Annotated in this window: 54 protein-coding genes, 1 tRNA gene, 3 rRNA genes and 1 riboswitch (2 of these 59 cut by a window edge); of the genes, 44 read left to right on the top strand and 14 right to left on the bottom strand. The window is 47.9% G+C overall.

Features of this window, described 5'->3' with window-relative positions; genetic code table 11:
• The 12 genes from cysK to AC3RCI_RS00390 all read left to right on the top strand — a co-directional run.
• Positions 1 to 449 carry the end of a cysteine synthase A gene (gene cysK / locus AC3RCI_RS00335; protein ID WP_095293377.1) on the top strand. It extends 490 nt beyond the left edge of the window, so 449 of the gene's 939 nt are visible here — the last part of the coding sequence; its start codon lies off the left edge, out of view; the stop codon is at positions 447 to 449.
• A 140-nt stretch (positions 450 to 589) separates the two neighbouring features.
• The gene (locus tag AC3RCI_RS00340; protein WP_492527273.1) at positions 590 to 2161 is read left to right on the top strand and encodes an anthranilate synthase component I family protein; all 1572 of its coding nucleotides are present in this window, start codon (positions 590 to 592) and stop codon (positions 2159 to 2161) included.
• Positions 2162 to 2208: 47 nt separating this feature from the next.
• Positions 2209 to 2784, top strand: coding sequence for an aminodeoxychorismate/anthranilate synthase component II (gene pabA / locus AC3RCI_RS00345; RefSeq protein ID WP_492474048.1), 576 nt, complete (start codon positions 2209 to 2211; stop codon positions 2782 to 2784).
• Between the two features lie 2 nt (positions 2785 to 2786).
• Positions 2787 to 3671, top strand: coding sequence for an aminotransferase class IV (locus AC3RCI_RS00350; RefSeq protein ID WP_492527274.1), 885 nt, complete (start codon positions 2787 to 2789; stop codon positions 3669 to 3671).
• On the top strand, positions 3668 to 4531 hold the full coding sequence (gene folP, locus AC3RCI_RS00355) for a dihydropteroate synthase (protein WP_492527275.1): 864 nt from the start codon (positions 3668 to 3670) through the stop codon (positions 4529 to 4531). The genes AC3RCI_RS00350 and folP overlap by 4 nt, the downstream gene beginning before the upstream one ends.
• A 105-nt stretch (positions 4532 to 4636) precedes the next feature.
• Entirely contained in the window at positions 4637 to 4999 is a 363-nt protein-coding gene (folB, locus tag AC3RCI_RS00360) for a dihydroneopterin aldolase (protein ID WP_095362233.1), read from the top strand.
• 9 nt (positions 5000 to 5008) lie between these two features.
• Positions 5009 to 5557: a 2-amino-4-hydroxy-6-hydroxymethyldihydropteridine diphosphokinase gene (gene folK, locus AC3RCI_RS00365; RefSeq protein WP_336784336.1), complete on the top strand. Its 549-nt coding sequence runs from the start codon at positions 5009 to 5011 to the stop codon at positions 5555 to 5557.
• Positions 5509 to 5712, top strand: coding sequence for a helix-turn-helix domain-containing protein (locus AC3RCI_RS00370; RefSeq protein WP_095293384.1), 204 nt, complete (start codon positions 5509 to 5511; stop codon positions 5710 to 5712). The genes folK and AC3RCI_RS00370 overlap by 49 nt, the downstream gene beginning before the upstream one ends.
• Positions 5713 to 5853: 141 nt before the next feature.
• Complete coding sequence (gene dusB / locus AC3RCI_RS00375) at positions 5854 to 6873, top strand: tRNA dihydrouridine synthase DusB (protein WP_110756297.1); 1020 nt, start codon at positions 5854 to 5856, stop codon at positions 6871 to 6873.
• Positions 6874 to 7117: 244 nt separating this feature from the next.
• Entirely contained in the window at positions 7118 to 7597 is a 480-nt protein-coding gene (gene greA, locus AC3RCI_RS00380) for a transcription elongation factor GreA (RefSeq protein ID WP_095293395.1), read from the top strand.
• A 124-nt stretch (positions 7598 to 7721) separates the two neighbouring features.
• The gene (gene lysS / locus AC3RCI_RS00385; protein ID WP_127540895.1) at positions 7722 to 9233 is read left to right on the top strand and encodes a lysine--tRNA ligase; all 1512 of its coding nucleotides are present in this window, start codon (positions 7722 to 7724) and stop codon (positions 9231 to 9233) included.
• A 158-nt stretch (positions 9234 to 9391) separates the two neighbouring features.
• A complete protein-coding gene (locus tag AC3RCI_RS00390; protein ID WP_336784335.1) occupies positions 9392 to 10729 on the top strand; it encodes a TrkH family potassium uptake protein in 1338 nt (445 codons plus the stop codon).
• A 143-nt stretch (positions 10730 to 10872) separates the two neighbouring features.
• Here the strand turns inward: AC3RCI_RS00390 and AC3RCI_RS00395 are convergent, their stop codons facing one another.
• Complete coding sequence (locus AC3RCI_RS00395; protein ID WP_154896908.1) at positions 10873 to 11472, bottom strand: TetR family transcriptional regulator C-terminal domain-containing protein; 600 nt, start codon at positions 11470 to 11472, stop codon at positions 10873 to 10875.
• Between the two features lie 86 nt (positions 11473 to 11558).
• Between AC3RCI_RS00395 and AC3RCI_RS00400 the strand changes: the two genes are divergently transcribed.
• The 13 genes from AC3RCI_RS00400 (at position 11559) to AC3RCI_RS00460 (ending at position 26196) form a co-directional block, all read left to right on the top strand.
• A complete protein-coding gene (locus AC3RCI_RS00400; RefSeq protein ID WP_492527276.1) occupies positions 11559 to 12107 on the top strand; it encodes a 2TM domain-containing protein in 549 nt (182 codons plus the stop codon).
• 520 nt (positions 12108 to 12627) lie between these two features.
• Positions 12628 to 14179, top strand: a 16S ribosomal RNA gene (locus tag AC3RCI_RS00405).
• A 307-nt stretch (positions 14180 to 14486) separates the two neighbouring features.
• Positions 14487 to 17413 (top strand): 23S ribosomal RNA (locus AC3RCI_RS00410).
• Between the two features lie 73 nt (positions 17414 to 17486).
• Positions 17487 to 17603 (top strand): 5S ribosomal RNA (rrf, locus tag AC3RCI_RS00415).
• The 16S, 23S and 5S rRNA genes sit together here, the layout of an rRNA operon.
• A 353-nt stretch (positions 17604 to 17956) precedes the next feature.
• Complete coding sequence (gene guaB, locus AC3RCI_RS00420; RefSeq protein WP_095293447.1) at positions 17957 to 19414, top strand: IMP dehydrogenase; 1458 nt, start codon at positions 17957 to 17959, stop codon at positions 19412 to 19414.
• Positions 19415 to 19833: 419 nt separating this feature from the next.
• On the top strand, positions 19834 to 21222 hold the full coding sequence (locus AC3RCI_RS00425; RefSeq protein WP_419720077.1) for a D-alanyl-D-alanine carboxypeptidase family protein: 1389 nt from the start codon (positions 19834 to 19836) through the stop codon (positions 21220 to 21222).
• Between the two features lie 325 nt (positions 21223 to 21547).
• On the top strand, positions 21548 to 22138 hold the full coding sequence (pdxT, locus tag AC3RCI_RS00430) for a pyridoxal 5'-phosphate synthase glutaminase subunit PdxT (RefSeq protein WP_127541152.1): 591 nt from the start codon (positions 21548 to 21550) through the stop codon (positions 22136 to 22138).
• Between the two features lie 276 nt (positions 22139 to 22414).
• Positions 22415 to 23698, top strand: a complete 1284-nt coding sequence (gene serS / locus AC3RCI_RS00435; protein ID WP_492527277.1) for a serine--tRNA ligase — start codon at positions 22415 to 22417, stop codon at positions 23696 to 23698.
• A gap of 147 nt (positions 23699 to 23845) precedes the next feature.
• A tRNA-Ser gene (locus AC3RCI_RS00440) sits at positions 23846 to 23934 on the top strand.
• A 181-nt stretch (positions 23935 to 24115) separates the two neighbouring features.
• Complete coding sequence (locus tag AC3RCI_RS00445) at positions 24116 to 24457, top strand: hypothetical protein (protein ID WP_095293451.1); 342 nt, start codon at positions 24116 to 24118, stop codon at positions 24455 to 24457.
• A gap of 23 nt (positions 24458 to 24480) precedes the next feature.
• On the top strand, positions 24481 to 24657 hold the full coding sequence (locus tag AC3RCI_RS00450) for a hypothetical protein (protein WP_347385086.1): 177 nt from the start codon (positions 24481 to 24483) through the stop codon (positions 24655 to 24657).
• Positions 24658 to 24680: 23 nt separating this feature from the next.
• A complete protein-coding gene (locus AC3RCI_RS00455) occupies positions 24681 to 24833 on the top strand; it encodes a small acid-soluble spore protein P (protein ID WP_095293452.1) in 153 nt (50 codons plus the stop codon).
• Between the two features lie 268 nt (positions 24834 to 25101).
• Positions 25102 to 26196, top strand: coding sequence for a hypothetical protein (locus AC3RCI_RS00460; RefSeq protein WP_095293453.1), 1095 nt, complete (start codon positions 25102 to 25104; stop codon positions 26194 to 26196).
• A gap of 79 nt (positions 26197 to 26275) precedes the next feature.
• Here the strand turns inward: AC3RCI_RS00460 and AC3RCI_RS00465 are convergent, their stop codons facing one another.
• Positions 26276 to 26845, bottom strand: coding sequence for a GNAT family N-acetyltransferase (locus tag AC3RCI_RS00465; RefSeq protein ID WP_492474201.1), 570 nt, complete (start codon positions 26843 to 26845; stop codon positions 26276 to 26278).
• Between the two features lie 37 nt (positions 26846 to 26882).
• Complete coding sequence (gene tadA / locus AC3RCI_RS00470; RefSeq protein ID WP_336784395.1) at positions 26883 to 27383, bottom strand: tRNA adenosine(34) deaminase TadA; 501 nt, start codon at positions 27381 to 27383, stop codon at positions 26883 to 26885.
• A 331-nt stretch (positions 27384 to 27714) separates the two neighbouring features.
• Between tadA and AC3RCI_RS00475 the strand changes: the two genes are divergently transcribed.
• Positions 27715 to 30054: an ATP-binding protein gene (locus AC3RCI_RS00475; RefSeq protein WP_336784394.1), complete on the top strand. Its 2340-nt coding sequence runs from the start codon at positions 27715 to 27717 to the stop codon at positions 30052 to 30054.
• An 18-nt stretch (positions 30055 to 30072) separates the two neighbouring features.
• The gene (gene rluF, locus AC3RCI_RS00480; RefSeq protein WP_095293456.1) at positions 30073 to 30774 is read left to right on the top strand and encodes a 23S rRNA pseudouridine(2604) synthase RluF; all 702 of its coding nucleotides are present in this window, start codon (positions 30073 to 30075) and stop codon (positions 30772 to 30774) included.
• A gap of 147 nt (positions 30775 to 30921) precedes the next feature.
• Here the strand turns inward: rluF and motB are convergent, their stop codons facing one another.
• Entirely contained in the window at positions 30922 to 31740 is an 819-nt protein-coding gene (gene motB, locus AC3RCI_RS00485; RefSeq protein ID WP_110757113.1) for a flagellar motor protein MotB, read from the bottom strand.
• The gene (gene motA / locus AC3RCI_RS00490; RefSeq protein WP_095293458.1) at positions 31727 to 32527 is read right to left on the bottom strand and encodes a flagellar motor stator protein MotA; all 801 of its coding nucleotides are present in this window, start codon (positions 32525 to 32527) and stop codon (positions 31727 to 31729) included. Before motA ends, motB begins: the two co-directional genes overlap by 14 nt.
• Positions 32528 to 32762: 235 nt before the next feature.
• Here motA and AC3RCI_RS00495 point away from each other — a divergent pair, with 235 nt between their 5' ends.
• From AC3RCI_RS00495 to rbsK, 4 genes are all read left to right on the top strand, one after another.
• Positions 32763 to 33056: a hypothetical protein gene (locus AC3RCI_RS00495; protein WP_095293459.1), complete on the top strand. Its 294-nt coding sequence runs from the start codon at positions 32763 to 32765 to the stop codon at positions 33054 to 33056.
• A 23-nt stretch (positions 33057 to 33079) separates the two neighbouring features.
• Positions 33080 to 33220 (top strand): hypothetical protein, encoded by a 141-nt coding sequence (locus AC3RCI_RS00500; RefSeq protein ID WP_336784393.1) that lies wholly within the window; start codon positions 33080 to 33082, stop codon positions 33218 to 33220.
• Between the two features lie 98 nt (positions 33221 to 33318).
• On the top strand, positions 33319 to 33615 hold the full coding sequence (locus AC3RCI_RS00505; RefSeq protein ID WP_095293460.1) for a 4a-hydroxytetrahydrobiopterin dehydratase: 297 nt from the start codon (positions 33319 to 33321) through the stop codon (positions 33613 to 33615).
• 45 nt (positions 33616 to 33660) lie between these two features.
• A complete protein-coding gene (gene rbsK, locus AC3RCI_RS00510; RefSeq protein WP_336784392.1) occupies positions 33661 to 34644 on the top strand; it encodes a ribokinase in 984 nt (327 codons plus the stop codon).
• 72 nt (positions 34645 to 34716) lie between these two features.
• Here the strand turns inward: rbsK and AC3RCI_RS00515 are convergent, their stop codons facing one another.
• The 5 genes from AC3RCI_RS00515 to AC3RCI_RS00535 form a co-directional block, all read right to left on the bottom strand.
• Positions 34717 to 35073 (bottom strand): c-type cytochrome, encoded by a 357-nt coding sequence (locus AC3RCI_RS00515; protein WP_095293462.1) that lies wholly within the window; start codon positions 35071 to 35073, stop codon positions 34717 to 34719.
• Between the two features lie 154 nt (positions 35074 to 35227).
• On the bottom strand, positions 35228 to 35740 hold the full coding sequence (locus tag AC3RCI_RS00520) for a GNAT family N-acetyltransferase (protein ID WP_492529763.1): 513 nt from the start codon (positions 35738 to 35740) through the stop codon (positions 35228 to 35230).
• A 291-nt stretch (positions 35741 to 36031) separates the two neighbouring features.
• Positions 36032 to 36502 (bottom strand): C40 family peptidase, encoded by a 471-nt coding sequence (locus AC3RCI_RS00525; protein ID WP_095293464.1) that lies wholly within the window; start codon positions 36500 to 36502, stop codon positions 36032 to 36034.
• 3 nt (positions 36503 to 36505) lie between these two features.
• Positions 36506 to 36643, bottom strand: a riboswitch (cyclic di-AMP (ydaO/yuaA leader).
• A 260-nt stretch (positions 36644 to 36903) separates the two neighbouring features.
• Positions 36904 to 37746, bottom strand: coding sequence for a hypothetical protein (locus tag AC3RCI_RS00530; protein ID WP_492527278.1), 843 nt, complete (start codon positions 37744 to 37746; stop codon positions 36904 to 36906).
• A gap of 10 nt (positions 37747 to 37756) precedes the next feature.
• Positions 37757 to 39748, bottom strand: a complete 1992-nt coding sequence (locus AC3RCI_RS00535) for a M1 family metallopeptidase (protein WP_336784390.1) — start codon at positions 39746 to 39748, stop codon at positions 37757 to 37759.
• A gap of 101 nt (positions 39749 to 39849) precedes the next feature.
• On the opposite strand from AC3RCI_RS00535, the gene AC3RCI_RS00540 reads away from it, so the two are divergent.
• Entirely contained in the window at positions 39850 to 40353 is a 504-nt protein-coding gene (locus AC3RCI_RS00540; RefSeq protein ID WP_095293467.1) for a YwhD family protein, read from the top strand.
• A gap of 183 nt (positions 40354 to 40536) precedes the next feature.
• On the opposite strand, the gene AC3RCI_RS00545 is transcribed toward AC3RCI_RS00540, so the two are convergent.
• On the bottom strand, positions 40537 to 42615 hold the full coding sequence (locus AC3RCI_RS00545; protein ID WP_492527279.1) for a transglycosylase domain-containing protein: 2079 nt from the start codon (positions 42613 to 42615) through the stop codon (positions 40537 to 40539).
• A 413-nt stretch (positions 42616 to 43028) separates the two neighbouring features.
• Here AC3RCI_RS00545 and speE point away from each other — a divergent pair, with 413 nt between their 5' ends.
• Both speE and speB read left to right on the top strand, forming a co-directional pair.
• Positions 43029 to 43856 (top strand): polyamine aminopropyltransferase, encoded by an 828-nt coding sequence (gene speE, locus AC3RCI_RS00550; RefSeq protein ID WP_336784388.1) that lies wholly within the window; start codon positions 43029 to 43031, stop codon positions 43854 to 43856.
• A 14-nt stretch (positions 43857 to 43870) separates the two neighbouring features.
• Positions 43871 to 44740 carry an agmatinase gene (gene speB / locus AC3RCI_RS00555; RefSeq protein ID WP_095293470.1) on the top strand — a complete coding sequence of 290 codons (870 nt, stop codon included), beginning with the start codon at positions 43871 to 43873 and terminating at the stop codon, positions 44738 to 44740.
• Between the two features lie 389 nt (positions 44741 to 45129).
• Here speB and AC3RCI_RS00560 read toward each other — a convergent pair whose 3' ends face one another.
• The gene (locus AC3RCI_RS00560; RefSeq protein ID WP_260504323.1) at positions 45130 to 45261 is read right to left on the bottom strand and encodes a hypothetical protein; all 132 of its coding nucleotides are present in this window, start codon (positions 45259 to 45261) and stop codon (positions 45130 to 45132) included.
• A 280-nt stretch (positions 45262 to 45541) separates the two neighbouring features.
• On the opposite strand from AC3RCI_RS00560, the gene AC3RCI_RS00565 reads away from it, so the two are divergent.
• From AC3RCI_RS00565 to argS, 5 genes are all read left to right on the top strand, one after another.
• Positions 45542 to 46732, top strand: coding sequence for a WD40/YVTN/BNR-like repeat-containing protein (locus AC3RCI_RS00565; RefSeq protein ID WP_492527280.1), 1191 nt, complete (start codon positions 45542 to 45544; stop codon positions 46730 to 46732).
• A gap of 217 nt (positions 46733 to 46949) precedes the next feature.
• A complete protein-coding gene (locus tag AC3RCI_RS00570; RefSeq protein ID WP_186812167.1) occupies positions 46950 to 48431 on the top strand; it encodes an alpha-N-arabinofuranosidase in 1482 nt (493 codons plus the stop codon).
• A gap of 4 nt (positions 48432 to 48435) precedes the next feature.
• Complete coding sequence (locus AC3RCI_RS00575) at positions 48436 to 48735, top strand: DUF6171 family protein (RefSeq protein ID WP_492527281.1); 300 nt, start codon at positions 48436 to 48438, stop codon at positions 48733 to 48735.
• 260 nt (positions 48736 to 48995) lie between these two features.
• Positions 48996 to 49421, top strand: a complete 426-nt coding sequence (locus AC3RCI_RS00580) for a YwiB family protein (protein WP_095293474.1) — start codon at positions 48996 to 48998, stop codon at positions 49419 to 49421.
• Positions 49418 to 51097: an arginine--tRNA ligase gene (argS, locus tag AC3RCI_RS00585; protein ID WP_154896990.1), complete on the top strand. Its 1680-nt coding sequence runs from the start codon at positions 49418 to 49420 to the stop codon at positions 51095 to 51097. Before AC3RCI_RS00580 ends, argS begins: the two co-directional genes overlap by 4 nt.
• On the opposite strand, the gene AC3RCI_RS00590 is transcribed toward argS, so the two are convergent.
• Together AC3RCI_RS00590 and AC3RCI_RS00595 are read right to left on the bottom strand one after the other, a co-directional pair.
• A complete protein-coding gene (locus AC3RCI_RS00590; protein WP_492527282.1) occupies positions 51045 to 51317 on the bottom strand; it encodes a hypothetical protein in 273 nt (90 codons plus the stop codon). The two genes, argS and AC3RCI_RS00590, sit on opposite strands and share 53 nt — an antisense overlap.
• Positions 51314 to 52468 (bottom strand): S8 family peptidase, encoded by a 1155-nt coding sequence (locus tag AC3RCI_RS00595; RefSeq protein WP_492527283.1) that lies wholly within the window; start codon positions 52466 to 52468, stop codon positions 51314 to 51316. Before AC3RCI_RS00595 ends, AC3RCI_RS00590 begins: the two co-directional genes overlap by 4 nt.
• A 427-nt stretch (positions 52469 to 52895) precedes the next feature.
• Here AC3RCI_RS00595 and rpoE point away from each other — a divergent pair, with 427 nt between their 5' ends.
• The 5 genes from rpoE to murA all read left to right on the top strand — a co-directional run.
• Positions 52896 to 53468, top strand: coding sequence for a DNA-directed RNA polymerase subunit delta (rpoE, locus tag AC3RCI_RS00600; protein WP_153976472.1), 573 nt, complete (start codon positions 52896 to 52898; stop codon positions 53466 to 53468).
• Between the two features lie 490 nt (positions 53469 to 53958).
• Positions 53959 to 55563 carry a CTP synthase gene (gene pyrG, locus AC3RCI_RS00605; RefSeq protein ID WP_095293479.1) on the top strand — a complete coding sequence of 535 codons (1605 nt, stop codon included), beginning with the start codon at positions 53959 to 53961 and terminating at the stop codon, positions 55561 to 55563.
• A 250-nt stretch (positions 55564 to 55813) separates the two neighbouring features.
• Positions 55814 to 56200, top strand: a complete 387-nt coding sequence (locus tag AC3RCI_RS00610) for a response regulator (protein WP_095293480.1) — start codon at positions 55814 to 55816, stop codon at positions 56198 to 56200.
• A gap of 260 nt (positions 56201 to 56460) precedes the next feature.
• Positions 56461 to 57315, top strand: coding sequence for a class II fructose-1,6-bisphosphate aldolase (gene fba, locus AC3RCI_RS00615; protein ID WP_095293481.1), 855 nt, complete (start codon positions 56461 to 56463; stop codon positions 57313 to 57315).
• Positions 57316 to 57462: 147 nt separating this feature from the next.
• Positions 57463 to 57671, top strand: partial view of a UDP-N-acetylglucosamine 1-carboxyvinyltransferase gene (murA, locus tag AC3RCI_RS00620; protein ID WP_095293482.1) — the start only. The gene runs 1045 nt beyond the window's last position; the window shows 209 of its 1254 coding nt (coding positions 1-209); the start codon lies at positions 57463 to 57465; its stop codon lies off the right edge, out of view.

Raw genomic sequence — 57671 nt, forward strand, 5'->3', positions numbered from 1 at the left:
TTGAAGCGATTCAATCTGTTGGTGGTACATTGGATGCCTTTGTTGCAGGGATTGGTACCGGCGGAACAATTACAGGTACAGGCGAAGTGTTGAAAGAAGCCTTCCCTTCGATTAAAATCGTTGCTGTAGAGCCAGCCGCGTCTCCAATTTTGGCAGGCGGCAAGCCGGGTCCTCACAAAATTCAAGGAATCGGTGCGAACTTCATTCCTGAAATTCTGGATCAGGAAATCTATGACGAGATCATTCACATTGAGAATGATGATGCGTTCGAAACGGCCCGTCAAGTTGCGAAGGAAGAGGGCATTCTGTCCGGTATTTCTTCCGGTGCAGCGATTCGTGCAGGTCTGCAAGTAGCCAAACAGCTGGGTGCAGGCAAACGTGTTGTTGTTATCGTGCCAAGTAACGGAGAGCGTTACCTCAGCACACCACTATACAACTTCGAAGCTTAATCGTAAGCATAATGATATGAATCCTCCGTACCCACATGCTGGGTATGGGGGATTTTTTGCTGAATGCTTTTAAAAGATGCGGCGCTTTAGTATACTATCAGACAATAGAACTAGCGACAGATGGAGGGCGGCTAACCGCAATGACACACCTGATGACAACATATGCCGACTGGACAGAGTGGGCCAGACAAGGATGGACCATGATGCCGTACATGATCAAGTCGGATGAGGGACCGGTTCATGGCGGTTTACCGTTAACATGGGAAGCAGCTTGGCACCAGGCTTCGCCCTATTCCATGGTGCTGGAGAACGGGAAGGGCGGAAGATATACATTTCTGGGATTGCACCCGGTATCCGTTATTTCAGGCAAGGGACATGAAGCGGTCATCTATGATCTGAAAAATGGATTGACGTCCACAGATACGGGTAAGCCGCTGGACGTGTTAAAAAGGTGGTCAGCTCCGTACAGTGCCCCTAAAGTGAGTGAGGCTCCTGATTTTGGTGGGGGGAGTGCAGGTTACCTCAGCTATGACGTAGCCAGATCACTGGAGAAGCTGCCAACGCTCGCTGAAGACAATCCCGCTTTGCCGGATTACTGGTGGATGCGTTTTGAAGAGCTTTGGGCCTATGACCACGAACAAGAGGCACTGTATTGTATGGTCCATCTGCCGCTAAGAGCTGAACCGGACGAGGCACACCTTCAAGTCTTGTATGCAGAAGCTGAAGAGCGAGCTGAAGCCATGCGGCAGCGGTGGCTGCATATTGTGGGCTATGCTCAGGCAGAGGAGCAGCAGCAAGCATTGGAACATCGCAGCAGGCACATGCATCTGGCGCAGAAGCAGGAAGAGGCGGACAGGGAAACGGAAGGATGGCATACATCATTTCCCCAACAAGATTTCGAACAGGCTGTACGCACCGTACAGGAATATATCCGGCAGGGTGATGTGTTCCAAGTAAACCTTTCGCTGAGGCAGGAAAAGCAAATCCAATCCACTGCCGAGCATATATACGAATGGCTGCGTCTTGTGAATCCATCGCCGTATATGGGAATGCTTCGCAGTCCGGACTTTCAACTGGTGAGTGGTTCACCGGAGCTTCTTGTCAAAGTGGATAACGGCAAGGTAAGTGCACGCCCGATTGCGGGCACCCGGAGAAGAGGTCGTGATGCAGCCGAGGATGAAGCCATGGCCGCTGAGCTGGTGAACAGTGAGAAGGAACGGGCCGAGCATATTATGCTGGTTGACCTGGAGCGCAATGATATTGGGCGCATTGCAGCCTATGGGTCGGTTCATGTACCCGAACTGATGACCATCGAGAAGTATTCGCATGTTATGCATCTGGTTTCCCAAGTGGAGGGGAGGCTTGCCGATGGTTTATCCGTTTTCGATGTCATTGCAGCCACTTTCCCTGGTGGGACGATTACCGGGGCTCCCAAAGTACGGACCATGCAAATTATTGAGGAGCTTGAGCCTGTGCGGAGAGGCCCCTATACAGGATCCATTGGGTGGATGGACTACAGTGGGAATATGGAGCTGAACATCGTCATCCGAACACTTGCCATCAAGGATGGAGTGGGCTATGTTCAAGCGGGCGCAGGCATTGTTATTGACTCCGACCCGTATCGGGAATACAAGGAGTGCCGGAATAAGGCGAGAGCCATGATGAGGGCCGTGAACTACAGTGAGCAAGCGGAATCAGTCAAACTAAACTAATCGAAGCAGCCGTCATTACATGACGGAAGAAGAGGAGGAACAAGAATATGATACTGGTTATCGACAATTACGACTCCTTCACATATAACCTGGTTCAATATCTGGGTGAGCTGGGAGAAACGGTGGAGGTTCGCCGGAATGATGAGATTGACTTGGCAGGCATTGAGACATTGGCACCTGATCATATTTTGATCTCTCCTGGACCTTGTACCCCAAATGAAGCAGGCATCAGTCTGGCTGTCATCGATCATTTCAAGGGTAGTATTCCGATCTTTGGCGTTTGTCTGGGACACCAAGCCATTGGACAGGCTTTTGGAGGCAACGTTATTCGTGCAGATCGCATGATGCATGGCAAAACCTCAGAAATGCATCATCATGGAACGTCTGTCTTTGCCGGACTGCCTTCCCCGTTTACGGCAACCCGCTATCACTCCCTTATTGTAGAGCGCAGCAGTTTGCCGGATTGCCTGGAGATCACAGCCGAGACGGCAGAAGGTGAAATTATGGGGCTGCGTCATAAGGAGTTTGCCATTGAGGGCGTTCAGTTCCATCCTGAATCGATCATTACCGATCATGGGCATCAGATGCTGCGTAACTTTCTGTCCCAGAAGGTGAAGGTATAGGAATGCAGTACGCCGCGATAAACGGAAATGTGGTTCATATGGCGGCAGCCGTGGTTCCGGTAACGGATCACGGCTTTTTGTACGGACTGGGCTTGTTCGAGACTTTTCGGACTTATCAGGGCGTCCCCTTCTTGCTGGAACGCCATCTGGAACGAATGGCCGCAGGTTGTGCGGAGCTTGGAATTCCATTTACTACGACAGTTGAGGAACTGAAGGACTGGATCGATCGTCTGCTGCAGGCAAACGGGCTTCGAGATGCGTACGTACGATACACGGTTTCAGCAGGTGAAGCTGCGCTAGGATTGCCCTCCGGGGATTATGAACGCCCCAATCATATTGTATTTGCAAAAGCATTGCCTGAGCCCTCTCCATCCTTATACGAGAAGGGCAAAATGCTTCAGTGCTTATCGACGGTTCGCAACACACCTGAAGGGAATATACGATTCAAATCACTGCATTACATGAACAGCATCCTGGCCAAACGGGAATTGAATGGATACGGTAAGCCTGCTCAAGGGGCGGAAGGCCTGCAGCTGACCCGGGAAGGCCATGTGGCGGAAGGCATTGTCAGCAATGTATTCTGGGTGAGGCAGGGTGTTCTCCATACACCGTCCATCGAGACAGGGGTTTTACCAGGCATCACTCGGGCAGCAGTTCTGGAACTTGCAGCTGATATGGGATTAGCGAGCGCCGAGGGCTTGTACACCTGGAATGAGCTGCAGGAAGCAGATGAGATATTTCTGACAGGATCGGTAGCAGAGCTCGTGCCGGTTACGACTTTACGAGGACAGAACGGAAAAGAAACGATAATCAGTAACGGACATATCGGCCCGGTTACAGCAGCACTTCTGGGTATGTACCGTCAGAAAGCGGGGTATACTTCATGACACTCACACCAGTCATTTACGAACGGAACTATTCATGGGGGCCAGCTGAACTCAAGCTTGGTACACGGACACAGATCATGGGTATCCTTAACGTTACGCCGGATTCCTTCTCCGATGGCGGACGCTACAATCAGGTAGACCTGGCAGTTGCCCATGCGATACAGATGATGGAGGATGGAGCAGATCTGATTGATATCGGAGGCGAATCGACACGCCCAGGGTCGGAGACCGTCAGTGCCGAGGAAGAACTCAGCCGAATCATACCTGTGATCGAAGCATTGAAGCTTCAGGCACCGCATATTCCGGTATCCGTGGATACCTATAAGGCGGAAGTTGCAAGGCAGGCTATCCTAGCCGGTGCTCACATCATTAATGATGTATGGGGAGCCAAGGCAGACCCGGATATGGCCCGCACGGCTGCAGATCTGGGATGTCCAATCATTTTAATGCACAATAGACCCGAGCGGGATTACACAAGTTATCTGGATGATGTGGTTCAAGATTTGCAGGAGAGCATCCAAATTGCCTTGAATGCCGGCGTGCATCCGGATCAGATTATTCTCGACCCTGGTATTGGCTTCGTGAAGGATATTACGGAGAATCTGACTCTGATGTCCTCCCTTGGGCTTCTTAATGAGTTGGGGTATCCGGTTCTTCTGGCTACTTCACGCAAGCGATTCATCCAGAACACCCTTCAAGTGCAGGCAAATGACGCAGTAGAAGGGACGGCAGCAACGGTTGCATTCGGCATCGCCCAAGGCTGCCAGATGGTTCGGGTTCATGATGTGAAGCCGATTCGTAGGACGGCGGATATGTGTGATGCCATGTTGTATGCCTCTCCGGGTCTGCGGAGGAAATAACCTAGCGGGTCCGATTGACCCGCTCTAGGAGCGCAGCGTTTTGCACGAGGTAATGAACGAGTAGTAATACACAATCTCAATAATAATAGAAAGCGGGCGAATCTTATGGATAGAATGGTGCTGCATCGGATGGAATATTACGGATATCATGGTGTTTTTGCAGAAGAGCGGAAGCTCGGACAACGCTACTACATAGATCTGGAATTGGATATGGATCTTGGGGAAGCTGGGCGTACAGATGATCTGACCAAGACCGTTAATTATGCCGAAATTCATGAGCTTGTGAAACATATTGTTGAAAACAAATCATTCCAGTTAATTGAAGCTTTGGGCGAACATATTGCATCTTCGTTACTGGACACTTATACTATTATCAATGCGTTGACAGTTAAGGTGACGAAGCCGCATCCACCGTTTGATATTCATTTTGAGGGCGTAACGGTAGAGCTTCGCCGCACAAGAAAGTGAGAACCGATCATGACTGCACATTCGACCTCTGAACATTCAGAGGCTTATATTGCTTTAGGGGCCAATTTGGGTGACCGGGAACAGACGCTGCTTGAAGCGCTGACGTTACTCGATGCACACCCTGATATAGAAGTCCTTCGTTGTTCATCGCTATATGAGACAGAGCCTGTAGGTTATGTGGATCAGCCTTCATTTTTGAATATGGCTGCTGCAGTACAGACGCGTCTTACTCCCGAGCAGCTCCTGACCGAATTGCTGGATGTCGAGAATCGGCTTGGGCGAGTTCGCGATATTCGCTGGGGTCCTCGAACAGTAGATCTCGATTTGCTCTGGATGAATGGGCAGAGTCGGGATACCGAATTGCTTCAATTACCACATCCGCGGATGGGCGAACGGGCATTTGTGCTTGTTCCATTGTCAGATATCGTACCTGAAGGCGAGCTTTCAGGCTTGTATACCTATGTACACTCATCGTTGTCTGTACTTGATGGAAAGGATGGAATACAGCTTTGGAAAACGTGCAACTGGCGAGCCGCATCCGGGCCTTTCGGAAGCTGAAAGGTTTAACACAACAGGAACTTGCAGCTGGTACTGGCATATCGCTTGCTATTCTGGGAACGATTGAACGGGGGAACCGCAAGGTATCCGAACAGGAGCTGGAGCGCATTGCGAGCGTGCTGAACATCAGCGTTGAAGAAATGCAGGGTAAATAGAGTTCATTCACTATATAGTCGCTCATGAGTATATAAATTGTTTTATGAAGACACATATCGTTAATCGTTGATTGTATATAGCACACCAGGACCGGGATTCATATAAGAATCCGCGGTATTCAGAAGGAGAGAAACACAGAAATGCTGAAAATCGGTGGCATTGAAATGAAAAACCAGGTCGTACTTGCGCCGATGGCTGGCGTGTGTAATCCGGCTTTTCGCCTGATTGCAAAGGAATTCGGGACAGGGCTTGTATGTGCGGAAATGGTAAGTGGCAAAGCCATCGTGCATGGCAACAAGCGTACACGTGAGATGCTGTTTGTAGATGAGCGGGAGAAACCGCTGAGCCTGCAGATTTTTGGTGGAGACCGTGAAGCGCTTGTAGAGGCAGCCAAGATTGTAGACAAAGAAACCAACGCGGATATCATCGACATCAACATGGGATGCCCTGTGCCAAAAGTAACGAACTGTGATGCAGGAGCGCGCTGGTTGCTTGATCCGAACAAAATCTATGATATGGTATCCGCTGTTGTGGACGCAGTCGAGAAGCCTGTGACCGTCAAGATGCGTATCGGCTGGGATAACGAGCACATTTTCGTCGTTGAAAATGCACTCGCGGTAGAACGTGCTGGAGGTCAGGCGGTAAGTGTGCATGGCCGTACACGAGAGCAGCTCTATACAGGTACAGCTGACTGGTCCCATATCAAAAATGTAAAAGAGGCAGTCTCCATTCCGGTGATCGGAAACGGTGATGTATCTTCTCCTGAAGATGCACGCCGCATGCTGGACGAAACGGGCTGTGATGGGGTCATGATCGGCCGAGCTGCACTGGGTAATCCCTGGATGCTGTATCGTACTATTCAATACCTGAGTTCCGGCGAATTGCTCCCTGATCCGGGTGCAGAAGAGAAAATCCGTGTTGCCATTCTCCATATGGATCGTCTGATTGCTTTGAAGAATGAGGCCGTAGCGGTTAAGGAGATGCGTAAACATCTGGCTTGGTACCTGAAAGGATTGAAAGGCTCTGCACGCATCAAGGACGTTATTATGGAAGGAACTAAACGTGATCAGATGGTACAGATTTTGGAGAACTTTGTAGGCCAGATTCAAAATGAAGAGCACGTTGATGCGGAATCAGCAGTAGCCGAAAATGCATCCTGATCCTGTCCTGTAAAACGTTTACAGATATAAGGGGCGTAACATTGACTTTTCGAGACCGTTCCCCTATAATTTCACAGTATAAATTCGCCATGTGCGTTATAAGGCTAGTGCATCAGGAGGAACGTTCTGTTTCTCTGGAGAACTTCATATAGTTTTGAAGATATATGCGGTCGGAGCTCTGTATTCAGCATTGGTTCCGTTCCCGTGCAATCAAATTATTCCCATGACAGGAGAATCGGTTGAGATGAGCGATAAGGAAGTTATCCTTACACAAGAGGGACTCAAGAAGCTGGAAGAAGAACTGGAAACACTGAAATCGGTTAAGCGCCGCGAAGTGGCTGAACGGATCAAAGTAGCCATCGGGTATGGCGATATCAGTGAAAACTCCGAATACGAAGATGCGAAGAATGAGCAAGCCTTCATTGAAGGTCGTATCATCACTCTGGAGAAAATGCTTCGGAATGCGCGGATCATCAACAGCGATGAAATTGATACCGATGCGGTAAGCGTAGGTGCAACCGTAACTGTAGAAGATCTGGAATTCGGAGATATTACAGAGTACACCATTGTAGGTACCGCGGAATCCAATCCGCTTCAGAACAAAATATCGAACGAAAGCCCTGTTGGAAAAGCCATTTTGGGCAAGAAAAAAGGCACCGTTGTTGACGTAAGCGTACCAGCTGGCGTAATTCAATATAAAATTGTAGATATTAAGAAGCAATAGTTAGTATTGTAATGAAGCAGTCGGGCACTGAGACAAAAGCTTCCTTAGGGAAGCTTTTTTCAACATTTGAGGAAGAATACATCTGAGGATGTCTGCAATGTAAATAAGGAGATGAATATAGATCATGACGGATGAAGTCTTGAATCAGGAAACCGAACTTAGCGAGCTTTTGCAAATTCGCCGCGACAAATTGGACGAGCTCCGCAAATTGGGAATCGACCCTTTTGGCCAAAAATACGTACGTACCGAAGAAGCCGGTTCTATTCTGAAGAAGTATGAAACACTGACCAAGGAAGAGCTGGAAGAGAAGCAGATCGTAGTCAGTATTGCCGGACGGATTATGGCGAAGCGGGGAATGGGTAAGGCAAGCTTTGCGCATATTCAGGACCTGAGCGGCAGAATCCAGATCTATGTTCGTCAGGATACGGTAGCTGAGGACAAGTTTGCGGCTTTCAGCCTGCTGGACCTCGGTGATATCGTTGGAGTTAGCGGTGTAGTCTTCAAGACCAAAACTGGTGAAACTTCAGTTAAAGTAAAAGATTTGGAGGTACTGTCCAAGTCGCTGTACCCGCTTCCGGATAAATATCATGGTCTCACTGATGTAGAGTTGCGTTATCGTCAGCGCTATGTGGACTTGATCATGAATCCGGAAGTACAACAGACCTTTATTACACGTTCCAAAATCATTCAGTCGATGCGCCGCTACCTGGACTCCCTTGGCTATCTTGAAGTGGAAACTCCTACACTGCACAGCATCGCTGGTGGTGCGGCTGCACGTCCGTTCATTACGCATCATAATGCGCTCGACATGGAGCTGTACATGCGTATTGCAATTGAGCTTCACTTGAAACGTCTGATTGTAGGCGGACTCGAAAAAGTGTATGAAATCGGCCGTGTCTATCGGAATGAAGGGATGTCGACTCGTCACAACCCTGAATTCACGATGATTGAGCTGTATGAGGCTTATGCCGACTATAAAGATATCATGCAATTGACCGAAAATCTGGTTGCTCATATTGCGCAGGAAGTGCTTGGAACACAAGTGATCCAATATGCTGACTACCAAGTAGATCTTACTCCGCAATGGCGCCGTGTAACGATGGTAGATGCGGTTAAGGAAGTCGTTGGTGTGGACTTCTCCGTGCAAATGACAGATGAAGAAGCTCACCAGCTGGCCAAAGAGCACAAGGTTCCGGTAGAGCCGCATATGACGTTTGGCCACATTTTGAATGCATTCTTTGAACAGTTTGTTGAAGAAACACTAATTCAGCCAACGTTTATTATGGGACACCCGGTTGAGATTTCTCCGCTGGCGAAGAAAAGTGATGCAGATCCGCGTTTCACAGACCGCTTCGAGCTGTTTATCGTTGGACGTGAGCACGCGAATGCCTTCACCGAGTTGAATGATCCAATTGATCAGCGTCAACGCTTTGAAGCACAACTGCTGGAGAAAGAACACGGGAATGATGAAGCACACGAAATGGATGACGACTTCATTCGTGCACTCGAATACGGAATGCCGCCAACAGGCGGATTGGGTATCGGGATTGATCGTCTGATCATGTTGCTCACCAATTCACCGTCCATTCGTGACGTACTGCTCTTCCCTCACATGCGTCCACGTACGCAAGAATAATAAGGAACGTATTACACGTTCATAATAGAAGAGGAACCTGCCATTCAGTATCATGCTGGGGCAAGTTCCTCTTTAGGTTTACATAGGACGCTTTCCAAGGCTCCTTGGTTCGTTTTGATCTGATTACAGATTGTATTATGTTAAAAGAGGTGCCCTTCATGAAATTCAGGCTTCACATTGCCAAATTTCTGTCACCCCCGCTTATTTTGGTTGGCGGTTTCCTACTGATTATCTCTATTGGTACCATTCTGCTGATGCTGCCTATTTCAAACCGAAGCGGTGAGCATCTGGCGTTCATTGATGCGTTATTTACGGCGACTTCAGCAGCTTGTGTGACCGGACTTGTCGTTGTGGATGTAGGAACGACGTTTAATCTGTTTGGACAGATTGTCATCATGGTACTCATGCAGCTTGGCGGACTCGGCTTCATGACCATTGCAACGCTGTTTGCACTTGTCCTGGGTAAACGGATATCCCTCAAAGACAGACTGCTTCTGAAAGAGGCCATTAATGCAGACAGCATGGAAGGTATTGTGCGCATTATCCGTAAGGTACTGATTTTTTCCTTTACGATTGAGGGTGTGGCTGCTGTGATCCTGGCTTTGCGCTGGGCAGCCGAAATGCCTCTGGGACAAGCAGCCTACTATGGGATATTTCACTCGGTTTCCCTGTTTAATAACGGTGGATTTGACCTGTTTGGCAACAGCTTTCAGCATTATACCGGGGACCTGTTGTTTAACCTGACTGCATCTGTGCTCGTTATATCTGGTGGACTCGGTTTTGTGGTTCTAAATGACCTGTTTGAGTTTCATAAACGTCGTCGTTTGTCGCTTCAGTCGAAGCTGGTACTTTCCGTGTCTGGTGCGCTGATTGGTATTGGAGCCCTTGTGGTGTTTATCTTTGAATTCACTAATGGACATACACTTGCTTCGCTGACCTGGCCCGAGAAGATCTATGCTTCTATCTTCCAGTCTGTGTCTACAAGATCGTCTGGAACAAGCTCGATTGATATAACGGAGATGAGACAGGCGACTCAGTTTTTCTTCATACTGCTCATGTTTATTGGAGCTTCACCGGGTTCAACCGGTGGCGGAATCAAGACAACGACGTTCCTGATTATGATTGGAGCGGTATATGCCATGATCCGCGGCAATAAGGATATTGTGTTTTTCCGTTCTCGTGTTCCCAAAGAACTGCTCATGAGGGCATTGACCATCATTATGGTCTCGTTAATCATCTTCATGATTGTGGTCATGCTCCTGCTTACAACCGAAGATGCCCCATTCCTGCCACTGATGTTTGAAGCTGCTTCTGCGATAGGTACGGTGGGTCTGTCCGTAGGGGTGACTCATGAATTAACGGATATAGGAAAATTGATTATCTGTTTTACGATGTTTGTTGGCCGGATCGGACCATTAACCATTGCGTATGCGCTTCGTCCGCGTAAAGAGAAGAAGTTGTACCGTCATCCGGAAGGCCGGATTATTATCGGATAGAGAAAAACCGTCAGACAGCGGTCTACCTCCTGCAATAACAGGAAGCGGACTCGAAACGTCTGGCGGTTTTTTTGTTTTGGGGGCATGTCTTCTGTTGTTCAAGGTTTCGTTAAGTCTAGTTGTAATAAAACAGTACCAAGCTTTTATTCTTCTGCACGACACAATGCTGCAAGATGTAGTGAAAGAGCATTTTCCATAATTTCAGAGGTCATCTGATCGGGTCTGAGTACGGCGTGAATGGACAGTCCGTCCACCAGGGCATAGAGACGCTCTATCTCCAGTTCTTCATTGAGGTTAGCTCGTGAGAGATTAAGTTTAACAATGTACGTGATGACAGTAGCCACGGCTTGTCTGATTTCATCATAAACCTTGTCAGCGAGTGCTTTGAGAGCCGGATCAGTTTTAGACTTGGCTGTAAAAGCAAACCACACCTCCATTTCGGCCATTTTTTCGTCCGTGTTCGGCATGAATTCGAGCAGTAGAAGTTTCATATTCTCCATAGGAGAACCGTTGAACGACATCTGCTTAATTCGATTTGATACCCTTTCGGATACCAGATTCATTGCATATAGGAGTAATTCGGATTGAGTTGAGAAATAGTGACGCATTGAACCGGCAGATATTCCTGCTTCTTCAGCAATATTTCGGACAGATGCTTGCTCCATGCCATCTCTGCGTATGATGCGCCAAGCTGCTTCAGCAACAAGGAGTCGCTGTTTGTCATGATCTACTATTTTAGGCATATGTGAATTATAACACTGTTGCTTAATATAATACAAACGTGTTAAATTGTATTTAGCACAATTGTGTTATAAAGGGAGGGGTTATCGTGATTGCCTATTTCATAATAGGATGTGAAATTGCCTTTTGGATTTTCGTTGCTGCCGGACTATCTGTAAGATACCTGCTAGGTATGAAGCGTCTGGGTGTTGGTTTACTGATGACGACACCTGTTATCGATTTATTGTTATTAGTGGCTACGGTTATGGATCTGCAAAGAGGGGCTACAGCGAGTACGGTGCATGGCATCGCAGCCATATATATAGGTGTCAGTATTGCTTTTGGTCATCAGATGATTGCATGGGCAGATCGATACTTTCTATTTTGGTTTAGAGGTGGAGAGAAACCACGCAGCAGGAAAGCATACGGAAGCGAGCATGCAAGTCAGGAACGGCATGGATGGTTTCGACATCTGGCTGCCTACATCATAGGGAGTTCTTTCTTATTGATTATGATCTGGTGGATTGGTGATCCTGCCCGTACTGAAGCATTCGTGAACATCGTAAGAGTGTGGGGAGTTATATTGGTCATCGACTTCATAATCAGTTTCAGTTATACCCTTTGGCCCAGAAAGGTGCCTATGAAGAAAGTGGAATAGAGAATATTTCAATTATTCAGAACGTCCGTATCACCAGATGGACATGTGCTCATTGAGACCGTTTGTACATGTCCATTACAGCCCTACATCCAATCAGGTAATAAAACATAGTATCGGAAGTGATTATGATCTTGTTATTGAAGTGTATGTAGTAAATAAAATTTTTTTAGAAAAAGTACTTGCATAAAAAATCTGTACATGGTATATTCTAATTCCGGCCAAGAAAACACGAGAAACACGGTGCGGTAAGCAAACTGAAAAGCTTCGAAAGAAACTTAAAAAAAGTGCTTGCCAAATTGGTTTGGATGTGATAAGATATAAAAGTTGCTGAAGAGAACAACACTCGGACGCAAACGACGTTTGATCTTTGAAAACTGAACAACGAGTGAGTAATCATCCTGCTTGCAGGATGAACGTGAAGGTTTTTGGTACATGTCATCTGACTGTATGAAAACTGGAACAACAATGAGATTTTTAATCTCGTCAGATTCAAAATGAGCTAATCGCTCTTTTCAATACTTTATTGGAGAGTTTGATCCTGGCTCAGGACGAACGCTGGCGGCATGCCTAATACATGCAAGTCGAGCGGACTTGATGAGAAGCTTGCTTCTCTGATGGTTAGCGGCGGACGGGTGAGTAACACGTAGGCAACCTGCCCTCAAGCTTGGGACAACTACCGGAAACGGTAGCTAATACCGAATATGTGCTTTCTTCGCCTGAAGGGAGCTGGAAAGACGGAGCAATCTGTCACTTGAGGATGGGCCTGCGGCGCATTAGCTAGTTGGTGAGGTAACGGCTCACCAAGGCGACGATGCGTAGCCGACCTGAGAGGGTGATCGGCCACACTGGGACTGAGACACGGCCCAGACTCCTACGGGAGGCAGCAGTAGGGAATCTTCCGCAATGGGCGAAAGCCTGACGGAGCAATGCCGCGTGAGTGATGAAGGTTTTCGGATCGTAAAGCTCTGTTGCCAGGGAAGAACGTCCTTGAGAGTAACTGCTCAAGGAGTGACGGTACCTGAGAAGAAAGCCCCGGCTAACTACGTGCCAGCAGCCGCGGTAATACGTAGGGGGCAAGCGTTGTCCGGAATTATTGGGCGTAAAGCGCGCGCAGGCGGTCATTTAAGTCTGGTGTTTAATCCCGGGGCTCAACCCCGGATCGCACTGGAAACTGGGTGACTTGAGTGCAGAAGAGGAGAGTGGAATTCCACGTGTAGCGGTGAAATGCGTAGAGATGTGGAGGAACACCAGTGGCGAAGGCGACTCTCTGGGCTGTAACTGACGCTGAGGCGCGAAAGCGTGGGGAGCAAACAGGATTAGATACCCTGGTAGTCCACGCCGTAAACGATGAATGCTAGGTGTTAGGGGTTTCGATACCCTTGGTGCCGAAGTTAACACATTAAGCATTCCGCCTGGGGAGTACGGTCGCAAGACTGAAACTCAAAGGAATTGACGGGGACCCGCACAAGCAGTGGAGTATGTGGTTTAATTCGAAGCAACGCGAAGAACCTTACCAGGTCTTGACATCTGAATGACCGGTGCAGAGATGTACCTTTCCTTCGGGACATTCAAGACAGGTGGTGCATGGTTGTCGTCAGCTCGTGTCGTGAGATGTTGGGTTAAGTCCCGCAACGAGCGCAACCCTTGATCTTAGTTGCCAGCATTTCGGATGGGCACTCTAAGGTGACTGCCGGTGACAAACCGGAGGAAGGTGGGGATGACGTCAAATCATCATGCCCCTTATGACCTGGGCTACACACGTACTACAATGGCCGGTACAACGGGCAGTGAAGCCGCGAGGTGGAACGAATCCTAAAAAGCCGGTCTCAGTTCGGATTGCAGGCTGCAACTCGCCTGCATGAAGTCGGAATTGCTAGTAATCGCGGATCAGCATGCCGCGGTGAATACGTTCCCGGGTCTTGTACACACCGCCCGTCACACCACGAGAGTTTATAACACCCGAAGTCGGTGGGGTAACCGCAAGGAGCCAGCCGCCGAAGGTGGGATAGATGATTGGGGTGAAGTCGTAACAAGGTAGCCGTATCGGAAGGTGCGGCTGGATCACCTCCTTTCTATGGAGAATCGTCTTCTGTAATGAAGACATTCAAATCTAAAATCTAGCCAGGTCGGCTAGTTACTCACTCGTTGCTCAGTTTTGAGAGCTCAAACTCTCAAACAGCTTGCTTTTGCATGGAGCTTGTTCTTTGAAAACTAGATATCGAAACGAAAATTGCGAATTAGAACATTCCTTTTAGCTGAACTTGTGTTAAAACAAGTTTCAATAAATAGTGATACTGTATGAGCGAGTGATCGAATGGAACGACTTTTGGATTTGCGCAAGCAAACCAAGGGAAGAGACAGCTCGAACACGAGCGAATTGGTTAAGCTACTAAGAGCACACGGAGGATGCCTAGGCGCTAGGAGCCGATGAAGGACGTGGCGAACAACGATACTGCCTCGGGGAGCTGTAAGCAAGCTTTGATCCGGGGATGTCCGAATGGGGAAACCCAGCTGGGGTAATATCCAGTTACTCATAACTGAATACATAGGTTATGCAGAGGCATACCAGGGGAACTGAAACATCTAAGTACCTTGAGGAAGAGAAAACAATAGTGATTCCGTCAGTAGCGGCGAGCGAACGCGGAACAGCCCAAACCAGAGAGCTTGCTCTCTGGGGTTGTGGGACGTCTCACATGGAGTTACAAAGGAACCGGTTAAACGAAGAGGTCTGGAAAGGCCCGCCAAAGAAGGTAAAAGCCCTGTAATTGAAAGTCTGTTCCCTCCGAGACGGATCCCGAGTAGTGCGGGGCACGTGAAACCCCGTATGAATCCGGCAGGACCATCTGCCAAGGCTAAATACTTCCTAGCGACCGATAGTGAAGCAGTACCGTGAGGGAAAGGTGAAAAGCACCCCGGAAGGGGAGTGAAATAGAACCTGAAACCGTGTGCTTACAAGAAGTCAGAGCCCATTTTAGGGGTGATGGCGTGCCTTTTGTAGAATGAACCGGCGAGTTACGTTCCCGTGCAAGGTTAAGGTGAAGAGCCGGAGCCGCAGCGAAAGCGAGTCTGAATAGGGCGAGTTAGTACGTGGACGTAGACCCGAAACCGGGTGATCTACCCCTGTCCAGGGTGAAGGTGCGGTAACACGCACTGGAGGCCCGAACCCACGCACGTTGAAAAGTGCGGGGATGAGGTGGGGGTAGCGGAGAAATTCCAATCGAACTCGGAGATAGCTGGTTCTCCCCGAAATAGCTTTAGGGCTAGCCTCGGAAAACAGAGTCGTGGAGGTAGAGCACTGATTGGGTGCGGGGCCCGCAAGGGTTACCAAGCTCAGTCAAACTCCGAATGCCATAGACTTACTTCCGGGAGTCAGACAGTGAGTGCTAAGATCCATTGTCAAAAGGGAAACAGCCCAGACCATCAGCTAAGGTCCCCAAGTGTGTGTTAAGTGGGAAAGGATGTGGAGTTGCACAGACAACCAGGATGTTGGCTTAGAAGCAGCCACCATTGAAAGAGTGCGTAATAGCTCACTGGTCGAGTGACTCTGCGCCGAAAATGTAACGGGGCTAAACACACCACCGAAGCTATGGCTTGATGCTTGCATCAGGGGTAGGGGAGCGTTGTATAAGGGTTGAAGGTGTACCGTAAGGAGCGCTGGACATTATACAAGTGAGAATGCCGGTATGAGTAACGAAAAGATCAGTGAGAATCTGATCCGCCGAAAGCCTAAGGGTTCCTGAGGAAGGCTCGTCCGCTCAGGGTAAGTCGGGACCTAAGGCGAGGCCGAAAGGCGTAGTCGAAGGACAACAGGTCGAAATTCCTGTACCACCGTAAATCGTTACGAGCGATGGGGGGACGCAGTAGGGTAGTGACGCAGGCTGATGGATGCCTGTCCAAGCAGTAAGGCTGATGTGTAGGCAAATCCGCACATCGTAAGGCTGAGCTGTGATGGGGAGTGAAAATTACAGTAGCGAAGGTCATGATCTCACACTGCCAAGAAAAGCCTCTAGCCAGATGAAGGTGCCCGTACCGCAAACCGACACAGGTAGGCGAGAAGAGAATTCTAAGGCGCGCGGAAGAACTCTCGTTAAGGAACTCGGCAAAATGACCCCGTAACTTCGGGAGAAGGGGTGCCCCGGTAGTGTGAATAGCACGAGGGGGCCGCAGTGAAAAGGCCCAAGCGACTGTTTAGCAAAAACACAGGTCTGTGCGAAGCCGTAAGGCGAAGTATACGGGCTGACGCCTGCCCGGTGCTGGAAGGTTAAGGGGAGCGGTTAGGGAGTAATCCCGAAGCTGTGAACCGAAGCCCCAGTAAACGGCGGCCGTAACTATAACGGTCCTAAGGTAGCGAAATTCCTTGTCAGGTAAATTCTGACCCGCACGAATGGCGTAACGACTTGGGCGCTGTCTCAACGAGAGATCCGGTGAAATTTTAATACCTGTGAAGATGCAGGTTACCCGCGACAAGACGGAAAGACCCCATGGAGCTTTACTGCAGCTTGATATTGAATTTGGGTACGATCTGTACAGGATAGGTGGGAGCCTTTGAAGCATGAGCGCCAGCTTGTGTGGAGGCACCGTTGGGATACCACCCTGATCGTATCTAGGTTCTAACCTGGTGCCCTTAGCGGGTACGGGGACAGTGTCAGGTGGGCAGTTTGACTGGGGCGGTCGCCTCCTAAAGAGTAACGGAGGCGCCCAAAGGTTCCCTCAGAATGGTTGGAAATCATTCGAAGAGTGCAAAGGCATAAGGGAGCTTGACTGCGAGACCTACAAGTCGAGCAGGGACGAAAGTCGGGCTTAGTGATCCGGTGGTACCGCATGGAAGGGCCATCGCTCAACGGATAAAAGCTACCCTGGGGATAACAGGCTTATCTCCCCCAAGAGTCCACATCGACGGGGAGGTTTGGCACCTCGATGTCGGCTCATCGCATCCTGGGGCTGAAGTAGGTCCCAAGGGTTGGGCTGTTCGCCCATTAAAGCGGTACGCGAGCTGGGTTCAGAACGTCGTGAGACAGTTCGGTCCCTATCTGTCGTGGGCGTAGGAAATTTGAGAGGAGCTGTCCTTAGTACGAGAGGACCGGGATGGACGTACCGCTGGTGTACCAGTTGTTCCGCCAGGAGCACCGCTGGGTAGCTATGTACGGACGGGATAAGCGCTGAAAGCATCTAAGCGTGAAGCCCCCCTCAAGATGAGATTTCCCAGTATGTAAGACCCCTTGAAGACGACGAGGTAGATAGGCTGGGGGTGGAAGTGCAGTAATGCATGGAGCTGACCAGTACTAATCGGTCGAGGGCTTATCCAAATAGCAGGTTTTGATCGCAAGTTTCGTTTCGGATCTAGTTTTCAGAGAATGATCTCTGAGTATAGCAGCATCGTTTGGTGGCGATGGCGGAGGGGTTCCACACGTACCCATCCCGAACACGACCGTTAAGCCCTCTAGCGCCGATGGTACTTGGACCGAAGGGTCCTGGGAGAGTAGGACGCTGCCAAGCAAAGAACCACTGCCGATGAAATTCGGTGGTGGTTTTTATTTGTTTTTAAAGGTAAATATATGGAAGCTGTGTAGTTTTAGTTGAAACAAAGTTAAAAAATTTCGAGGATAAACGCCATTTAAAAACGGATGGTGTTTTTGGCATACTCGGCAGTTGTCCGCTCAAGAAATACAGTTGTATGCATCAGACAGTACACCTGATATAACCAGGCACTTTTCCTTGACAGTCTAAATATCGCTTTGCTAAGATGGCAATAATAAATTTTTCAGAAAACGTATTTTCGGCATAAATACTGCCTGAGATCTTCGGGTTTTGGACCGTAAAGCTGAGCAAACATAAGGAGGAACACCTGCGTGTGGGAAGATAAGTTTGGTAAGGAAGGTTTGACCTTTGATGATGTATTGCTAGTGCCACGGAAATCCGAGACACTGCCTAAAGAAGTGGATGTATCGGTTCGTTTGAGCGATAGTGTAAAACTGAATATCCCTCTGATCAGTGCTGGTATGGATACCGTTACTGAAGCAACTCTGGCCATTGCCATCGCACGTGAGGGTGGTATTGGAATTATCCACAAAAACATGTCAGTTGAACAGCAAGCGGAAGAAGTAGATCGGGTTAAACGTTCGGAGAGCGGCGTTATTACCAATCCGTTCTCACTGACTGCTGAGCACCTGGTATCGGATGCTGAAGAAGTTATGGCTAAATATCGTATCTCCGGTGTACCGATTGTCGAAGGTGATCAGAAGCTGGTTGGTATCTTGACTAACCGTGACTTGCGTTTCATCCATGACTACGGTATCAAAATTAGTGAAGTCATGACTCGTGAAAATCTGGTTACTGCTCCTGTAGGTACAACCCTGCAAGAAGCAGAAGGAATTCTTCAAAAGCACAAAATTGAGAAGCTTCCTTTGGTGGATGAGTCCAATACGCTGAAAGGTCTCATTACGATTAAAGATATCGAAAAAGCTATCCAGTTCCCTAATGCAGCCAAGGATGCGCAAGGTCGTCTCCTGGTTGGTGCCGCAATTGGTATCTCCAAAGATACTTTTGAACGCGCAGATGCATTGGTACAAGCTGGTGTAGACTTGATTACTGTAGACTCTGCACATGGACATCACATCAACATTATTGAAGCTGTTCGTCAATTGCGTGAGCGTTTCCCGAACTTGACTATTATTGCAGGTAATGTTGCTACTGGTGAAGCTACTCGTGATCTGATCGAGGCAGGTGCTTCGGTTGTCAAAGTGGGTATCGGTCCAGGTTCCATTTGTACAACACGCGTTATTGCTGGTATCGGTGTACCTCAAGTAACTGCTGTTTACGATTGTGCAACTGTCGCACGCGAGTATGGAGTTCCAATCATCGCGGACGGCGGGATCAAATATTCAGGTGAGATTACAAAGGCATTGGCTGCAGGTGCACATGCAGTTATGCTCGGAAGCTTGTTTGCGGGAACTGCTGAAAGCCCGGGAGAAACTGAAATCTTCCAAGGACGTAGCTACAAAGTTTACCGCGGTATGGGCTCAATGGCTGCAATGAAACAAGGAAGTAAAGATCGTTACTTCCAGGATGATGACAAAAAACTCGTTCCGGAAGGCATCGAGGGACGTGTGGCTTATAAAGGTCCATTGTCAGATACCATTCATCAGTTGATTGGTGGTCTGCGTTCGGGTATGGGTTATTGCGGAACAAGCAACCTTGAGCAGCTCCGCAATGATACTGGCTTTATCCGTATTACTGGTGCGGGACTTCGTGAAAGTCATCCGCATGATGTTCAAATTACAAAAGAAGCACCTAACTACTCGTTGTAATCTGAAGAGAGTTAATCATTTCCAGGACAGGCTTGGCGATTTTGGCCGGGCCTGTCTTTTTTTGCGGATACCCCTGTGATAGAATAGAAAAAGCGGTGACGATCCTTTATCGGATTAGGGCGTTGCGGCGGCTTTTTGACGTGAATCTATGAATCTTGTTTCACATGGAACAAATGCCACGAAAGGTTGCCCAGCTATATAGAAGCGCGGACGTCCTTTTACATAAGCATTGGTTAATGCTAACTAAGTGACAATCGATAATGAAACTTATGGAGCAATGATATTGCTCTTTCGATACAGCGCATAAAAAGCTACTTTTCACCACATATTCTACGATCGTTAAGGACCAAGAAAAATGCAGCTCAAGCTGCACTGAAGCATCAATTAAGCGAAGCTTCGGAACGAAGGGAGTATTATCATTGAAAGCTAAACAAATGAACAAAAAGAAACGCCAAATGCTCAAAAAAAGCGTAGCCTCGGTTATGCTGGTCAATATGCTCTGCATGTCTGCAGTAATGCCGGTGATGGCTGCTGCGAATGATTCGGGTCAGGTGCTGACTGCTGCTGCGACAACAACGAAGACCGAAAAAGCCGTGCAGGTTCCTTCTGTAGACTCACTTGGACTTGAAGTTAGATCTGCGGTACTCATGGAGGCTTCGACAGGCCAGATTCTGCTTAATGTGAATGCGGACAAAGCCATGCCGCCTGCCAGCATGACGAAGATGATGACCGAGTACATTGTGGCTGAGCAGGTCAAGCAAGGGAAGTTTGGCTGGGATGATGTAGTTACGGTTAAAAGAAATGCAGCGGAGAGCATAGGCTCACGTATTTTTCTGGCTGAAGGCGACCAACATACGGTTAAAGAGCTGTACATCGCTATGGCCGTTGGATCTGCAAATGATGCAACAGTGGCATTGGCAGAATATGTTGCCGGATCGGAAGAAGCTTTTGTGAAGATGATGAATGAAGAAGCAAAGCGAATGGGCATGAAGGATACGTTCTTTATTAACTCCACAGGTCTTGATCGTGCGGATATGCCTGCCGACTTCCAACCGGCCGAAGATAAAGAGACAGTTATGTCTGCATTGGATGCAGCAATTCTGTGCAGATATATTATTCAGGATCACCCCGACTACACAGACTTTACAACAATTCAATCTTATAAATTCCGTCCCAATGACAAAGCTCCAATTATCAACTACAACTGGATGCTGGAAGCGAATAAAGATATAACCAATTTCAAAAGCTACGCCTATGAAGGCCTGGATGGAATGAAAACGGGCCATACCACAAATGCAGGGAATAACTTCACAGGAACGGCAGAACGTGATGGTATGCGCCTGATCAGTGTTGTTATGGGTACCGATTCCGAGCCTGCACGCTTCAGAGAGACGAAAAAAGTACTGGATTATGGTTATAACAACTTCGAAGTGAAGCAAGCTGTCGCTGGTAAAACCAAAGTGACTGGTTGGGAAGCTGTTCCGCTGAAAAAAGGTAAAGAAACGAATGTGCCCGTAGTGACCGACAATGCAGTTAGCTTTGTAGTTCCCAAAGGCACTCAAAACCTGGATGTTACCTTTAAGGCAAACGTAACGGAAGCAGACAAGCTGGTTGCTCCAATCAAAGCAGGTACGAAAGTCGGAACGGTGACCTACACCTATAAGGCTGACGGTATTGAACCACAGGAGAAAACAGTGAACCTAATCACCGCAGAAGAGGCTGAAAAAGGCGGATGGTTCCGTTTGTTCTTCCGTGCAGTAAAGGACTTCTTCGTTGATCTGTTTGACGGTATCAAAAACCTGTTCTAATTGATGCTATAGGCCATAACTACAGATAATAGAAGTTTCCGATCTAACTCACTTGAATAAGGACAATAAGCACCAAATTGCGACTGGATGCATTGTGTATTTACAATTTTTCCGGTAAAATATCAAGTTAGAATTCTACGTATAACTTAGCTCAAAAGTCTAAGGACAACCTTGTTAGTTGCACATGTTATAGTGGGAGCGACAACTCATTGCATGGACGATAAATGGATTGCTGTAGTGTCCATATACCTCTGGACACGGATCTCCTTAATTACGGCTTCTAGACGTATAACAGGATCGCGGCTGGTAGGAGAGGGGAACGCAAATGAAGATAGGTGTGTTAGCACTTCAAGGTGCGGTTACAGAGCATATTCGCAGTGTTGAGCGAGCTGGTGCAGAGGGACTGGCTGTGAAACAGGTTGAGCAGTTAGATGAACTGGATGGTCTGATTCTTCCTGGCGGTGAGAGCACCACTATTGGTAAATTGATGCGCAAATATGGTTTCATGCAGCCTATTCGGGACTTTGCTGCCAAGGGTAAACCGGTATTCGGCACCTGTGCAGGCCTGATCGTAATGGCTGAGCGTATTTCAGGACAGGAAGAAGCCCATTTGGAATTAATGGATATGACTGTCTCCAGAAATGCATTCGGGCGGCAGCGGGAAAGTTTTGAAACAGACCTGCCTGTCAAAGGAATCGATGAAACAGTAAGAGCAGTGTTTATTCGTGCACCTTTGATTGAGAGTGTTGGAGAACAGGTTGAAGTTCTTTCCACTTATAAAGGTGAGATCGTTACCGCGCGCCAAGGAAACTTGCTGGCCTGCTCATATCATCCTGAATTGACCGATGACTACCGTTTGCATTCTTATTTTGTAGATATGGCCCAATCCTATAAGCAGTCGCTACAGAACCAATAGTGCATATTAGACAACTTATGATACCCCGGTGGATTGGAACACTCCTTCTGCAATCTGTAAGACTGCTGGAGGAGCTGTATCTGGTCGAATGCCTGATGTTGCCCGTATCTGCTTTACACAGCGGGAATCGCAGCGTAGGGTGTCACAGGGGTTCATAGTTGTTTTTTTATTGTTGAAAATGATTAAGATGAAGTTATACGCGACTCCACAAAGGCTATGTGATAGGCTTAGGTTTATTGATATGTTTTCTGTGAGGTCATTTAGGAGGAGTATATAATGCTTGATGTAAAGATATTGCGGAATGAATATGCCCGTGTAGAAGAAGCGTTAACGAACCGTGGCAAGTCACTCGATCTCATTGCTGGATTTTCCGAGATGGACGCAAAGCGCCGGGAACTGCTGCAAGAGAGCGAAACGTTGAAGAACCGCCGGAATACAGTATCCGGTGAAGTTGCTAAGCTGAAAAAGAATCGCGAGAACGCAGATGATTTGATTGTGGAGATGCGCGAAGTGTCTGATCGCATCAAAGCGATGGATGAAGAGGTCCGGGAACTGGAAGCGAAGATCAATGATCTGACGATGGCCATCCCTAACATTCCAAACGAAAGTGTACCTGTTGGTGCCTCTGAGGATGATAATGTAGAGGTTCGCCGCTGGTCTGAACCGAAGTCGTTCGGTTTTACACCGAAAGCACATTGGGAGATTGCGCAGGATCTGGATATCCTTGATTTTGAGGCTGCTGCCAAAGTAACAGGTTCCCGTTTTACGTTCTACAAAGGACTTGGCGCACGTCTAGAGCGAGCTCTGATTAACTTCATGATGGATCTGCACAGTGATCAGCATGGATATGAGGAGATTTTGCCTCCATATATCGTCAACCGCGACAGCCTCTTCGGAACAGGCCAATTGCCGAAGTTCGAAGAAGATCTGTTCAAGCTTAAGGATACGGAGTATTATCTGATCCCTACCGCAGAAGTTCCAGTAACGAACTATCATCGCGAAGAGATTTTGAATGCGGAGGATCTGCCGAAGCATTTCGTGGCATACAGCTCATGTTTCCGATCTGAAGCCGGCTCTGCTGGAAGGGATACACGTGGATTAATCCGTCAGCATCAATTCAATAAGGTTGAGTTGTTGAAATTGTCTTCTCCTGAAACTTCTTACGAGGAATTGGAGAAAATGACGCAAAATGCAGAACGTGTGCTTCAACTGTTGGAATTGCCATACCGTGTTTTGGCGCTGTGTACAGCGGATATGGGCTTCACTTCCGCGAAAACCTATGATCTCGAGGTATGGTTGCCAGAAAGCAATACATATCGTGAAATCTCTTCCTGCTCGAACTGTGAAGACTTCCAGGCGCGCCGTGCCAACATTCGTTTCCGTAGAGAGCCGAAGGCTAAGCCAGAGTTCGTCCACACCCTGAACGGATCCGGACTGGCAGTTGGACGTACAGTCGCAGCTATTCTGGAGAACTATCAGCAAGAAGATGGGACTGTAGTTATTCCTGAAGCATTGCGTCCATACATGGGTGGAATCAGTGTGATTGCACGTCGATCCTAACATAGCGAATAGGGTTTTATTATGATAAAGCCAACCCAAAAAACCCGTCAATTATTTATGACGGGTTTTTTTATTCTAAAGCTTGCTTTTTTAATTGTATATATGGTATGATCTATTTCGTGGCAAGTTTATAAAACTTCAAATTTTGGAGAGGTACCGAAGCGGTCATAACGGGGCGGTCTTGAAAACCGTTAGGGGGCAACTCCACGTGGGTTCGAATCCCACCCTCTCCGCCATAACAACACCTATAACAGGACTCGAGCGATAAGCTCGGGTCCTTTTTTGCATATAACATTTCCCTCAATCGAGCTATCTGCCATGGTTCGTTATTAAAGGCATCAACAGGCTCTAATTGACTCCATATGCATGTATAAAATCATCTTGTTCGCCGCACTTTATAGGAGTGGAGGTGGTTAGATGAACCGCGAGTTAAATATAGATCAGACAGAGCTTGTAGGCGCATGGCAGGAGCGTTTGCCGGAAGTACTGAATGTCGGCGATCAGGCACAGGTAATGGCGGATGAAGCCGATCAGAAGGCTATTCGTATTCATATCGCGACTGCAGGACACCAAATGTACTCATTCGATTTCAAATGCGCGTATGTGGACTCCCGTGAGGTCAGTGTACAACTGATTGATGTAGAACGGGATGGACAAACGACAGATGAGCGTACAGAACCCATCCAGGAGCTGGCTCAGGATTATACACGGCATATTCATGAATGTGCCCAGTCGTTACAGTCCAAGACAAGAACATAGCCCCAATTGAAGGAGTGATTCGAGTGAGCAAAGCCAAGGCAGGCATCGATAAAAATTTGCAGAATGTTGTTGCTGATCTGGAGCAACCAGCCGTGAACAGCCATCATGCACAGCAAATTCAGCAAGATACCAATGATCGTCGTCATCAGGATTCGTTGAATCATGACAAAACGGAAGATATGGACCCATCCCATTCCTAAAATCATGAAGAGGGGGTATTGGCATGAGCAAACCAAAAGCGATACCTGTACCGGAAGTTCAAGCTGCTGAGCAGCATCGCCGTCCGGAAAAGCATTCATCTGGGCAGGAACCGTTGTCGGGGTCCAAAAAAGTGAAAAATCAAAATCATGTGGATCATAACAACCCACAAGGGTAAGAAGAATACCCATCCATTTCAGTATCGTATTATGAGATATATATCGATGCATAATGAGACCTCCTGTTACCTAACAGGGGGTTTTTGCGTATTCATACATAAATAATGACCAATGATGATAGAAATTGAAAAGCTAACGTAGGTCTTTGTAGCCATTTTAGTGTGGGAAGATCACAAATTTCCCAAATCGTGTTTCCGTTTCAGAATAAATGGTATATCATTGATGTTGAATTATTTTTTTGGGGTTATCACGAGAGGAGAGAAACAAATGACTAAACGTATGGGGGCGTTGCTTCTAACGTTGCTGTTGACGGTATCTTTGGCTTTGACAGCATGTAGCAGCAAACAAGAACCGAAAGAGGCACTGAAGACGGCTGCGGCCAATGCTTCTAAACTGACTTCGTATGAGATGAGTTCCAATTTCACAATTAATGAATTGAGCTATAAACCTGCAGACGAGTCACAACAAGATCCAACGATGACTCAGTTTATGAGCATGTTGAAGGATGCTCAGTTTAACGTAACTGGCGTATATCAAAGCGAGCCAATGCAAACAGAAATGACAGTTAGCCTTGAGCTCAAAGGTGATATGGGTATGACATTCACCATTCCAATGGTGATGACAGCTGAGAAGCTTTACGTTAAAGTGCCAAGCATTCCGTTCTTCCCAATTCCCGAGACGGTGGTTGGCAAGTTCCTGGAGCTTGATCTGAAAGAATTGGCTGAGCAAGAGGGTACGGAATGGAACCCTGATGCTATGGACGCAGCCAAAACGCAAAAACTGAGCAATGAAGTTATGGATGCTGTTCTTAGTGAGTACGACCAAGACAAATTCTTCAAAAATGTAGATGTTAAGGATGCACAGCTGCCAGAAGGTGTAGATGCCAAGCAGGTAGTGCAATTCTCCGTTACTAACGACAACGTTAAAGAAGCAGTTACTGTACTGGTGACTAAAGCACTGCCTAAAGTGCTGGACATCTTGTCCAAAGAAGAATACCGCGATATGCTGCAACTGGATCAGGCTGATATTGATCAAGCCAAAGAAGATCTGAACATCACGGAAGCTGATCAGACTGAAATGTCTAAGGATCTGGATCAGTTGAAAGAGACGTTGACCATCAACAAATTCAACATTGATTTCGCACTCGATAAGCAGGATTTCCCGGTTTATCAAAAGATTGCAGCTGATCTGCTGATCAAACCAGTGGATACCAAAGATGAAGTGAAGTTGGCCTTTACTGGATCCAACACCTACACCAAAATCAATGAGAAGGCTGCCTTCAAAATCAATATCCCTACAGGTGAAAATGTAATTACAATGCAAGAATTCGAAGAACTGATGAATTCTTCTTACGGATACTAAGCCATTCCAAGCAATAAGTGAAAAAAGCCGCCTCGACTTTATGTCGGGCGGCTTTTTGTTGTTTTATAGTTTAAATCTGTTATTGCAGGGATTCCGATAAATCTTCAGCAAGAACAGCATAAATTCGGTGATCCTGATAGCTTCCGTTGATTTTCAGATATTTACGGGCAATGCCTTCTGCCTGAAATCCATTCTTCTCCAGTACACGCTGGGAGCCGGCATTAGTGGGCAGGATTGCGGCCTGAACACGATTCAACTTCAAGGCGCGGAAAGCATAGGCAACAGCCAGTTTAACAGCTGCTGTCATACGTCCACCACCCTGATAGTCTGGATGGATAAAATAACCCATATCAGCATAATTGGCAACGCCATAGGAGACGTTATTCAGGCTGATTTGTCCAATAAGCAGGTCGTCTTTGATGGTGTAGATGCCAAACTGATAACCTGTACCTTCTTCAGCCGCTTTTAGACGGTCCTGAATCCGCCTTGTTTGAGCATCCAGTGTGTAGAACTCATCATCTCGAAGAGGCTCTACAGCTTGGTAGGGAACGCGAGTAACCTGGATCAGCTCAAGATAAGCTTGCGTATCGCCGGTGGTGAGTAACCGGAGGCTAATTCCGTTGGGAGTATCATACAGTGTTAATGCCATAGCAGTGCACATCCTCTCAAGATCAAAAGTATAAGTATTACTTCTTGCGTAACCGACGGAAGAATTGGGTCAACATCGTGGAGCATTCCGGTTGAAGGACATCAGGAATAATCTCAGTACGATGATTGAACCGCGGCTCCTGCAGCAAGTTCATCAAGGTTCCTGCACACCCGGCTTTGGGGTCAGCAGTGCCATATATAACGTTTGGCACTCGGGACTGTACAATGGCACCTGCGCACATAGGGCAAGGTTCCAGTGTCACATACAGGCTGCAATCAAGCAGGCGCCAGGCTCCGATCGTTTCGCTTGCCTGACGAATAGCGACCATCTCCGCATGTGCAGTGGAATCAAGAGTGGTCTCGCGCAAATTATATCCTCGTCCGACAATCTGGTTATTTTGCACAATAACGGCTCCGATAGGGACTTCCCCAAGTGCCTCAGCTTTTAGCGCCTCAGCAATGGCTTCACGCATCCAGAATTCGTGCTGCTGTTCCTCCGTAAGATGCGAAAGATCTACCGGGATTGGGTGTTCGTTCATTACAGTTAAAGCTCCTTCCAAAGCATTTATTCGGCGAACAAATATTCGTTTGTTAACATGATGTGCATAACTCTGTGGATAACTACCGAGTTGCTCACATAGTTATGAACAGGATATCCACAAGCCTGTGGATTTGTGTATAGTTTTAGTGATTAATCTCATTGTAGGCACGGCAAAGACAAAAAACAATGAAATTCGAGCTTTTTAGCCAAGCGGTAACTTTTGGACTAGGGGCATTTATCCTTTTCAAAATCACACACAACCGTTATGATGGAGATAGGTTTTGCCATATATCGCCAAAGGGTACAAGCCGAGAGGTGAACTAAAAAAGTTGTCTATTAAAACGAAATTATCCATGATTATGTCGTGCTCGGTGCTTGTTATTTTGATTCTGAATATCGCGCTGAGTTATTATACTACCGAGGAAAATCTTAGGCAGGACAGTGAAACCAAGATGGTCCTAACGGCCAAACAGATTGCAATTTCTGTCGAACAGAATCAGAATAGTTTGGATTATGTAAAACGCCAGATTGGTAATAATCTATGGCTTGCTTCAGTCATGGCTGCAGAAGAACTCGACCCGGATATTAATAATATCACAAATGAAGAACTTGTACGTTTAAGCAAAAAAGTGGGGGTATCGCATATCTCTCTCATGGAACAAACCGAGGATGATATCGTTGTAACCCGCTCTTCCGATCCGCGCGAAGTTGGTTTATCCACAAAGAAAATGACCTATTGGTATCAAGCCTTTAAGCAATTGTTCGAAAAACATCAGGTTACCATCACTCAAGGGCAAAAATTGGATCACTTTTGGTCCGATGGTTTCGAGTACTCGACGTCCAGTCCATCGGACATTGATATCTGGGGTTATTATCATGATGGCAAGAGGAACTACATAATCAATCCCTTCTATAATAATGCTGAAGTTGATGACTATGTGAAGATCTCTGGTCCGGATGAGATATTGAACAAAATTCGTGAAGTGAATCCTTCCATCTTGGAGATCACGGGTATCAATCCATTGACTTTTGGCAGTCCCAATATGAGTGACGATGGAAGGGATAGCAACTACAGCAAGTTGAATAATAGACCGATTCGTTTTGGTACGTATCAGTATGGTACCGCAGATGAGGACCACCGGGCAGTCGTGAGGGCGATCCGAACCGGGCAAAATGTATCGTTTGTCAGTGAAACACATGAGCAGAAGGTGTTAAAAAGCTTCATTCCCATCTTCACGCCGAATGAAGCATCATATGTCATTAGTATTGTCATGGACTATAAACAAATATCCTCCATGGTATCGGAACAATTGGTCAGTCATGCTTCCATATCGCTGGTGCTGCTTGAAATTGTGATCTTTGGCAGCTATTTGTTAGCAGGATATATTACACGTCCTATTCAATCCATCCTGGGCAAAGTGAATGATGTAGCGGATGGACATTTCGACTTCCGTCTGAAAGTAAGAAGGAAGGACGAGCTGGGGCAGCTGGCCAATCGGATTAATGCCATGATTCGCAATCTGGGCCACTATACCAACCGGTTGAAACAGATGTATGAGGAGAACAGGGCAGTTAAGGAGCATCTGGAATCCATCATTAATCAAACCGCCGATGCCATTCATATTACCGATCTAGATGGTAAGGTCTTGCGTGTAAACCGGGCATTTGAACAACTATATGGCTGGCGAAGCCGAGAGGTCGAAAACCGCAGGCTGAAGATCATCCCGCCTGAAGCGGAAGAGGAAATGAAGCAGCAGCATGCCCAGCTCATAGAAGGACTATCCATTACCTCGAATGAAACTATATGGATGAAAAAAGATGGCACACGGGTTGAAGTTAGTGTCAGTACAGCGCCTGTGCGCGATGAATTAGGCGAAATTACCGCACTAATTAGTGTGTCGAGGGATATCACGAGCCGCAACCGGATGGAAGAGCTGCTCAGACGCTCAGAGAAGCTCACAACCGTAGGCCAACTGGCTGCAGGTGTTGCGCATGAAATCCGTAACCCGCTTACAACGCTGCGTGGTTTCCTGCAGCTGCAGCAGGAGACGAACAAACTGAATCATCGACATCTCGACTTGATGCTGTCGGAACTCGACCGCATTAATCTGATCGTAGGCGAATTCCTGATTTTGGCCAAACCACAGGCTGTTCACTTCCAGGAGCGGGATATCCGCTTTATTCTCGGCGATGTGATCTCGCTGCTGGATAGCCAGGCACATCTGCATGGGGTTGAATTTGTATTAAATGCATCATCGGATTCAGCTATGGTACACTGTGAAGAGAATCAGTTGAAGCAAGTGTTCATCAATCTGCTTAAGAATGGTATGGAAGCCATGCCGAACGGAGGCAGCATTCGGATTCGCCTTGACCATGATGAGGAATTAAACCGGGTGCGGATTGAAATTAAGGATGAGGGTATCGGAATTCCGGAAGAGATGATGCCGAAGCTTGGCGAGCCGTTCTTTACCAATAAGGAGTCTGGAACAGGACTTGGTTTAATGGTCAGTCAGCGCATCATTCAATCACATAAGGGCATGATGGATATTAAAAGCGTCATGAACAAGGGCACGACCGTTATCATTGATCTTCCTGCTACCAAACAGCTCCCGGAGAGCGTAGAAGAGGACGATCGGGCGGAAGATGCGTTTACAGACGAAGAGAACTAGATGAGGTGAGATTACCTTTTGCGTATTAATAAATTTATTAGTGAAACAGGCTATTGTTCCCGGCGTGAAGCGGACAAATTAGTGGAGAGCGGGAAAGTGACCATTAATGGCGTAACCGCCGAACTGGGAAGTCAGGCGGAAGAAGGCGACGACGTACGGATCAACGGTCAGCCTATCAAGGAAAAAAGAAAACATGTATATATTGCACTGAATAAACCGGTCGGTATTACGAGTACAACCGAGCAGCATATCAAGGGTAACATCGTTGACTTTGTTGGGCACAAGGAGCGCATTTTTCCAATTGGCCGATTGGATAAAGATTCCGAAGGGCTCATTCTGATGACCAATGATGGAGATATCGTCAACCGGATACTTAGAGCAGAGGGACGCCATGAGAAAGAGTACATCGTTACAGTTGACCGCCCTGTCACGCCAAGTTTTCTGAAGGGGATGAGCACGGGCGTCAAAATTCTCGGTGAAATGACGCTGCCTTGCACCGTCACTCGAATCTCTGAGCGAGTATTCCGAATTATACTGACCGAGGGGAAGAATCGGCAGATTCGCAGAATGTGCAGTGCCTTTGGTTACGAGGTGCGTAAATTGAAGCGTGTACGTATCATGAATATCCATCTGGGTGAACAGGCTACTGGGAAGTGGAGAGAGCTGACAGCTGCGGAGAAGTCGGAATTGGGCAGCCTGCTGAACTACTCTCTGGAATAAATCGTTTAATTCATGAAAGTTCTGCATATCTTTTCTGAAGAAAAGAAAGCAGAGCTTTTTTGATATCACGGTAATAAACATTTACACATCAAAAAGACGTTTTCCTCTACTGGAGAGAAAAACGTCCTTTTGAACTTGCATTCACTTCTAGTTTGCTGGATTAACTGCTTTCACAGTCGAATTGTTGCTTTGATACTTCCGGATAATAGAAACCTCTACACGGCGATTCTGAGCTCGTCCAACATTGGTCTGGTTACTGGCAACCGGGTGATACTCACCATACCCGCTAGGTGTGAACTTCGCAGGGTCCAGCGCGTCGTTCAATAAGAGGATTTTAAGGAAGTTCAGTGCGCGATCCGCACTTAGATCCCAGTTATCCTTATATTGGCTGTTCGAGATGGGAATATTATCAGTATGGCCAGATACAACCACTTCATATTGCGGAAACTCCTGAAGCATGTTGGATATGGCTTTTGCCAGGGATCGCGATTCAGGCTTCACATCTGCACGCCCGGAAGAGAACAGAGCGTTATCACTGATGGTGATCTTCAGTTCAGATTGATTCAGCTTGGTGTTGAGTTGGTCGGATAGCCCGTTTTTGCTAATGTATTGGTCCAGTTGTTTCTTGAGTTTTTCCAGATCTTCCTGCTCTTTTTGTGCCATCTGTGCATCTGTAATCTGAGCAGATTTGTTCTTGGTGATCTCTTCAGGCACCTGTTTGTTTTTGCCCAGGTCGGTTGTGGCTTCCGTAGGATTCATGGATGTATGATCCAATACACCTGCGCCGCCATTCAGTGCACTGCTCAGTGCCGAGGCCATCTGTTCGAACTTGGCTGCATCGAGAGAACTCATGGAGAACAACGTAATAAACAGGGCAAGCAACAGTGTCATCAAGTCAGAATACGGGAGCAACCAGCTCTCGTCTATATGTTCTTCGTGCGGCTCATGTTTTTTAGCCTTTTTCACCTGATGATCCCTCCTTCTCTTCCAGCTGTCTACGTTCGGAAGGTGTCAGGAATACAGATAATTTTTGGTTGATGGCAATGGTGGATACACCGGATTGAATGGATAACAATCCTTCAACCATCATCAGCTTGATCTCCATCTCTTTCTTGGACATCCGCTTCAACTTGTTGGACATCGGGTGCCACAACACGTAACCACTAAAAATACCAAGGAGTGTAGCGATGAACGCAGCCGCAATCGCGTGAGATAGCTTTTCCATATCACTAAGGTCGGCCAGGGCTGCAATCAGACCTACAACGGCCCCGAGAACCCCGAGGGTTGGAGCGTACATCCCCGCTTGTGCGAAGATCAATGCTCCTCCGCGGTGACGCTCTTCGGTGGCATGGATATCTTCCATCAAAACATCACTAACAAATTCCTGGTCATTGCCGTCAATAATCATGCGCATACCGCTGCGAAGGAATTGATCGTCAATCTCTTCGACTTTTGATTCCAGTGCCAGCAAACCTTCACGACGGGTAGTGGAAGCCCATTCCATAAATGTGCCGATCAGTGAAACACGGTCAATCAGTTGCTGCTTTTTAAAGAGTACCCCGAAAAGCTTGGGGATTTTTTTAACTTCAGACATTGGAAATGCCATGAAGATTGTTGCTGCTGTACCAACAAAGATAATAACGTAGGCTGCCGGGTTGTTAACCAGATTGATCAGGGGAGCACCCTTCAGGAACATCCCGAGAACAAGTGAAACCAGCCCTAAAACTAGTCCGATAATCGTTGAAATTTCCATCATACACCTCATCCATGAGATAAAATTGAATCCTTTCAAGCGGCTGTATTCGGGCTTCCGGGCGAATGTTTGGCCGCAATCCGTTTAACCTATGGCATTTTTTAGAAATGCTGTAACAGCTGAAACGGTCATGTATAGTATTTATCGACCAGAAGCCCTTTTTTTTTAAGGGTTATTTTCAGGTATAATAAGAACAAATCAGCTCTTTAGGGGCCAAACAGGAGTGAAAAAGCCAATGGGCGTAAAGCATGGACGGGATTATGAAGGAATATTGACAGATTTGACACAGGCGATCGGCCGCATTCCGGATCGTTATGTTTTTTTTGAAATGGATGCAGAGGATTGGTCCCGTTTGGGTGAAAACGAGCAGCTCGAAGTAGACGAAGCTCTGGCAGAGGATTTGTTCTATGCGCTGGGCACCGAGTCGGTGATTCCTGTAGGGAGTGGTGTGGTTATCCATGACAAGGAGCAGCATCGCATTCATATTTTGATTGGGGAAGAAGAATTGACATTTGTACCCCTAATCTAGGGCCGAATTTAAGGAGAATTCTAGTGTCGAAGCCGAGAGGGGAAACGCCTGGAAGCCTCACGGCTATTGGCTCTAACGCCATTTTACAGTATTGGATTTTGAGTTCTGTACGTGGTAAGATGAGAGTCATGAAACGGGCGAGCCGCAGAGCGGCTAACCTATGACGGTTGGGGTTACTGTGGTAGCACCAAGGTTTCGGATGGCATGAGGGAGAGGGTTAGAGACAACCTTTGTGCCGTCTTTATGGGGAGGAAGATAACGTATGGTTTTTACGCAAGAAGAAGTCGAAGCTCATCTGGGAAGGCTGGAAGGCTGGGAACTGGAAGAGGGACGGTGGATTGTCCGCAAGTTCGTATTTTCCAACTACATGAAAGGGATTGCATTCGTGGATGAGGTCGCCGCGATCTCGGAAGCATTTAATCATCACCCTTTTATTACGATTGATTATACAACGGTTACGCTGCGTCTCACGTCGTGGGATGAGGGTGGAATTACATCTGTAGATATTAAGGAAGCAGAGCAGTTTAACGAAACGTTTGAGAAAATGAGGACGACATAGCCGGGATTGGTTATCGTTGTGCTGCCAAGAAATGAGGAAGCATACATGTCAGACATGAATCAGAATAAGCCTCTGATCGCGGTTGTAGGCAGTCTCAATATGGACCTCGTGGTGAAGACCGATATTATCCCGGAAGAGGGAGAAACGGTAAGCGGTGAGGAGCTTCACTATCTGGCGGGCGGCAAGGGGGCTAACCAAGCCGTTGCTGCTGCACGTCTGGGTGGACAGACCACGATGATTGGAGCAGTGGGTTCAGACGGTTTTGGGGAGCGCTTGCTGCACAGTCTGACGGATAGTGGGGCAGATGCCTCGCAGGTTCGTGTATTGGAAGACACTGTAACAGGTACAGCATCCATCTGGCTCTCCAAGGGAGACAACCGGATTATCGTTATTCCTGGAGCGAATGGACAAGTTGTGCCGGAGATGCTGGAAGAGGCGGACACGGTAAAAAGCCTGACTGCAGCCGCAGCGGTGCTGCTGCAGCTGGAGATCCCGCTGCCAGCGGTTACCCGCGCCGCCGAACTGGCGGCAGAAGGCAGCGCACTGGTGGTGCTCAACCCGGCCCCAGCGGTGCCGGGTCTGCCCCAGGAGCTCCTGCGGTGCGTCGACGTGGTCACGCCGAACCGCAGCGAGCTTGCCGTGCTTACCGGCCGGGATGATCTCCGGCCGGAAGACGTGGATGCGGCGGTCGCAGAGCTCGCCGCATCGCTCGGGGCCGCTGTCGTCACGACGCTCGGCCCCGAGGGGGCTGTGTACGCGGCAGCGCCAGGCGGCCGCGTACAGGCAGGGCGTGCCGGCGCTTGCCGTGCGCCGGGCTACGCCGTAAGCGCCGTCGATACGACCGGCGCTGGCGATTGTTTCAACGGCGCGCTGGCGGTAGCCCTCGCGCGCGGGGAAACACTGGACGCGGCAGTAGGCTATGCCATGGGAGCGGCCGCGTTATCCGTAACGAAGCTCGGCGCCCAGTCGGGGATGCCGTATGCACGTGAAGTGGAAGCCTTTTTGGCAGAACACGCAGCCAGAGGCTGAACGATATGACGAAGAGGCCCGTACCATTCCCGAGAGGGAAGGCAGGGGCCTCTTTGCTGTATATCATGAACCTTATTTCTTCTCGGCCAGCCACATCGCGATATTGGCAATTTCCTCGTCCTTCAGCTTGTCTTTGAAGGAAGGCATGCCGCCTTTACCTTTGATAATGGTAGAGTAGATCTTCTCCACATCATCCTTGCTGCCAATGTTTGCGAGAGCAGGTCCTACGCCACCTTGAAGCTGATCTCCGTGACACGTTATACAATTGGCTTTGACCAGTGCTTCAGCCTGTCCGGCATCCATTGCCACTTCCGGCATGGTTGGTTTCGCTTCTTCAGCCACTTCCTCTTTCCCTGGAAGCGTAAACATTAATACAATAGCCAATGCGCATGCTGCAAAAAATACCCCGCTCATGATCCATTTGTGCATCCGTTATGTCCCCTCCAGAATGAAAGATCATCTAAACTGAAACTGTCCATATCATTATAACGGAACCTGTTAAGACATCATAGCATTTTGTGGTAATTTTTTGAACTAATCACATAAACGGGCATGAATTTCTTTTGGTTATGCGGTTTAACGGTTAACGAGGTCCTTCATAGACCATGCAATAAAAAGGCTTCAAACCGCTTGGTGTCTGTCGTTCATACGTATCCTTGGTGACAAATCCGGCCTTGAGATAAACCCGGATAGCTCGCGTATTCCAGGTGAGTACTTCGAGATCAATCTCATGACTAGGGTTCCGCCGAATGGCTTCCTTCACGATCGCAGAGACGAAGGCAGTACCGCGACCTTGTCCACACTGTTCGGGGTGCATACCAAGCCCAATCCGCGTCACGCCTTCAAGAGGAAAGAATTGAACGAATCCGCAAAGTTGGTCCTGCTCTCCGAGTACAACTGCATATTGCTCTTTTCGAAGCTGCTCATCGCCGAATTCAACCTCCAGCGCCTTCATCTGTTCCCAGGGCAGCCAGGTATAGATGTTATAGGGTGGTTCATATGTCCAGCTGCAGATCAATGCTGCATGTTCTTCCTGCATCGGCACAACGTGAAACGTTACAGAAGCTTCATCCACACCACTGCACGCTCCTTTCATTGTGAACAAGCTACTTTTAGTCATACGCTAATCGTTTATAACATATGTCATTTCATATTTAATCCTGATTTCACTCTACAAAAGAGGAGGGCATTTGGCAAGGTTTTGCTCCCTTGAAAAAAAGTGAAACAAAAGTTCCTGGAATTTCGTTTATATTATAGCAGGATGGGTAAAAACATCATAAGGGCACGGACGAACAAGCACAAAAAAACCGCCGGATACATTCCTGCGGAGAATTTACCGGGCGGTTGATTTATGCTTCGTTACAGTATGATGTTGCTCAGCTTGTCCCTAGTCGAGGGCCAGTGATTCATATGCGTCCGTGCTCATAATCCGTTTAGCGCCAACATAGCGGTTGGCCCAGTAGTTCTCACTCAAAGAACTAATGGTAACTCCTTTGGAAGACGAGGAGTGTGCAAACTTTCCTTCTCCCACGAAAATCCCTACGTGTGAAACCCCTTTACCCGTTGTATTGAAGAAAACCAGATCGCCTGGTCTCATTTCCATGCGGGATACCGAGTCACCCATGTCGAATTGGGAACTGGATTGACGAGCCAAATCGATGCCCAGCTTTTCGAATACATACCGTGTGAATCCAGAGCAGTCAAAGCCGTTAAGCGTTGTTCCACCACTTTTGTATGTAGTTCCCATTGCTGAATCAATTACTTTATCCATTTTTGAATCTGCGAATGCGCTGCCTGCTCCAAGTGATAGTGCAAATGTTAAGCTAAGGACAGCTGCTGTTAATTTCTTTTTGAACAAGAGATATACCCCTTCCAACGCCTGCGAGGTTAGCTTAAGGATTCGGTTGAAGGTCCCCTATGATCCCTCTGTAGCAAGATCAATTCACCCATAACTGGTTCCCCCGCTTCCCAGGTGCCAGGAATTTGGCTATGCTAGTTGTGCACCTGCGAAATCAAGAAATGACGATTTAATTTTAAGTAGTTACAATTCATAAGGTAAAGATTACAAAGTTGTTACTAAAAACTCACTGCGATTATTGTAACAGAGGAGTAAGCCTTTGGCAACGTTTAACAAGAAAATTAGCAAAAAAAACCTCGACCTTTGACGGGGAAAGGTCGGGGTTTGCGTTTGTGAAGCGTTAACATTGACATAAGTTTACATGAAGATGGTAACAATTTTCGTGCGGTTCATTACACTTTTTAACCTTTGGAGGACTTGGACTGCCACAGACGGAAATGAGCGCATATCTTCCATATATCCAACAAACATCTGGCGAGCGGATAGGTTTGTTGCAGGATCAGACCCATGAGACCTGTCAGGAACCACGAAGCAGATGTGAAGGCACCGAAGATGAGCAGATGAATTCCTCCCAGAACCACTGCAATACCAATGAGAGAAATGATATGACGCAAGGCGAGCAATAGACCGATAAATGTACCTTTTACCCCGCCCTGATCCTCGGGAGCTGTAGCGCCAAACTGCATATATAACAAAGCATGATGTATGATCCATCCATATACAATCCATCCGGCTACATATGGAATGCCTGGCAGCAGCAGCTGCAGCGAGTGGAATCCATCCAGAAAGATACTATACAGCTTGGGGATCAACCAGTACGCAGGCAGCAGCAATAATAGCGTTTTAATGAAATGAAGCAGCATCATCGGTTTCCACACTGCCTTGATCCCACGTACAAAAGGAATACGTTCTTCTGTATGATTGAAGTGTTGTAATGAATAGAGTAGCCCTGCCTGGATGAGAGGGGTAATCAGCATGCGGAGCAGGAGCATGGCCCCAAGTATCCATAAATAGCGATGCACCTCGGGATGGGTAGACAGACTGAGCTGGCTTTCCATTTTAAATAAAATGGTACTCAGCTCCCCGGCGTCAGGGTCCGGATAGCGCAGCAGCAAGGGAATGACTGCCGATTGTACCATTTTATAGATGAAGTAACCCCACACCAGCTGATAGAGAAACAAAAGTGCCACAATGAACATATGCTGACGGACGAGAAACCAGCCCTCACGTATTTTTGCTTTCACTGTCTCCACCTCACCATGACAGACCTCCGAATATAGCTTCAATAAGCTTGGTTACACTCATGCTCCAGCGGAACTTGGATGGTTCATCCAGATCGGCTTTCAAAAAGTTATTCATATGACGGTTCTCCAGCACAACGGTATATAACGGATCGGTCATGGCCCAAGATACAGGCGAGCTGTACGTTAACTTGTACGTAATTCGACCGTTACTACCATCCCATTCCTTGGCGACGATGTGTCCATCTTCAAAAACGATGCGAACGGGTACCTTCTCGTAGTCGCTGCCTTTCTTTACTAATGTTACCGATGATTCATACAACGTTTGACCGTCTTTCTCAACAGGCTTGACCTGGATATTCTCCACGGCGAAGTCGGCCATTCCGTCTTCATATACGTATTGATTAAAATAATCAGACCAGGACTTACGGGTCACTTGCTCCACGACCTTTTGGAAATCGGCCGAAGTGGGATGTTTGAATCGATATTTTTTGACATAAGTTGAAAGAATGCGTTCCATCGTTTTAGCGCCTACTTGTTGTTCGATGCCCAGCAGCACAAGCTTGCCCCTTGTGTAAACATTGGCTGCGTAATGATTCTGCGAATCAAACTTCCAGGACTCCTGAGTGAGTGAGGCAGGCGAAGTAATTAAGCCGGATTGAACGGGAAGATTCGGAATAAGTCCGTATTCCTGCTCCATCAGTTTGTCTTCTGCGTAAGAGGTGAACCCTTCATCCAGCCAGGCTTCTTCAAATTCATTGCTGGCAACCATACCATAGAAGTACTGATGGCCAATCTCGTGTACAACCGTGCGTTCCAGATCGTAGCCTGGTGTAGTGTCGTCCGCGCCGAAGGCTGTAACTAAGGTAGGATACTCCATGCCGCCTGCTCCATTGCCTGTTTTTGGTGGGACAACGATAGAGAGCGTGGAATACGGATACGGACCAAACCACTTGCTGTAATTCGAAAGAGCTGCTTTGGCCGCATAGAAGTAACGTTCCTTCAGATCCTGGTGGGCAGGGTCCAGATAGAGCTTGATTCGTACACCTGGCACGTTGGGAGTGGAGAAGGGTTCTTCTGCATAAACAAAGTCAGGTGAGGCTGCCCAGGCGAAGTCATGTACATCGTCAGCATAGAATTGATAGATCTTCTCGCCATTTTTAATTACAGCCTGCTTTGTTGGAAACCCGGTCGCGGCAACCTTGTATGTTTCAGGTACCCGAATACGCACACTATAGATGCCAAAATCCGCATAAAACTCGGAATTGCCGTGGTACTGATGCAGATTCCATCCCTCTGCCGTACGTCCTCGCGTGCCTGCAGGCTCGTATACACTGATTTTGGGGAACCATTGGCCCGCCATAACGAAGTTTTCAGCAGTTCCCATACGGGCAAAGATTTTGGGCAGCTTGACCTCAAACCGGGTGTGCAGTGTAATGGTTTCTCCGCCCTTGACCGGCTTGGGTAATCTCACTTTTATGAGCGTTTTGTCTTTCATGTTTCCGTCATCCGGCTGTACATACTGCATCCGGTGCAGGAGGGAAAGCCCGTCCTCTGTTTTCATCTCCGTAATATTCATGGAGCCGTAACCGTCCGTTGGCATCACATCACCGCGAAGCTTTCCGCCGGATTCCTTCATAAATGTGGTGTCAGTAGAAGAGAATGCATTGGGGTATAGGTGGAAATAAATTTCGCTGACTGTTTTTTTACCCGGATGAGTCCAGGTCAGCGTCTGCGTTCCCTCCAAAACATTGCCGTCTACCAGCTTCACATCCATGTGATATTCCACCACGCGGTTGCTGAACACCTCAGCAGTAGGTGTCTGTACACTTTCTGGAGGTGCCGGAGTTTGGACCTTTGCCGGAGGCTTGCCCAATTCCGGGGCGAGCGTTGGCAAGTCGGATGTCGTAGAACGAGTGTGATCCAGAGTGATCCATATGGCTCCGGTAAACACACACAGGGCCAGAATTGCAGTAAGCCAGCTCTTGGCGCGTAGTGGAATCATCGTTAAATACCTCCCGTTGACAAGCATCTACAGCATGTATATGTTTGCAATGGGGCGATTATTAGTTAAAATATTTGTATCAACCCTTGGAGGCTATAACTATGGATCAAAACGAGCAAAACGGCAAAAAACAGATTGCCTTGAATATCGTAAGTGCCAAGAGCAAACATAAAGGTTTCGGTGCAGGCTCCATTGATCTGAACAACCTGTCGCCGGTTATTATTGATAATGGCGAGGCAAAGATTGATATTGGTGCCATGCATGCAAAGAGCAAGGTAGAACGTGGAATTAAGTTTTCGACGAATCGGGAAGATGTACCTAACGGTCGCCAGGTATGGCTGGTTTGGGTAGCTGTGGACCGCACGGAACAGGGACAGTTGTACGGCGGAGCAACAGCGTGCGAGATGTGGATTGATACCGAGGCGAAACGAGGATGGAAGCTGCTGGCTGACCATGTAAACCGGATGGATTATGCAATGAAGCGCCGCTTCATGCTGGATGAGCTCGGACCAGAGGATCGTGCAGCTCTCAAGAAGCTGTTGATTACACACAATGAAGAGTGGTGGAACGCTTCTCCGGATGAACTAAAAGAAGCACTTTCCTGATAAAAGCCTTGTATGCTGTATCCTTTAAAAGGAGCATGAAAAGCCCCGCAACCGAAATGATCGGTTCGGGGCTTTTGCTTTACAAGTGGGAAGAGGATTAGAAATAGTGAACAAGACTGACCTGCAGAAAGAACCTGAAGCCGGTCAATCACAGTGACGCAATTAAGTCATTACGTAGTTGCGTCATTCTACCCACCAACGTTTAAAGTCTCTCCACCACGAATGCTTTTCTTCCTGGATTCCTTCTTGATTCTGTACCTCACGACTTCCTTCATTCTTTTTGGGATCCGTATTCTCCGTTGCCCCGCTGCAGGTTTCTGTCGGTTCAGTACCGTCAATGAAAACCTCAAGCCGTTTCTCTTCACAGCCATTACCCGCCAGTTTTCCGGACTCGGGATCAATATATACACTGACCACATGATCGGGAACAGGGAAGATCTTAGGCGGCACACTTGCAAGTGCCTGTTCTGTAAATTGGGCAAACATCGGTGCTGCGCGGCGTCCATCCGACGTGGAGATGGCTTTGCCCTGATCATAACCGACCCATACTGCGGTAGAGAGTTCGGGGGTGAAGCCAACCATCCAGGCATCCGTATTGGTCGTACCGGTTTTGCCTGCTACGGGGCGCTTAATCGTTGTAGCTACCCGATTCCCTGTACCACCATTTTCGAACACACTTTCCATTAAACGTGTCAGTACATATGCGGCGGCAGGTTCTACCACATTTTCGGCCTTGGTTTGTGGTGCTTCATAGATTACACGTCCTGCTGCATCCGTCACCTGCAGAATGGCGACAGGAGGGATCCGTTGTCCGCCTGCAGCGATGACGGAGAAGGCCGAAGCCATTTCCAGTGGGCTCACGGGCGAAGTGCCCAAGGCGAGAGAAGGGACAGCACTAAGATTGCTTGTAATCCCCAGACTTTTGGCCATATCCACGACCTGCTCAGGCCCGATCTGCATAATTGTATTGACCGCATAGATATTGTCTGAAGCGGCAATTGCCTGCCTTAGATCAATTTCCCCCAGATACTTGTCGCCGAAATTGCCCGGTTTATAGGTCTTGCGATCATTGTCATAGTGAAACAGGGTTGGTTCGCTATTAAAGATAGAGGCGCTTGTCAGCTCTTTGGATTCCAGTGCAGCCAGATACATAATAGGCTTAAATGCAGATCCTGGCTGGCGTGTCGTCGCCAGAACATGGTTGATCTGATTGTTCCGGTAGTTTTTGCCGCCTACCATAGCCTTGATATAGCCTGTACGAGGGTCTATGGACACGAGAGCTGTCTCCAGTTCACTGCTCGGATCCATGCCTTTGGCTACAGCGTCTTCAGCAGCTTTTTGCACACGCAGATCCAGAGTGGTGTATATATTTAGTCCTCCATGGTCCAGCATTGCTTCACTAATGCCCAGCTCCTTGACCGCAAGACTGCGAATGTAATCCCGGAAATAAGGCGCGCTTTCTACTGTTTTCCGTTCACTTTCCGGTTTAAAAGACAGCATTTCCTCATAAGCCTTGTCCGCTTCGGCTTTTGTTATCTTGCCGATATCAACCATGGCGGCCAGTACGATTTTCTGCCGATCCTTCGCGTTCTTCATATGGTTATATGGAGAATAGTAGGTGGGGCCTTTTGGAATGCCTGCGAGCATGGCGCTTTCCGCCAAATCGAGCTGTTTGGCTGATTTGCCGAAATACATGCGCGAAGCTGCCTCAATTCCGTAGGCACCATGACCATAATAGATTTCATTGAGATACATTTGCAGAATTTCATCCTTGCTGTACTTCATTTCAAGCTGTGCCGTGTACATGGCCTCTTTGGCCTTGCGAGTCCAGGTCTTCTCATGGGAAAGATATAGATTTCGCGCAAGCTGTTGTGTGAGGGTGCTGGCACCTTGGGACATTTCCATATGCTGCAGGTTAACGAGCACGGCCCGTCCCACCCCTTGAATGTCAAAACCATAATGGTCATAGAATTTTCGATCCTCGACAGCCAGAGTGGCAGTGACCAGGTCTTTTGAGATGTCCTGAAGCTGCACAGGCACGGAATCCTTGCCGCCTGCAGAGAAGGTGGCAATGACTTCGCCTTGGCTATCCAGCAGCCTTGAGTTGCGATCCGAATCAGCTAGGGGTAGGCTGGTCGCATATAGATAGACCAATCCTGCAGTCGTTGCAATAACGCCGAGAACAGCGAGCAGAGAGAGGCTTTTGATCCATTTTAATAAACGGAACCCGCGTTTGCGGGTTTTCTGGCGATGTTGAGTCATGGAACGGGCTCCTTTCTTCTTTTCTTCCCAGTATGGGATTTCATGGACAGGGATATTCAGTCTGCCGCGGAACAGTTTAAAATGTAGCATTTCTGCAGAAAAAACCGTTTTGCAGGATAAACATCTATCGCGTATAATGCAAAAGGGTAATGAAAAGTAGCAGTTCGGCACAACATACAAAAAGGCACAGAAAGACGAACAGCACCAATTGTCATTGATTCGTTGATCGGTCAGACGCTTAGCACGCTGTGGTCAATTTAATCTATATAATGAAGTGAACGCGGACCTTTCCCGCAGCCAGCAACCCTAATGCTTTGGCGCCGAACGCTGGGCATGCTTGTGCGAACCGGGCGGCGTGCAGCGCCATGCTTGATATGGCTGATCAATAACTTTACGGAAAGAAGGTAGAGATCATGGAATTGTGGTTCACGGAGAAACAAACCCCGGCATTCGGGATTACCGCGAAGATTAAGCAGACATATGTAAGCGAGAAGACGGACTTTCAGGACTTGGCCATGGTAGAAACCGAGGAATTCGGTAACATGCTGCTGCTTGACGGTATGGTGATGACCACTGTGAAAGACGAGTTCGTATATCACGAGATGGCGGCTCACCCTGCCCTGAATACTCACCCGAATCCGAAAAAAGTTTTGGTTGTTGGTGGTGGTGACGGCGGCGTTATCCGTGAAGTCATCAAACACGCTGCAGTAGAAAAAGCAATTCTCGTCGAAATCGACGGTAAAGTTATTGAGTATTCCAAAAAATATTTGCCTGAAATTGCCGGTAAACTGGACGAGCCTAATGTTGAAGTGCTCGTGAATGACGGCTATATGCATATTATTGAACATAAAAATGAGTACGATGTAATCATCGTGGATTCCACGGAGCCTGTAGGTCCTGCTGCACCACTGTTTGAGCGTGGTTTTTATCAAGGGATCCATGAAGCACTGAAAGAGGATGGCATCTTTGTTGCACAAACCGACAACCCTTGGTTCAAAGCAGACCTGATTCAAAAGGTGAACAAGGATGTGAAAGAAATCTTCCCCATTGTACATGTATACGGCTGTAACATTCCAACGTACCCAAGCGGTCTGTGGACATTCACAATGGGCAGCAAGAAACATGATCCACTTCAAGTGGATGAGACTCAAATTCCAGAGATGGACACCAAATATTACTCACCACGTTTGCATAAGGCAGCCTTTGTACTTCCTAAATTCGTGGAAGACTTAACGAAATAAAGGGGAAATCATTAATGAAATTGGATCAAGCTTATTCTGGTAACGTATTTATTTGCAGTTCCGAGGATTATGAGAATTCCAAAGCGGTCATCTACGGAATGCCAATGGACTATACTGTCAGCTTCCGTCCGGGTTCCCGGTTCGGTCCTTCTCATATCCGCCAAGCCTCGGTTGGACTTGAAGAATACAGCCCGTATCTCGACAAGAGTATTGTCGATATGACCTACTTTGACGCTGGAGATCTGCTCTTGCCTTTCGGTAACGCAGGACGCAGCCTTGAAGTGATCAACGAGTATATCGGCAGCCTGCTGGCTGATGACAAATTTCCGATCGGTCTTGGCGGGGAGCATCTGGTCACTTGGCCAGTGATCCAACAAATGTACAAGAAATATCCGGACCTCATCCTGATTCATATTGATGCACATGCAGACCTTCGTGAAAGCTATGAAGGTGAGCCGTTGTCCCACTCGACGCCAGTACGCAAAGCAGCTGAGCTGATGGGCGGCAAAAATATTTATCAATTCGGAATCCGTTCCGGCTCCCGTGAAGAGTTCCAGTATGGCCGGGAGAACATTAACTTCTACCCGTTTGAAGTCGCAGCTCCAATGAAGGAAGCTCTTCCCAAAATGGGCAATCGTCCAGTGTATGTGACCATTGATATCGATGTGCTTGATCCATCGGCTGCTCCAGGAACAGGTACAGCGGAAGCGGGCGGCATCACGTCCAAAGAACTGCTTGAAGCCGTCCACATGATAGCCGGATCGGATGTAAATGTAGTTGGCTGTGACCTGGTTGAGGTAGCGCCAATCTATGATCCAACACAACAGACACAGATTGTAGCTGCTAAGCTGATCCGTGAGATGCTGCTTGGCTTCGTGAAGTAATAACCTGAATAATGGTGAGAACATAACACTCTCTTTCTGCGCGGATCCAATTTTGCGTAGGGGAGGGTGTTTTCGTTATCAGGACACTTGTAAAGGATGCTCCACCATCCTGTTTTAGCGAGTCGAATATTTGATTGGGTGGTGTTCACTTCATTGAACCTCGGCCCACGACTATGTTATACTGTCTACAACGTAATAGGTAATATATCAAATTATTGATGTATTACATCAGGGAAGTATATGGTGGTCTGGTTCGGCCATACACTATAAAAAGAGTCCTTGTCGTTGGTAGCGACAAAGACTCTGAGGACCAGAAGGGCTGTGGACTGCCACGGCGTGCATTAAACTTCATAGCTTAGTTCAAGCGAAACCCACCGTCAGGCTCCAACCTATGAGGTGGGTTTTCGCTTGTTACGAAACTTTTTACGCAACCACCGGTATAGCCTTCGTACACTCAGTACCAGACTGAGAATCGCAGCAATCCACCGGATCACATCAAGCAACGCCACAAGCTTGACCATCGACGTCACCCCCTCTCGGGAAGCTGCGCCGTGGTCATGAAAACATCCACCGTAATTCAGAGTCCTTAACATCAATTATAGCACGTATGTTCGCATGACTCTACCATTTATTGCATACCATGAATGCCTCGCTCCATACGTTTACGAACGACCACCCTTATCTACAAGATCCCAATCGTAGGTGAAGGTGGCTTTTTTATTGCAGTAATGTCATTGGTGATAGACCAATTGTTACCTTAGAACGTGAAAATTCGGGTAAAACATAGAAGGAGGTGTCGCGATGACAATAAAGAGTGCGATCACATGGAAACGGATTGGGACATTGGCATTATCCTTAACGCTGGCATGGGGATTGGGGCCAGTATATGCACAGTTCGGTGTAAGTGCTGCTGCAGCCTCATCCACTTGTGGAAGTGGAGATCATGGATTGTCTGCTACATTGAAGAAAGGCAGCGGTGTAGAAGACCAGCATCTGCAGTTTACAGACATTGATTTCCTGAACAACACAACGGGTCGTGCTGCTGGGGAGGGGTTCCTGATTGGCACCTCGAATGCGGGTTGTACGTGGCAATCCATCTATACTGGACAATGGCAGTTCATGCAGATTGATTTTCCGAATAACGTAAATGGATTTGCCTTAGCGCATATGATGAATTCTGCCAAGACGTATCTTATTCGTACGACAGATGGGGGATCACACTGGAACCGACTTGATACCCCTGGCATGCAGTTCAAGCGAATTGATTTTAAAAATAAAAACGAAGGTTACGGCTACACCTATAATGGCGCGTATCGGACACAGGACGGCGGATTAAGCTGGATTAAAATCCATACCCCCGCAAATACGAGATCGGTGGCTTTCGCTACAAATAAACAAGGCTATGCTGTACAAGTTGTACCGGGCTCAGGATATCAGCTGCTCCGAACAAAAGATGGGGGGAAGAACTGGACAACCTCTCTCAAAGTCGCTTCGGCTACATGGAATGGGGCAGATCTATATGCAAACGGGAAGCAGGTATGGGCTGTCCTGTATGGTGATGCAGGCATGTCTCAACAATCATATTCCCTATATGCAAGCGGGAATGAAGGCAGAAGCTGGAGGCAGGTTTTTGCTCAGTCGACAGCAGGCGGAGGCCCTGCACCGGGTGGCAGCAATATCGGTAAAGGAAAGGGCCCGGCAGACCCAGGGGGCCATCCTGGAAACATGTCGCTAACCGGTGATCAGGCTGCTTATCTCTCAGGCGGATCTCCTGCTGCTGGTAAAGTGGGTATTGGGCGTTCGTATGATGCAGGTTCCGCGTGGGAAAATATCGATCTGAAGGATCCGGGTTATAGCTCGCGGATCTCATTCCCATCAGCCCAAACAGGCTGGCTCGTTGTAACAAGTGACATCTCACCTGCCGTCTATCAAACGACAGATGGGGGAACTTCTTGGGTACAAAAAATGTTGTTACCTTCAGAGCGGGATTAAATGGCGCTTTAATTTGAAGTAACAATCAACCAAATTCATTAATGGAAACGAAAAAAAACCATTTCGTAGCTCTATGTTCATTCTGCCCAAAAAACAAGCCCTTTCCAGAGGAATTATGCTGGTAAAGGGCTTTTTTTTGTAAAAATAAAAACGGTTGAAACCTGTTTGAAAACAAGTTATTGTAAGCGATAACAACACATTTTGGGAGGTTGAAATCATGGTTGGTGTTACTTTAAAGGCGAATTCAGATCAAGGATTAATAAATCGCAATATATACGGTCACTTTTCTGAACATTTGGGACGTTGTATTTACGAAGGGATTTGGGTAGGGGAAGATTCACCTATTCCGAATACGGAAGGGATACGCAATGACGTGCTGGCGGCACTGCAGAAGCTGAATATTCCGGTACTTCGCTGGCCGGGTGGTTGTTTTGCTGATGAATATCACTGGAAGGATGGCGTAGGTCCAAAAAGTGAACGCGCACGCATGATTAATACGAACTGGGGCGGCGTGGAAGAGAATAACCATTTTGGAACACATGAATTCCTAAGATTATGTGAGCTGTTAGGAACAGAACCATATATCAGCGGCAATGTGGGTAGCGGAACCGTCCATGAAATGCAGCAGTGGGTCGAATACATTACGTTTGACGGGGAATCTCCCATGGCCAACTGGCGCAAGGATAATGGTAGGGACAAACCATGGAAACTGACCTACTTTGGTGTGGGGAATGAGAACTGGGGATGCGGCGGTAACATGCGTGCCGAGTATTATGCGGATGAGTATCGTCGGTATGCTACATATGTGCGTAACTATTCTGATAATCAGATCTATAAGATTGCCTGTGGACCCAACGAGGACAATTACCACTGGACAGAAGTGTTGATGCGTGAAGCGGGACAACACATGAACGGCTTAAGCCTTCATTATTATACATTGCCGACGGGAGTGTGGAGTGATAAGGGCGAATCGACCGGATTTGATGATCAAGCCTGGTTCCAGACCCTGAAGCGTACATTGCGTATGGAAGAATTGATCGTGAAGCATTCCGAGATTATGGATAAATATGACCCGGAATGCAAAGTGGGACTTATTATTGATGAATGGGGAACCTGGTACAACGTTGAGCCAGGGACGAATCCGGGATTCCTGTATCAGCAAAACACAATGCGGGATGCGCTGGTGGCTGGCATTAACCTGAACCTGTTCAATCGCTACAATAAACGGGTGCAAATGGCCAATTTGGCACAGATCGTTAACGTACTGCAGGCTCTGGTCCTGACAGAAGGCGAGCGTATGCTGCTCACCCCAACATATCATGTGTTTGATATGTATCAGGTTCATATGGATGCACAGCGGTTGGAGCTGAACTATGAGAGCCCTGGATATACGCTTGGTGAAGATACCATTCCTCAGCTTAGCTTGTCCGCTTCCCGCAGTAAGGACGGCGTGATTCATGTAACGGCATGCAATCTCAGTCACACAGATGAACTGGAAGTGGTATGCCAGCTTGAGGCTGCGGAATCTTCTTCCGTATCTGGTCGAATTCTGCATCATGCCGATTTTGGTGCATTCAATACATTTGAAGATCCGAGCAAGGTTGAGCCGACCGATTGGAAGGGTGTTACCCTGGTTAATCAGGAGTTGCGTTTTGTCCTGCCGCCTGCATCTGTAGGGGTACTTGCAATCCAGGAGTAATGCGATGAGCACATCTGATTCAAGTCATTTTGGGGCTAAGCAGGAGTCATGTAAGGGATGCAGTGATCAACATGCTGTCAACCTCAGTGATTCCAAAATGGCCCGATTGGTGGAGATTGCCTCGCGTTCGCGCCCTGTCGTTCAGGATGAGGAATATAAGAGGCGATTATCCACATGTGCAGACTGCCCAGGACTGCAATATGGCACTACCTGCCGCTATTGCGGCTGTCTGGTCCAGGTTCGTGCCAAGCTGGTAGAATCAATCTGCCCGTTCCCTTATGAATCCAGGTGGTCGAACCTTTAACGTTTGATTCCATTATAATGTAACTAAGCAGGGCTGCACTTTTAGGGTGTAGCTCTGCTTTTTTTGATGATATGGGACAAAAACTCTGAATTTGGATTTGAATTGAGCGGGTGAACTGGATATAGTTATACAGTAGAGTGTAGGATAGAGAGCTATCCGGTCATATTAGCGCGTATAGCGGTACTCGAATTCGGGAAGGGCTGTTCTCACCGGTCCTGCCCGATTTTGCGCCGCCTCGAATATATTGGAGGTTAACATTCATGTCGAACATGCGACCGGTTCAGATCCGGCTGCACAGCCGTTATGAAGGCGAAGATGTGCTGCAGGAAATGAAGGGTGAAGCCGTGTTGAAGGGTTCTGTGCTCTACGTTCGTTACGAAGAGCCGCAGGCTGGACCTGAGGGCGGTATTACTCGAACAACATTGAAGCTTGGTGGACAATCCCTCAAGATTATACGCCATGGTGAGGTGGAATCGGAGCAAACGTTTGAAATGAATCGCAAGCTCCCAGGTTTTTACCGATCACCTTACATGTCATTTACCCTGTCCACGCATACACATAAGCTGGACCTTTCCATACAGGGATTGAGCGCACGCGCAGCGTGGAGCTATGACTTTTACCGCTTTGACGAAGAAGCCGGACATTTTGAGATCAGTTTGCACATACAGGAGGAACCAATTTCATGACACGTAATCCACTAGATACGATTAACGAACGGGTAAGTACCGCGATCGGCAATGCTGTTGTTGCTGCCGGACTCGTTACGCAAGAGGAACTGCCAGCCATCACACTTGAAGTGCCGCGTGACAAGTCGCACGGGGATTTGGCGACCAATGCAGCCATGCAGCTGACCAAGATTGCCAAGCGCAACCCACGCCAGATTGCAGAAGAGATCATTGCGAATCTGAACCTTGTGGAGGCTGGAATCGAGAAGGCAGAGATTGCCGGACCAGGATTTATCAACTTCAAATTGGACAAGAGCTACCTTTACCCGGTGCTTGAACTTGTTCATGAACAAGGTGAGAACTACGGACGGATCAATGTCGGCGAAGGACGCAAGGTCGAGATGGAGTTTGTCAGTGCGAACCCAACAGGCAGCTTGCATCTGGGACATGCCCGTGGAGCGGCCGTGGGTGATGCGCTCTGCAACATCCTTGATTATGCCGGGTATGACGTAACACGTGAATACTACATTAATGATGCGGGCAACCAGGTGTTTAACCTGGCACGTTCCATTGAAGCACGCTATTTGCAGGAGCTCGGTCAGGATGCCGAGATGCCGGAAGATGGTTACCACGGCGAGGATATCAAAGGATTTGCCAAGGAGCTGGTAGCCGAAAAGGGAGACAGCTTGCTGTCGATGCATCCAGGTGATCGTGCTGCTTATTTCCGTGACTATGGTCTGGAGAAAGAGCTCGATAAAATCAAGCGCGACCTGAATCGCTTCCGCGTTAACTTCGACATCTGGTTCAGCGAGACTTCCTTGTACGACAATGGGGAAGTGCTTCGTGTCCTTGACGAATTGCGTGATCGTGACGAAATTTACGAAAAAGACGGAGCAACTTGGCTGAAAACCATGCAATATGGTGACGACAAAGAACGTGTATTGATCAAAAATGATGGCACGTACACGTACCTGACGCCGGATATTGCATATCACCGTGACAAGTATTCCCGTGGATATGACACGATGATCAACATTTGGGGAGCTGACCACCATGGATATATTCCACGGATGAAAGCAGCAATGCAGGCACTGGGTAATGACCCAACCAAGCTGGTGGTATTGATTGCACAGATGGTGAGCTTGTTCCAGAATGGCGAAAAAGTGAAGATGTCGAAGCGTACCGGTAAAGCGGTAACGATGGAAGATCTGATGGATGAAGTGGGTATTGATGCGATCCGCTACTTCTTCACGATGCGCAGCATGGATTCCCATCTGGACTTTGATATGGATCTCGCGATTTCGACGTCCAATGAGAACCCGGTATTCTATGTACAATATGCACATGCCCGCGTGTGCAGCGTATACCGTCAGGCTGAAGAGCAGGGTATTGAGCTGCTTCCGCTGGCACAGATTGACCTGTCCAAGCTGAATACGGAACATGAATTCGATCTTCTTCGCAAAATGGGCGAGCTGCCTGAAGAGATTGCCGCAGCAGCTACCGGATATGCGCCTCATCGCATGATCCGTTATGTATATGAGCTGGCTTCATTGTTCCACAGCTACTATCGTGCTGAACGCGTCATTACCGAAGACGCGGGTCAAACCCAAGCGCGTCTGGCGCTGATCGGTGCTGTTCGCACCGTCATCGCGACAGCGCTCCGTCTGGTAGGCGTATCCGCACCAGACAAAATGTAAACCGTAAGGCCAAGCATCGCAGCAGCGGCTTGGCCCATGGCAAAAAGTCTCCATGCATCACGCCTGCTATGCAGCGTGGACATGGAGACTTTTTTGCTGTGCCCGGTGCTCCATCCCGCCAAGGCTTGGCGGACCAGCCGGGCACCGAGCCAGCCAGCCTGCCAAAGGCTGCTGCTGGCAAGACCCCAGGGGCAGCGGCAAAACGCAGCTGCCCCATCACCCGCCGCCCTCCTGCATCAGCCGGAGTGCGTCAATCTCGCCACCGCGCACTTTGCTCTTCGCGGTGGTGGACTTGCGTGCGCGCAGCGGAACGGTTGCGCGCTTGACCAGCGCCTTGATCTCGCTGGGCGAGAGACCCGGATGCTTCGCGAGCAGCAGCGCAATAGCGCCGCTCACATGGGACGTAGCCATGGATGTGCCACTCATCTCATGATGTTTGCCCTGCACCCAGGAAGAGATGATCTTGTCGCCAGGGGCATAGACATCCACATATGCACCGCGGTTGCTGAAGGACGCAATCCGCCGATTTTTGTCGGTGGCTCCCACCGAAATGGTCTGCGGATAACGTGCAGGATAATCGATGCTGCGGCGTTTGCCGTCATTTCCTGACGAAGCGACAATGACGATGCCAGCCTGATGTGCACGGTTAACCACATCAAGGAGTGCCTTGCTGCGTGTTTTCATGCCGAAACTCATATTGATAATATCGACCCGGTTACGCACACACCAATCGATGCCCAGTACAATGTCAGAGACATAGGCGGAACCGTTATGGTCAAATGCCTTGACCGGATAGATCAGGGAACGCGGAGCTACGCCAATCATGCCTTCCGTGCTATTCGCTGCGGCGATCGTTCCGGCGATATGGGTACCATGACCGTTGTCGTCATGAGGAAGCAGACTGCGGTTTAACAGGTTGATCCCGCGAGCCAGGGAGTACCTGAGATCAGGGTGGTGATAATCGGCACCTGTATCGATCACGCCAATTTTGATCCGGTGTCCTGTGGAGACGGACCATACTTTCGGTGCACGAATCTGCTTCACTCCCCATGGAACCCCTTGAGCTGTGGCCGGCTTGTTGTGAAGTGCTGTTGCATGAAGGGAGATTTGCATATCTTCCTCTACAGTAATCTCATCACGGTATGGATCCAGAACCTCCGGATAATGGATCGGAGCGATAATGGAGCGGGCCAGCCGTGAGGATCGTACCACGCTAAGATGAGTATGCTCATTCCGCATCCGCGAGAGCTCAAGCAGACAGGCTTCATACTGTCCAGGTTTGGCGAACCGGATCAGATATCGCCCTGCCTGTTCCGGTTCAGGACGTTGCATTCCTTCAACTAATTGATGCAAAAAACCAGTATAGTCCATTATGGGCTGCCCCCTTCGGGATGAACATGCTGAGGTATTCTATGAATGCGTTCATCCCGCCGCATGGGGAACTTGCCCTTTTTTTACAAAAAGACGTTCTCTCCGTGTCAAAACGGGCGCAGGGACATATGATGGATGGAGGGCTAGAGGGCTCTTGCGGGGACCCTGGCGAGGAGCGATCCTTCAGGGGTATACAGTCAGAAGGCGGAGGGGACTCCGTCTTTTTCATTTTTCGCTAACTTTTACAGAATCGACATATTTGCAAACGGGAAGCACAGCACCTTGAATTTATATCAAATGCCTACATAAAAACTTGCTTTTTACCGCTAAATAGGTTTTACTTAGGTTTGTTAATGGATATGTTATACGTAACAGTCCAGCTCGTAGGGATATAAAGTGAATTATGTGTGAGAGGAAGTGTCTGTCAGTGAGTACCTCGCTCAATTTGAAAATTGATAAAGAGAAGGTAAGAGAGATTCCTTTGGTTGACCTTGCCTTTATGGTGCTGAAAGCGGCCAATACGCCGTACTACTACCGTGATTTGATGAATGAGGTAGCGAAGCAGCGCGGAATGACTGATGAAGAAATCAACGAGTTTATCGCCCAGCTATATACCGAGATCAATATCGATGGCCGTTTTGCCTGCGTCGGTACAAGTCTTTGGGGATTGAAACGCTGGTATCCAGTAGGTGGAACAGAAGACTCCATGACGGGTGCGAAGCGTCCGCGCATCATCAACGATGAAGACGATGATCTGGAAGATGAGGACTTTGGCGAAGAGGAAGACAGCTACAACAGTGACGAAGACTTCGACAATGCCGATGACGATCAAGATGATGATGACGATGATGACGATGACGATGACGACATCTTTGATGAAGATGACAGCGATGAAGAAGTTCTGGTTGAAGATGATGATTTGGATGACGAAGACCTCGATGAAGACGATGAAGATGAGTCCGAAGACGAGGATGATTTTGACGACGATTCCGATAAGTAACCGTCATTTTTGACGTCGATAATTTACCCGTTTTCCCCAGATAGTCAGCCTTGACAGCGAACGGGGTAACGGGTAAACTATTGCATGGGCTTATGAATGAGCGAGAATATATTTATGTTTTTTATAAAAAGTGCCCCGTCCTGCGGGAGTACTTTTTTTTGTATTTTTAGAGGCAGAATATTGCAAAATGATTGATTTCCGCACGCTCCCGGCCAAACATCCGTGGCCCATTTTTTGTATATAAAAAAACGTCGACAAGAGATGGTTTGATCCCATCTTGGGGACAGGCATGGATGTTTGGCTTTCGGAAAATTTGCACCATTCTTAGCTGTAGAACAAGGTTTACACACGGTCTTCGCACAAAAGAGCAGTACGCAGATGCAGGGAATTTCTGCCATTGCTCTTTTTAACGATGATTACCTGGGAAACGGGTTACGATAACACCATATATCGCCTGAATTTCTGCATTTATATTAGGAGGGTAATAACAGTGACAAAGTATATTTTCGTGACGGGCGGAGTTGTGTCCTCCCTGGGTAAAGGGATCACGGCTGCCTCGTTGGGCAGACTGCTGAAAAACAGAGGTCTCAAGGTAACTATTCAAAAATTTGACCCATACATCAACATTGACCCGGGAACAATGAGTCCTTATCAGCACGGTGAGGTTTTTGTAACGGATGATGGCGCGGAAACGGATTTGGACCTTGGTCACTATGAACGTTTTATCGATATCAACCTCTCCAAAAACAGCAACGTCACGACGGGTAAAGTGTATTCCTCCGTTATTAGCAAAGAGCGGCGCGGAGAATACCTCGGCGGCACAGTACAAGTGATTCCGCACATTACGAACGAGATCAAGGAGCGCGTATTCCGCGCTGGACGTGAAGCAGGTTCGGATGTTGTTATTACAGAGATCGGCGGAACTGTAGGCGATATCGAGAGCTTGCCTTTCCTGGAAGCTATTCGTCAGATCAAGAGTGATGTTGGCCGTGACAACGTAATGTATATTCATGTAACGCTGATTCCTTACATCAAGGCAGCTGGTGAAGTGAAAACAAAACCAACCCAGCACAGCGTGAAAGAATTGCGCAGTATCGGTATTCAGCCAAATGTGATTGTATGCCGTACAGAGTACGAGCTGTCCAAAGACATGAAAGCCAAAATCGCTCTCTTCTGTGACATTGATGAAAATGCCGTAGTTGAATGTCGCGATGCAAGCACGTTGTATGAAGTACCTTTGAACCTGCGTGAAGAAGGCTTGGATGAAATCGTGGTAAATCACCTGAAGCTGACCACTCCTGCACCGGATATGAGCGAGTGGGAAGGGCTGGTTGACCGCATCAGCAAATTGCAGCGTACCGTTGAGATTGCCATTGTTGGTAAATATGTAGCACTGCACGATGCTTATCTGAGTGTTGTTGAATCCCTGTCTCATGCAGGATTTGCATCCAATGCAGATGTGAAGATTCGCTGGATCCATTCCGAAGATATTACAGACGAGAACGTAGGCGACCTGCTGCATGGTGTTGGTGGTATCCTTGTTCCGGGTGGTTTCGGAGATCGTGGTATCGAAGGTAAAGTGTCAGCGATCCGTTATGCCCGTGAGAAAAACATTCCATTCTTCGGTATTTGCCTGGGTATGCAGGTTTCCGTAATCGAATATGCGCGTTCCATTGTGGGTCTGAATGGTGCGAACAGCTCCGAGATTAACCCGGCTACCGAATTCCCGGTAATCGACCTGCTGCCAGAACAAAAAGATATCGAAAATCTGGGCGGTACAATGCGTCTAGGTCTATATCCTTGTAAGCTGCAAGAAGGTTCTTTGGCTATGGCATGTTATGATGACGAGTTGGTATATGAGAGACACCGTCACCGGTATGAGTTCAACAATGAGTACCGTGAAGCGATTGAAAAAGCAGGTCTGGTCATCTCCGGTACATCTCCGGATGGCCGTTTGGTTGAGATCGTGGAACTTCCGGGACACCCATGGTTCCTGGCTGTACAATTCCATCCGGAATTTACATCCCGTCCGAACCGTCCACAGCCATTGTTCCGTGAATTCGTAAAAGCTTCTTTGGAAAATGCAGAAAAATAATATCAAGTTTACCCTATAATGTTGAGGGGTGTTTGCCGAGTGGCCTGTGTTTGCAGGCTGGTGCGGCGAGCACCTCTTTTTTGTTTGGACAATAGCTCCCATGCAAGTGTAACAAGGATAAAATGTTTGCTGTAATTTGTACGTGGGGCAGGATTTTAATGGGAAGGGTAGAATACTTATCATGACGACTATGGGATAGTTATCCAGATTCGGAGAAATACATGCTTTCCTAAATCCAGGAGGTTACAGAGTGGAAAATAAAAAAGTGTTAATCGTTGATGACCAGAACGGGATTCGAATCCTCTTAATGGAAGTATTCAGCAGTGAGGGATATAACACATTCCAGGCTCCCAATGGCAAGATCGCTCTGGAAATTGTGAATACAGATAAACCTGATCTAGTGTTGCTCGATATGAAGATTCCTGGCATGGATGGCCTTGAAATTTTGAAGCATATTAAGGAAATTGATCCGGATATCAAAGTTATCATGATGACAGCTTATGGCGAACTGGACATGATTAAGGAAGCTACTGATCTCGGTGCACTTATGCATTTCACGAAGCCGTTCGATATTGATGAAATGCGCGTGGCCGTCAACATGCAGCTTCGCAATGATACGGCGAATAGGTGCAGCTGAATCCTGTGAATGCAGGATTTTTTTGTCTGTGCTCTATAGGGCGTGTACTTCTTGGGGACAATGGGTATTTCGCCCAATTAACGAGGGAATATTGGAAATGGGAGCGGCTTCATGCGGTGTCTATGAAAACTGTGCTGCAAAGCACAGCATTTTTGCAAATGCTTGTTTAGTATTTGACATGGGATGTGGTATAATAAGCCCGTATGTGATTTCGGCTAAAAACCATAGACACAACCCAAACCCCTAGGAGGATTGAAACCATGCCATTAGTTTCTATGACAAACATGTTGAACAAAGCACTTGAAGGAAAATATGCAGTTGGTCAATACAACATCAATAACCTTGAGTGGACTCAAGCGATTCTTGCAGCTGCAGAAGAAGAGAAATCTCCTGTAATCCTTGGTGTATCCGAAGGTGCAGCACGTCACATGGGTGGCTTCTACACAGTAGTTAAAATGGTAGAAGGACTTATTCATGACATGAAAATCACCGTTGAAGTTGCGATTCACCTGGACCACGGTTCCAGCTTTGATAAATGTAAAGAAGCAATCGATGCCGGATTCACTTCCGTTATGATCGACGGTTCCCACCACTCCATCGACGAGAACATTGAAATGACGAAAAAAGTCGTTGAATATGCACACGCTAAAGGCGTTTCCGTTGAAGCTGAAGTAGGTACTGTTGGCGGCCAGGAAGATGACGTTATCGGCGGCATCCAATACGCTGACCTGAACGAGTGTATCCGTATCGTCAAAGAAACAGGTATCGACACATTGGCACCAGCTCTGGGTTCCGTACACGGTCCTTACCAAGGCGAGCCAAACCTGGGCTTCAAAGAAATGGAAGAAGTTCGTGATGCGGTACAAGTTCCACTCGTATTGCACGGTGGTACAGGTATTCCTAAACATGACATCGATAAAGCCATTTCCCTGGGTACTTCCAAAATCAACGTGAACACGGAGAACCAAATTTCGTTCACAAAAGCGGTTCGTGAAGTGCTTGCAGCTAAACCAGATGCTTACGATCCACGTACGTTCATCGTACCAGGCCGTGAAGCAATCAAAGAAACCGTTAAAGGTAAAATCCGCGAGTTTGGTTCCAACAACAAAGCGTAATTTATCTTTACCAGTTCCATACTGTGAAGTGGAAAGAACACCGCCTAGCCGGTGTCTTTCCATTTTCACACCTTATTTCACGTAGGGAGCCATCAGCACGTCATGCCGTTCATCGGCTGCAAAACACGTAGGGGGACATTAAGCTTTATGGAAAAATTGATGATTAGTGGCGGACGTCCGTTACAGGGGACTGTAACCATAAGCGGCGCCAAGAACAGCGCCATTGCGCTTATTCCTGCAGCATTGCTTGCCGAATCAGAGGTCGTGCTGGACAACCTGCCACTTTTGAGTGATGTGGCGGTTTATGCGGAAATTTTGGAGGAACTCGGAGCTCGTGTATTCTGGGAAGGCAGTCA

It is taken from the genome of Paenibacillus sp. MT124, assembly GCF_058792755.1.

Coding starts and splice junctions, on each gene's coding strand:
- AC3RCI_RS00350 (WP_492527274.1), top strand. CDS start 2,787: ATGCAGTACGCCGCGATAAACGGAAATGTGGTTCATATGGCGGCAGCC.
- fba (WP_095293481.1), top strand. CDS start 56,461: ATGCCATTAGTTTCTATGACAAACATGTTGAACAAAGCACTTGAAGGA.
- AC3RCI_RS00515 (WP_095293462.1), bottom strand. CDS start 35,073: ATGCACAAATGGATCATGAGCGGGGTATTTTTTGCAGCATGCGCATTG.
- tadA (WP_336784395.1), bottom strand. CDS start 27,383: ATGAACGAACACCCAATCCCGGTAGATCTTTCGCATCTTACGGAGGAA.
- serS (WP_492527277.1), top strand. CDS start 22,415: ATGCTTGATGTAAAGATATTGCGGAATGAATATGCCCGTGTAGAAGAA.
- AC3RCI_RS00535 (WP_336784390.1), bottom strand. CDS start 39,748: ATGATTCCACTACGCGCCAAGAGCTGGCTTACTGCAATTCTGGCCCTG.
- AC3RCI_RS00445 (WP_095293451.1), top strand. CDS start 24,116: ATGAACCGCGAGTTAAATATAGATCAGACAGAGCTTGTAGGCGCATGG.
- AC3RCI_RS00460 (WP_095293453.1), top strand. CDS start 25,102: ATGACTAAACGTATGGGGGCGTTGCTTCTAACGTTGCTGTTGACGGTA.
- AC3RCI_RS00545 (WP_492527279.1), bottom strand. CDS start 42,615: ATGACTCAACATCGCCAGAAAACCCGCAAACGCGGGTTCCGTTTATTA.
- AC3RCI_RS00455 (WP_095293452.1), top strand. CDS start 24,681: ATGAGCAAACCAAAAGCGATACCTGTACCGGAAGTTCAAGCTGCTGAG.
- greA (WP_095293395.1), top strand. CDS start 7,118: ATGAGCGATAAGGAAGTTATCCTTACACAAGAGGGACTCAAGAAGCTG.
- AC3RCI_RS00340 (WP_492527273.1), top strand. CDS start 590: ATGACACACCTGATGACAACATATGCCGACTGGACAGAGTGGGCCAGA.
- motA (WP_095293458.1), bottom strand. CDS start 32,527: ATGGAAATTTCAACGATTATCGGACTAGTTTTAGGGCTGGTTTCACTT.
- pdxT (WP_127541152.1), top strand. CDS start 21,548: ATGAAGATAGGTGTGTTAGCACTTCAAGGTGCGGTTACAGAGCATATT.
- AC3RCI_RS00465 (WP_492474201.1), bottom strand. CDS start 26,845: ATGGCATTAACACTGTATGATACTCCCAACGGAATTAGCCTCCGGTTA.
- AC3RCI_RS00560 (WP_260504323.1), bottom strand. CDS start 45,261: ATGGTCAAGCTTGTGGCGTTGCTTGATGTGATCCGGTGGATTGCTGCG.
- folK (WP_336784336.1), top strand. CDS start 5,009: ATGACTGCACATTCGACCTCTGAACATTCAGAGGCTTATATTGCTTTA.
- AC3RCI_RS00520 (WP_492529763.1), bottom strand. CDS start 35,740: ATGAAAGGAGCGTGCAGTGGTGTGGATGAAGCTTCTGTAACGTTTCAC.
- lysS (WP_127540895.1), top strand. CDS start 7,722: ATGACGGATGAAGTCTTGAATCAGGAAACCGAACTTAGCGAGCTTTTG.
- AC3RCI_RS00580 (WP_095293474.1), top strand. CDS start 48,996: ATGTCGAACATGCGACCGGTTCAGATCCGGCTGCACAGCCGTTATGAA.
- folP (WP_492527275.1), top strand. CDS start 3,668: ATGACACTCACACCAGTCATTTACGAACGGAACTATTCATGGGGGCCA.
- AC3RCI_RS00565 (WP_492527280.1), top strand. CDS start 45,542: ATGACAATAAAGAGTGCGATCACATGGAAACGGATTGGGACATTGGCA.
- AC3RCI_RS00395 (WP_154896908.1), bottom strand. CDS start 11,472: ATGCCTAAAATAGTAGATCATGACAAACAGCGACTCCTTGTTGCTGAA.
- AC3RCI_RS00570 (WP_186812167.1), top strand. CDS start 46,950: ATGGTTGGTGTTACTTTAAAGGCGAATTCAGATCAAGGATTAATAAAT.
- AC3RCI_RS00595 (WP_492527283.1), bottom strand. CDS start 52,468: ATGGACTATACTGGTTTTTTGCATCAATTAGTTGAAGGAATGCAACGT.
- AC3RCI_RS00495 (WP_095293459.1), top strand. CDS start 32,763: ATGGGCGTAAAGCATGGACGGGATTATGAAGGAATATTGACAGATTTG.
- AC3RCI_RS00575 (WP_492527281.1), top strand. CDS start 48,436: ATGAGCACATCTGATTCAAGTCATTTTGGGGCTAAGCAGGAGTCATGT.
- argS (WP_154896990.1), top strand. CDS start 49,418: ATGACACGTAATCCACTAGATACGATTAACGAACGGGTAAGTACCGCG.
- AC3RCI_RS00540 (WP_095293467.1), top strand. CDS start 39,850: ATGGATCAAAACGAGCAAAACGGCAAAAAACAGATTGCCTTGAATATC.
- pabA (WP_492474048.1), top strand. CDS start 2,209: ATGATACTGGTTATCGACAATTACGACTCCTTCACATATAACCTGGTT.
- AC3RCI_RS00390 (WP_336784335.1), top strand. CDS start 9,392: ATGAAATTCAGGCTTCACATTGCCAAATTTCTGTCACCCCCGCTTATT.
- dusB (WP_110756297.1), top strand. CDS start 5,854: ATGCTGAAAATCGGTGGCATTGAAATGAAAAACCAGGTCGTACTTGCG.
- speB (WP_095293470.1), top strand. CDS start 43,871: ATGAAATTGGATCAAGCTTATTCTGGTAACGTATTTATTTGCAGTTCC.
- rbsK (WP_336784392.1), top strand. CDS start 33,661: ATGTCAGACATGAATCAGAATAAGCCTCTGATCGCGGTTGTAGGCAGT.
- folB (WP_095362233.1), top strand. CDS start 4,637: ATGGATAGAATGGTGCTGCATCGGATGGAATATTACGGATATCATGGT.
- speE (WP_336784388.1), top strand. CDS start 43,029: ATGGAATTGTGGTTCACGGAGAAACAAACCCCGGCATTCGGGATTACC.
- AC3RCI_RS00505 (WP_095293460.1), top strand. CDS start 33,319: ATGGTTTTTACGCAAGAAGAAGTCGAAGCTCATCTGGGAAGGCTGGAA.